Here is a 56525-nt window from a genome sequence, read left to right as displayed (position 1 = left end):
TGTGGCTGCGCTACCGCGCGTCGGTCGCGCACGGGCTGGCCATCTGGATGGCCACCCTCTCCGGGGGCGACGCCTGGCAGGGCGCGGACATCTGTTTAGCTCTGGCACAACGGTATTCGGCGGCGTTCGTCGACCTCGACACCCGCGCCGCGCTGTCGGCCCTGGACTGACCGCGTCCAGCCCGTCACCTGAAACTGAAGGAGAAAAGGGTGACCCGTCTTCGGGACCTGCTCGACATGAGCGACAAGGTCGTGGTCATCACTGGCGGCAGCCGCGGGATCGGCCGGGCCGTCGCCCAGGGGTTCGCGGAGGCGGGCGCCGATGTGGTGATCGCCAGCCGAAAGCTCGAGAACTGTGAAGCGGTCGCCGCGGAGATCGAGCGCACCACCGGTCGGCGCGCTCTGCCCGTCGGATGCCATGTGGGCCGGTGGGACGACTCCGAGGCGCTCCTCGAGAAGGTCTACGACGCCTTCGGTCGATGCGATGTGCTGATCAACAACGCCGGAATGTCGCCGGTGTACGACGATCTCACCTCTGTCACGCAGGAACTCTACGACAAGGTGCACGCGGTCAATGCGCGCGGACCGTTCCGGCTGGCAACGCTTTTCGGAACTCGGATGGCGGAGGCGGACGGCGGGTCGATCATCAACGTCACCACGGCGGGCACACTGCGACCAGATACGGCCGACCTCCCCTATGCCATGGCGAAGGCGGGGCTCAACGCCCTGACCCTGGCCCTAGCCGGGGCGTGGGCGCCGAAGGTTCGGGCCAACCTCGTCATGCCGGGTGCGTTCGACACCGATATCTCGAAATCCTGGGGCCCGCAGGCGCAGGCCGCGGCGGCGGCGATGAATCCGATGAAGCGCATCGGGGTGCCCGAGGACATGGTCGGCTTGTGCGTTTTCCTGGCCAGCGACGCGGCCGGTTACATCAACGGAGCACAGATTCTCGTCGACGGCGGACTGTTCCGCACTCTCTAAACCCGCGCGACTCGAGCGCATTCAGATCCCGATGACGATCTTGCCCAATGCCTTGCGCTCCGCGACGTGGCGCAACGCGACCGCGGCATCGTCGAGCGGAAAACGCCCACCGATGTACGGTCGCAGCTTCCCTTCGGCGAAGAGTGCGTCCAGCTCTTCGTCGTCGCGTATGACCTCGTCCGGATAGTCGGACGCGAAGGTCCGGATCTCCATGCCGCGCACGGTGATCCCTTTGAGCAGAACAAGATTCAGGGGAATGGAAGGAATCTCACCGGCCGCGTACCCGAGCGTGACGAATGTTCCGCCCCGCCCCAGGCCCCGCAGCGCGGGCAGGGAGTACGGCCCGCCGACGGGGTCGACGACGATCTGTGCGCCGGCCTTGCCGGTGATCTCCTTGATCCGGTCCCGCAGGTTTTCGCGGTCGTAGTCCACACATGCTTCGGCCCCGCGCTGGCGGCACAGCTCGAGCTTTTCCTCGCCGGAGGCCGCGGCCAGCACCCTGCCCCCGAGAAGTTGCGCAATGTCGACGGCGGCGATACCCACGCCCCCGGCGGCACCGAGCACGACGACCCAATCACCCGGGCACACCGGCGCGATCGTGCGCAAGGTGTAGTAAGCGGTCCGATACGTGACCCCGAACGCGGCGGCTTCGGCGTAGTCGACGCCATCCGGAATCGGCGACACCGCGCGTGCGTCCACCACCGCCTGCTCGGCGAAGGCACCGACGAACGTCGTCGCCGTCACTCGGGAGCCGACGCGGCAGTCGACGCCGTCACCGACGGCGATCACCTCTCCGGCCATCTCGCTGCCGGGGCTGAAGGGAGGCGGGACCTTGACCTGATAGTTGCCGCCGATCAACAGCACATCGGGATAGTTCACCGCAGCCGCACGCACCCTGATGACGACTTGACCGGGTTGCGGTGTCGGGTCGGGAAGTTCGTCGAGCACGAGATCCTCCGGTTGGCAATACTCCCGGCACACGACCGCTCTCATCACTCACTCCAATCGTTCGATCACCTAACAATAGTCATGAGGTTACGAGCCCCGTAGCTCCGCTGACTGAAACCCCCCGAGCATGTCCGTCCGAGTGGTTCGATGGACCCTTGGGTACCGGTTGTCCGCAAGGGGTGGGGATGTGAAGCGACTCAACGGCATGGACGCCATGCTGCTCTACAGCGAGACGCCCAACCTGCACACGCACACCTTGAAGGTCGCGATCATCAACGCCGCCGAGTTCGACGGTGAATTCACCTTCGATCACTTCCGGCGAACCATCGCCCGGCGACTGCACCTGCTCGACCCGCTGCGCTACCGGCTCGTCGACATCCCCTGGAAGTTGCACCATCCGATGTGGCTCGAGGACTGCCCGGTGGATCTCGACTACCACCTGCGCCGTGTGCACGTGCCGAGCCCGGGTGGTCGCCGCGAGCTCGACGAGGTCATCGGCCGGATCGCCAGCACGCCGCTCGACCGCAGCCGGCCGCTGTGGGAGTTCCACTTCGCCGAGGGAATGGCCGACGACCGGTTCGCGCTCATCGGCAAGGTGCACCACACACTGGCCGATGGTGTGGCATCGGCGAATCTGCTTGCGCGGCTGATGGATCTCGCGGACGGCACGCAGCACGAGCACGAGGACTACGCCGTCTGTGACAGCCCGGGTCGCTCCGAGCTGATGAAGTTCGCGATGCGCGACCACGCCACGAACGTCGCCGCGCTGCCCACTCTCGCCCGTGACGCCGTCCGGGGGTTCACCAAGTTGCGGCGCCGCGCCAAAGAGCGCGCCGATCAACCGGACCTGGCGAAGATGTTCCGCACGCCGCCGACGTTCCTCAACCACGTGGTCTCGCCGGGACGCACGTTCGCCACCGCGTCGCTGTCGCTGGCCGAGATCAAGGAGACGGCCAAGCAGCTCGAGGTGACGTTCAACGATCTTGTGCTGGCCACTGCGGCGGGTGGGCTGCGAGAACTGTTGTTGCGTTACGACGGGCGCGCGGACCGTCCGTTGATGGCGTCGGTCCCTGTCAGCACGGACCTGTCCCCCGACCGGATCACCGGCAACGAAATCGGTGGGCTGTCGGTATCTCTTCCCGTTCACATCGATGATCCGCTCGAACGGGTCCGGCTGACCTCCCTGGCAACGGGGCGGGCCAAAGAGAACTATGAACTGCTCGGCCCCAAACTGCAGGGCCAGCTGATGGAATACCTGCCTCCCCCGCTGACACCGGCGCTACTGCGCTGGCAGAGCCAGCGCGCCAAGCACAATCCGCTGATGAACGTCGCGGTGTCGAGCGTGCCGGGACCGCGCCGACGCGGCCACATCGGCGGCGCCCCGGTGAGCGAGATCTACTCGATCGGCGTGCTCTCGGCCGGTAGCGCGTTCAACATGACGGTGTGGAGCTACGTCGACCAGGTGGACATCTCGATCCTGTCCGACGACCGAACCTTCAATGACATCCACGAAGCCACCGACGCCATGGTGCACGGACTCGACGAGATCCGCGCTGCGGCAGGACTTCCCGCCTTGTCCGTGGTGGGTACGGCGATGGCCCCGGCCCGAGCGGCCCGCTAGTCGACGCGGTCGAGAAGGTCCTTCCGCGCCACTTTGCCGGTGCTGCCGCGCGGCAGTTCGTCGAGGACGGTGATCTGCCGCGGCACCTTGTAGTTGGCGAGGTTGTCGCGGACGTGCTGCTTGAGGTCGTCGGGGCCGGCGCTTCCGCCGTCGTTCAGCACGACGAACGCGACGAGGCGCTGACCGTACTGCTCGTCGTCGACACCGAGCACCACCGCCTCCTTGACATCGGAGTGTTGGCCCAGCGTCTTCTCGACCTCGATCGGGTAGACGTTCTCGCCGCCGGAGACGATCATCTCGTCGTCGCGGCCGACCACGAACAACCGACCGGCCTCGTCGAGGTAACCGACATCCCCCGACGCCATGAACCCGTCGTGGAAGTCCTTGGTCTTGCCGGAGGTGTATCCGTCGAACAATGTGCCGCTTCGGACGAAGATCTGGCCGGTCTGCCCGGTGGGAAGTTCGTTGAAATCCGCGTCGTAGATGCGGATCTCGGTGCCATCGGCGGCGGTTCCTGCCGTGTCGGGCGCCGCTCGCAGGTCCGACGGCGTTGCGGTGGCGATCATCCCCGCCTCTGTGGCGTTGTAGTTGTTGTAGATGACGTCGCCGAACCGGTCCATGAACTTGATCACCACATCGGGACGCATCCGGGAACCCGAGGCCGTTGCGAAGCGAAGTGACTTGCCGCTGTAGCGATTCAACACATCGTCCGGCAGGTCCATGATCCGGTCGAACATCACCGGTACCACGACCAGGCCGGTCGCCTTGTAGCGGTCGATCAACTCCAGCGTCGCCTCCGGGTCGAATTTGCGCCGCGTGACGATGGTGCAGGCCAGCAGCGCGGAGAACAGCAACTGCGAAAAGCCCCACGCGTGGAACATCGGCGCGACGATGACGGTCGCCTCTTCGGCACGCCATGGCGTCCGGTCCAGAACCGCCTTGAGATCGCCTGCGCCGCCGCTGCCTTCACCGCGTTTGGCGCCCTTCGGGGTCCCGGTGGTGCCAGACGTCAGCAAGATGATGTCGCTCTTGCGTTCGGCCGGGGCGGGCTGCTTGCCGAGATTGGCTTCGATGAGCTGATCGAGCGTCGGGCCGTCGGTAACTTCGTCGGTCCAGGCGAGGATGCGCGTCGCGTCCGGCTTGTCTGCCATGGCCTGCTCGACGATCCCGGAGAACTCCTCGTCGTAGATGACGACGTCGGCACCTTCCCGATCGACCACCTCGGCCAGCGCCGGTCCCGCGAACGAGGTGTTCAGCAGCAAGACGTCGGCGCCCATCCGGTTCGATGCCACCAGCGACTCGATGAACCCGCGGTGGTTGCGGCACATCACGGCAACGGTTTTCGGCGTGCCGCCGGGAAGGTTTTGCAGCGCCGTGGCCACCGCGTCGCAGCGATCGTCGATCTGCTTGAAGGTCAGGGTGCCGCGTTCATCGACGAGCCCGGGACGGTCGGGGCAGCGCTGCGCGGCCGCGGCGAAACCGACCGTCGCCGTCATGCCCACGCGGCGCATCGCCGCACCCATCCGCAGGTATTTGTCGGGGCGCAGCGGAGCGATCAGGCCCGCCCGCCACAGCGTCTGCACGAGACCTAGGACGTCGGCCATCTCTCAGCCCAACACCGGGAATCGGCGTTCCGCGGCCAGCTCGTCGAGCGCGGCCTGCATCACCGAGCGCACGTGCTCGTCGACCTCCTTCACGTCCGGGTCCTCCCCGAACTGCTCGAGAACATCAATCGGCGGCAACACCCGCGTGGTGATCTTGGCGGGCAACGGAAGGTTCGGCGGGAAGAACACCGACACCCCGAACGGGAATCCGACGCTGATCGGCAGGATCTCGGCGCGCAGCCGCTTGAGGCCGATGCGCCGGGCGATCGAGTCGCCCCGCGCGAGAAACAGCTGCGTCTCCTGAGCGCCGACCGAAACCATCGGCACGATCGGGACACCGGCCTCGATCGCGGTCCGGACGTAGCCCGTACGGCCGGCGAAGTCGATCACGTTCTCGCTGAACGTCGGCCGGTAGGAGTCGTAATCCCCGCCGGGGAACACCAGGACCACCGCGCCTTCACGCAAGGCCTTCGCCGCGTTCTCCCGATTAGCCCCGATGACGCCCGCGCGCCGCAGCAACGTGCCAACCGGCCCGACGAATATGGCGTCGTGCCCAAGCGTGTACACGGGGCGGTCGAAGCCGAACTTCTCGTAGAAGGCGGGCGCGAAGATCAGCACGTCCGGCGTCAGCATGCCGCCCGAGTGGTTGGACACCAACAGCGCCCCACCGGCAGCCGGCATGGCGTCGACGTCGCGCACCTCGGCGCGGAAGTACCGCCGGATGAGCGGGCCGACCGTGTTGACGATGCCGCGGGTGAACGCCGGGTCCCACTTGGCGACTTCCGGCTTCTGCGCCCCATTGCTGTTCATGGCGTACCTGTCATACCCCGCGCCGCCCCTCCCCTAGACCTGAACATGCTACTTTCGTAAAAAGAGAATGTCATATTCGCAGGTGGGAGGCAGGATGGCGGCGGTATTGGTGACCGGCGGCTTCGGCCTGGTGGGGTCGGCGACCGTGCGCAGGCTCGCGGAACTCGGACGCTCGGTGGTGGTGGCCGACCTGGAGACCCCCGCGAACAGGAAAGCACAGGCGAAACTCCCGCGGGGCGCCTCGGTGCGATGGACCGACCTGACCGACGAGGCTCAGGTGCAGCGACTTGTCGCCGACACCGCGCCCGAGGCGATCATCCATCTGGCCGCCGTGATCCCGCCGCCGATCTACAAGAACTCCAACCTTGCCCGGCGCGTCAACGTCGAGGCCACCGCCACGCTGGTGCGCGTCGCCGAACAACAACCGACGCCGCCGCGCTTCGTGCAGGCGTCGAGCAACGCGGTCTACGGTGCGCGCAACCCCCACACGGCGAGCGCGCCCGTGCGGGCCGATGACCCGATGCGGCCGTGCGACCTGTACAGCGGCACCAAGGCGGAGGCCGAGGCGATCGTGCGGGCATCGAAACTGCCATGGGTGGTTCTGCGTCTCGGTGGTGTGCTGAGCACCGATCCCAACGCGATGCCGATGAGCGCCGACGCCCTGTACTTCGAGAGCCTCCTTCCGACCGACGGCCGATTGCACACCGTCGATGTCCGCGATGTCGCGTGGGCCTTCGCCGCGGCGACCACCGCCGACGTCGTCGGGGAGATCCTGCTGATCGCCGGCGACGACTCGCACCGGATCCGCCAGGGCGACGTGGGCGCGGCGCTGGCGGCGGCCCGAGGCCTGCCCGGGGTACTGCCGCCCGGCAGACCCGGCGACCCCGAGCGTGACGACACATGGTTCGTCACCGATTGGATGGACACGACGCGCGCGCAGGAAGCGTTGCGGTTCCAGCATCACTCGTGGCCCGACATGAAAGCCGAGGCCGCCGCCAACGCGGGCTGGACGCGGTACGCGATGCGGTTGCTGACACCGCTTGCGCCGCTTGCGCGCGCACTGCTCGCGCGACGGGGCGCATACCGCAACACACCCGGCAAGTACGCGGACCCGTGGGCGGCGATCCGCGCCCGGCTGGGCGAGCCGGCGTGGGATCGACCCCGCGATCTGACCTGACCGCCTAGTCTTCGGCGGGTGGAGACGTTCAACGGCCGCGCAGCGGTCATCACCGGCGGCGCAAGCGGCATCGGTTTCGCCGCCGCGCAAGAGTTCGCCCGGCGCGGGGCGCGCATCATGTTGGCCGATATCAACCGCTCGGCGTTGGATGAGGCGGTCGCGAGGCTGCGCTCTGACGGCGTCGACGCTCACGGCGTGGTGTGCGACGTCCGCAAACTCGACGAGGTCGTCGTGTTGGCCGATGAAGCTTTTCGGGTCTTCGGCGCCGTGCATGTGGTGTTCAACAACGCCGGGATCGGGTTCGCCGGGCCGATCTCGGAAGCCAGCCACGACGACTGGCGTTTCGTGATCGACGTGGACTTGTGGGGGCCGATCCACGGCGTCGAGGCGTTCTTGCCGCGGTTGATCGCCCAGGAGGCCGAGAGCCACATCATCTTCACGGCTTCATTCGCGGGGCTGATTCCGAACGTCGGGCTTGGCCCGTACTGCGTTGCCAAGTACGGCGTCGTCGCACTGGCCGAGACGTTATCCCGCGAGGTGCGCGCCAACGGGATCGGGGTATCGGTGCTGTGTCCGATGATCGTGGAGACCGATCTGGTGAACAGCAGCGAGCGTGTGCGGAGCTCCGAGTACGGACCGGCCACGTCGTCGTCGGCCGACGGTTCACAAATGTTGTTGGAGCCCACCGACCCGCTGGTCCAGGTCGGCGACGTCGCCCGGCTCACCGCTGAGGCGGTACTGGCCAACCGGCTCTACGTGTTGCCGCACAGCGCGGCTCGCGGTTCGATCCGCCGTCGCTTCGAGCGCATCGACCGCACATTCGAGGACCAGTCCGCCGCCGGCTGGACGCACTGACGCGCTCACCCCGGCGGGCCGAGCGTCGGCCTGCCCGTCTGCGGATGGTGATACCAGCCGCCCGCGGCGTGGGTCCCGCCGTCGACGTGGATGGTCTGGCCGGTGATGTAGCTGGCCATATCGGAGGCGAGAAACACTGCGGCGCTAGCGACTTCGTCGACATGACCCGGTCGGCCCATCGGTATGCCGGGGGCGATGTCGGGGTTCAACGTCCCGCCGGAGATCTGCATCAGCCCCTCGGTCAGGGTGAGGTCCGGGGCGAGCGCGTTGACCCGGATGCCGTGCGGGGACAGTTCGAACGCCGCGGTCTGCGTGTAGTTGATGACGCCTGCTTTGGCCGCGGCGTATGCGGCGTATCCCGGTGCGGCGCGCACACCTTCGATGGACGTCACGTTGATCACGCTGCCGGGGCTGCCCGCCGCCGCGAGACGGCGTGCCACCCGCTGGGTGCACAGCAGAACGTGACGGAGGTTGGCCTTGTACAGCGCATCCCAGCCGTTCTCGGTGGTCTCGAGCATCGGGGAGAAAAAGGTGCCACCGGCGTTGTTCACCAGAATCGACACCTCGCCGAGCTCGCCGACGGTGGACTCGAGCGCGGTGTCCACCTGCGCGCTGTCACGCACATCGGTGACGAGACCCAGCGCGCCGATACTTTCGGCGGTCGCGGCGCAGGTGTCAGGGTCGCGCTCCCAGATCGCGACGGACGCCCCGAAGGCCGCGAGCCCTTCGGCGATTCCCCTGCCGATGCCCGCGCCACCGCCCGTGACGACCGCGACGCGCCCGGTCAGCAGGATGTCCGACGGATCGATTGCCACGGGTCGAGTCAACCAGTTTTGGTTGTGCGAATGGTGAGACCCGCGGGAGCCGATCCGATGACCGCCTGCTCCTCCAGTTCCGCGATCTCGTCCTCGCTGAGCCCGAGACCGGTGAGGACCTCGCGGTTGTGCTGTCCCAGCAGCGGGGCGGGGCTGTGGTGGAAGCTGCGCACCGACGCCAGGCGCATCGGCAGCGTGCTGTGCCGCGCCGTCGGGTTGACCGGATGGTCGACCTCCTCGTAGAAGCCGCGGTGCACCAGCTGCGGAAGGTCGCCGACACGGTGCGGTTGCATCACCTTGGCCACCGGAACACCTGCCGCCCAGAGCGTTTCGACGATCTCGCCACCGCTCCGGTCGGCGCACCACGCGCTCAGGTGCTCGTCGATGGTGTCGTGGTGGCGGCGCCGCCCGTCGACCGTGGTCATCTCGTCGGTCGCCCACGCCGGGCACGCGAGGGCGTCGACCAGGCCGGCCCACTGCTCGTCGGTGGCCACCGCGATGGCGACCCAGTCGTCGGGGCGACCGAATTCGTCGAGTTCACTGGTGCGGTACAGGTTCTGCGGCGCCGCGGTCGGTCCCCGGTTCCCCTGGCGTTGCAGCAGGTTTCCGTATGCCGAGTACTCGATGACCTGTTCAGCGGCGACGTTGAGCGCGGCATCGACCATGGCGGCCTCGATCCGGACGCCCTCCCCGGTCCGTCGCCGGTGCGCCAGCGCGAGTAGCAGAGCGTTGAGGCCGTGCACACCGGCGTTGGGGTCGCCGACGGAATACGGTTCGACCGGGTTCTGATCGGGATGGCCGGTCAACCAGGTGATCCCTGAACAGTCCTCGATCACGTAGGCGAACGCCGGCTTGTCGCGCCACGGCCCGTCGAGCCCGAAGCCCGGCATGCGCATCACGATCGCGTCGGGGCGCAGCCGGTGCACGGCATCGAAGTCCAGACCGATCTGGTCGAGCACGCGCGGGGTGTAGTTCTCGACGACGACGTCGCAGGTCGTGATCAGCCGGCGCAGCAGTTCGACGCCGCGCTCCGTCCGGATGTCGAGCGTGACGCTTTTCTTGTTGGTGTTCAGGCCGGAGAAGATCGGCGAGCGCTCCCACCACTGCTCCTCGGTGATCGGCACCCCGGCGATGAGCCGCGTGCCGTCGGGCCGCGCCGTCGATTCGACGTGGATCACCTCGGCGCCCAGTAAGGTCAGCATGTGGGTGCACGACGGGCCGGCCCAGAAGCTCGTCATATCGAGCACCCGTAGCCCCTCGAACGGTGTTCGCGAAACTAACCCCAGGGTCGTATCCCCGGCGGAATCGCGACCCTGTTGTACCGTTCGCGGAAGCAACCCCAGGGTCGCGTCCCCGGCGGAATCGCGACCCTGTTGTACCGTTCGCGAACGGTACAGATCGGTGTGCTCGCCGAGCCGGGGCGCGGGCTGTGGCTCGCGCAGCAGCGACGGTGTGGTGCGGTACGGCGGCCCGGGCTGGGTGAAGCCGTCGCGCGGATTGGTGACGAACGTGCCGCGTTCGACGAACTGGTCGAAACCGGTGACGGTGGCGCCGTTTCCGACGGGTGCATTCGGAATCCGAAACGCGCTCGAGAGCTCGAGGATGTCCTCGACGCGGTTCTCCCGCACCCACCCGTAGATCTGCTCGGCGTGGATGTTGGCCTGTTCGGTGATCGACAGATCGCCGCCCTCGTCGATCCACTCGTCGTGGCCGACCATCGCGCACAGGTCGAACCACTGTTGCGCGGTGCCGCACCCCAACGCCACCAGCCCGTCGGCCGCGGACGCGACACCGGGGACGGTCAACCGGCGGCGGTCGCGGAACGGACGCCCGAGCGCGTCGTTGAACGACACCGAATAGTAAGTCAGGCAGAGGATCTGGGCTTCGAGGATCGAGACGTCGACCAGGCCCGACGCCGCCGTCGTGGTGCCCGCGGCCGCGTACGCGCCCGCGAGCCACTCCCCGATCTGACCCGCGACGAACAGCGGCGCGCGATCCGGGGCTCCCCGACCCAGTCCGATCACGCCGCCCGACCACGCCTGCAGCGTGAACTCGGTGGCGGGTTTGTCGGCCCAGGGTCCGTCGAGCCCGAACGGGGTGATCGCGGTGACGGTCAGGTGACCGTAGGCGTCGGCCAGCGCGGCCGGGGCGAACTCGCCGAGCTCCGCCACCTCCGACCCGCGCGACCACACCACCGCGTCGGCCGACCGCACCAGCGCGCGCAGCACCTCGAGATCGTCGGCGCGCTGCGGGTCGACGACGACGCTGTGTTTCGAGCAGGCCAGGAAGCTGAACAGTGCCCCGTCGGTGCCGGGCTCGATGTGCGCACCGGACGCGGACCAGCTCCGCAGCGGATCGCCCTGCGGCGACTCGACTTTGATCACGGTGGCGCCGCCGTCGGCGAGCAGTTTGGTGGCGTAGGCGCCCGCGATTCCGCTCGACAGGTCAACGATGGTGTACTCGTCCAGCGCCGGCACTAATCCTTCTTTCTGCGGTTGGCCTTGCTCAGCCGGAACTCGGGCGGGAACTTGTCGTCGTTGTCGTTGACGGCGTCCGCGAGGCCCACATCGATCGCATCGGCGAGCATGAAGTCGTCGCCGTCCGGCCGCGCCGCGCCGCCCATCGACTCGAACATCGCCGACAGCAGGCTGCCGAGGTATTCGCCTTGGAACTGCTTGACCACCTCGAAGAACATCTTCTGCTGAAAGACGCTGTCCACCGGCCGGTTCCGTGCGCACGCGTGGGCGTACTTGGCGACCTCGTCCTCCAGCTGGTCGCGCGCCACGACCTTGTTGAGGAAGTTGCAGGCGAGCATCTCTTCGGCGGTGAACGGGCGACCGGTGAACACCATCTCCTGGAATGGCCGCAGCCCCATGGTCATCACCCAGGTCCACATCCGCGGGCCCCAGCCGAAGTACCGGAACGACGGATGGCCGAACAGCGCGTCGTCACTGGAGATCACCAGGTCCGCGTCGGCGCACTGATAGAAGTGCCAGCCGTAGCAGTAGCCCTTGGCCTCGACGATGCTGATCTTCTTGAGTTCCTGCAACGCCCGGTTGCCCGCAGCGGCGTTGGCGTACCACTGCCCCATCGTCGCGCCGTGCCGAAACGAACCCTTCGGCGGATAGGCGACGGCCGGATCGTCCACCCTCAGCTCGGCCAACCGAGCTGACTCGTCGCCATCCATGAACTCCGGCAGGTCCGCGCCGCTGCCGAGATTGTCTCCGACACCGCGGATCACGACTACCTTCACGTCGTCGTCAACGGTGGCGCCCCGCAGCAGGTCGGCGTACCGCAACCGCGCGGCCGACGTCGGCGCGTTCAGGTACTCCGGCCGGTTGAACGTGATGGTCGCGATCTTGGTCGCCGGGTCCTTCTCGTAGAGGACGATTTCCTCAGGGGCGGGCCGACTCCCGGTATCCGACATGTCGCGTCAACCGATTCCGACGCCCGCACCACTCCAGAGCGGGCTGGAGGTCAGCACCTCGGCCCCGTCGGCGGTGACATGCACGGCATCGCGGCTGAAGACGGCCCCCACACCCTGCTGCCAGACGTAGCCACTGACCGCGAGCACCATGCCGGGTTCGAGCAGTTCGTCAGCGATGGTGGACCGCAGGGCCGGGGTCACGACGGGCGAGTCGTAGCCCAGGCCGAGGCCGTGGGCGACGGGCATCGAGGGCAGCGGCTCGCCGGCCGCCTCGTAGGCGGTGAGCAGCCCACTCGCGGGACGACCCGCCCGGCACGCGTCCAAGAGGTTGTCCCACAGCCGGTTCCAGCGATCGTAAAGCCGCGGGACCGCTGATCCTTCCACCTCGCCGACGGGCCACGTGCGGCCGACTTCGCCGACGTAGCCGTCGGCCAGGGCACCTGCAGAGAACGCCACCAGATCGCCGTCTTCGATACGGCCGTCGCTGCGGGCTCGCCGCCACGGGTGTTCCTTGCTGGTCACCCAGGCGCCGTCCTGGGTGGCGGGCGTGGTGACCCCGCCGGCGGCCATCGCTTCCATCAGCGCACCGGTCAGCGACTTCTCGGTCGTTCCGGCCGCCAACTCGGCTCGGGCGGCGTCCAGCGCCGCGTCGGCCACGCTGAGCGCGCCGCGGAGCACCGCGATCTCGTCGGGAGTCTTGATCCGCCGGGCCGCCCGCAGCGCCGGCTCGGCGTCGACGAGTTCGGCGTTGGGAAACGCCATCGGCAGCAGTTGCGCGAATGTCGGTGTCAGCGAATCGGTTCCCACCCGCTTGGCGGTGGCGGCCCCGGGCAGCGCCTTGAGCACCTCGACGAGTGTCATCGGATTCCACGCCAGCCCGTAGAGGTGGTCGTGGGGAATCTCGTCGGGGATGCCCTCGTCCCAGGTGCTGTTGAGGTGTATTTCGCCGGTCGAGCGGACGACCTCGCAGATCGGTCCGAACGGCCGGGTGCCCGCCACCCACAACTGCGGGGCACCGGTCACATAGCGCACATTGGCCTGCCGGCCCAGCACCAGGATGTCGATGTCGCGTTCTTTCATCTGGGCCAGCGCGCGCTCACGGCGACCGCGCCGCAGATCGGCTGCGTCAGGCAGAATCTCGAGTGCCATTCAGTTCAGTTCCGTCCGTAGGGGGCGTAGGGGTAATCGGTGATGGACTGATAACCGTCGTCGGTGATGACCACGATCTCCTCGCTTCGATAGCCACCGGTGCCGTCCTCCCACACCACGGGTTCGAGCACGAGCAGCATCCCGGCCGGGAACACGAAGTTGTCGTCGAATTCCTCACCGAGATCCGTTCCGATCATCGGCATTTCGGCGGCGTTGGTGCCGATGCCGTGACCGAGGTAGAAGTGCGGTAGCCACGGCTTGGCGCCGCCGTTGGCGGCGATCCCCGCGCGGGCCAGGTCACCGCTCGTGGCGCCGGCCTTGATGACCGACAGCACGGCCGACAGGATTTCCCGCCACTTCTCGTACTGCGCCTGCTGACGGTCGTCCGGCTCGTCGCCGACCAGCCAGGTGCGGCCGAAGTCGGAGCAGTATCCCTTGTAGGTGATGCTGACGTCGGTCCACAACACGTCGCCGCGTTCGAGTTCGCGTTCGGTGGTCAGCAAGGGCAGCGCCAGGTCTCCGGTGGTGGTCCAGACCGAACCGCTGGTCTTCGTCGTGGGCATCACCTGCCAGATGGCCTCGAGCATGTTGGCCGTCGCGCCGAGTTCGAACGCACGCCGGACGAACGCCGCCGAAAGGTCGACCTGCCGAACGCCGGGGGCAAGCGCCTTCTGCACATCGACCATCGCCTCTTCGGTGATACGGCAGGCGGTTCGGACGCACGAGATCTGATCGGGCGTCTTGACCAGCTTGGCCGGCCCGACGACCTGCGCGGCGTCCGACGGAGGGCCCGACGGGAACAACGTTGCCGACGCGCGGCGCATGGCGCCGGTGAGCTCGTCGACCGCGACCTTGCCTCCGGCAGGAACCAGATCGGCCAGCACCTTGGCGAATTGTTCGACGCCCTCGTCGAATTCGAGGTACAACGGCCCGTGCACATGATCCTCGGGCACCTCGCACTGCGATGACGACCCCTCCCGCAACGGCATGAACAGGTGCGGATGCGGGTCGTCGGCGAGCACGATCGCCACCGGGCGTTCCACGTGTGAGAGCCCGGCGTCGAGCAGCGGCCAGCTGACGCCGGTCGCATATACGACGTTGCCGTTGCCGAGCAGGACGAGCGCGTCGACACCCTTGTCCTTCATCGAGTCGCGCAGCCGCGCACCGCATTCGCGGTACATCCGGGCGAGGTCGGGAACGTCCGGAATGTCGATCGATGCCGATTGCGGTGCAAATGTGGTCACGAGATCCCCAGGAAGTTCTTGATGTTGGTGGACACGATCTTCACGGCGTTCTCGGGTCCGACTGCGTCCACGACCGTCTTCAGCGATTTCTCCGAATAGCCGAATGTGGACTCGTTGTGCGGATAGTCCGACGACCACATCACGTTGTCGACGCCGATCTTGTCGATGAGCTCCAGGCCGAGTGGGTCGACCATGAACGATGCGCACATGTGGTTGTCCCAGTAGTGCCGCACGGGATGCTCGAGCTGGTGATTGAACATGTGCCGGTACGACGCAAGCATGTGCTCGGCGTCCTGCAGAGCCGTTGGCACCCAGGCGATCCCGCCCTCGAACCAGCCGATCTTCAAAGCCGGGTGACGGTCGAGGATGCCGGAGAACACGTACTTGGCGAACTGCTCGCGGAACGAGTCGACGTTGACCATCATCCCGACCACGACGCTGTTGTGCTGGCACGGCGTCTTGGGCGGTGTTTCACCGATGTGATGGCTGACCGGCACGCCTGCGGCCTCGATCTCGTCCCACACCGCGTCCATCTCGGTGCTGCCGTAGTCGTAGATGTTGCCGTCGTCGTCCTTGCCGGGATTGAGCGGCAGCAGGAACGTCCGCAGCCCCAGCGACTTCAGTTCCTCCAGCGTGCTCCTGGTGCCCTTGGGATCCCACCAGTTGATCAGCCCGACACCGTAGAAGTGGCCCTTGCTGCGTTCCTGCAGATCGGCGATGTGCTCGTTGTAGATCCGGAAAACGCGCTCGCGCAGCGCCTTGTCCGGATAGTGGAACAACGCCAGCACCGCGTTGGGGAACGCCAGCTCCTTGTCGATACCGTCCTCTTTGAGCTCACGGACGCGGGCCTCGATGTTGTTGGACGCCGCTCCGGCGAGGTCGTCGTACTGCATGAGCACGCGACCGAAGTCGCCGCCGGTCCAGGCCTTGCCCTTCATGCCGACCATGTACGCGCCGTCCTCGTACCAGATGCGTGGCGCGGCGCCCTTGAGCTCCTCGGGGAAGCGGTCGTAGAAGATGTCGTCGGCCACCGAGATGTGGTTGTCCGCGGAGAAGATCTCGGTGCCGGTGGGCAACCCGAAATCGCCTGTGGCGTGCCCCTTGCGGTGCTTGGGGGCGCCGAAACCCTCCGGAGGATACAGGGTGGCGGTAGTTGGTGCTGACATCGTTGACACTCCAATCGGGCTGGGGAACGGACCTGACTACCAGGTCACCGGAAGTTCGTAGACGCCGTAGGCGAGCCGGTCGTGCTTGAAGGGCACATCCTCGAACGGCACGGCCAGCTGCAGCGTCGGTATGCGTCGCAGCAATGTGTGGAACACGATCTGCAGTTCGGCACGGGCAAGCTGTTGACCGACGCACTGATGCCTGCCGTAGCCGAAGCCGAGCTGCTGGCCGGCGTCGCGGCTCAGGTCGAGCTTGTCCGGTTCGGGATAAGCGGTCGCGTCCCAGTTGGCAGGCGCCAGGTCGAGAATGATGCCCTCGCCCGCACGGATCGTCTCACCGGCGATCTCGATGTCCTCGATCGCGACGCGGCGCTGGCCGTTCTGGATGATCGACAGATAGCGCATCAGCTCCTCGACCGCGTTGGCGATGAACTTCGGATCGTCGGAATCCCGCAGCAGCGCGGCTTGTTCGGGGTTCTCCAGCAGCGCCAACACGCCGATACCGATCATGTTGGCGGTGGTCTCGTGGCCGGCGATGAGCAGGCCGGTGCCCAGCTGCGCGGCCTCCTTGACGCTGATCTCGCCGGCGTTCACCCGCTCGGCGAGGTCGGACACCGCGTCTTCCGACGGGTTCTCCATCTTGGCCTTGACCAGATCGCTGAGATATTTGGCCAGGCTCATCGCACCCTTCTGCCCGTCCTCGGCCGAGGCGTAGCGGGCCAGGCCGACATTGGCGTGGTGCTGGAAGAACTCGTGGTCTTCGTAGGGCACGCCCAGCATTTCGCTGATGACCCGGGTGGGCACCGGCAGTGCCAGCTTGGTGACGATGTCGGCGGGCTGCGGACCGGCGAGGATGTTGTCGATGCACTCGTCGGTCACCTCCTGGATGGCCGGTCGCAGTCCCTCGACCCGCTTGAAGGTGAACGGCTTGGACAGCATCCGGCGGAACCGGGTGTGCTCCTCGGCGTCGGAGGTGAACACCGAGCGCGGCCGTTTGTACACCGTGGACAGCATGTGCTCGTTCCAGTGCGGGAAGCCCTCGATCCGGTCGTCGACACTGACCCGGGAATCGGCGAACAACTCGCGGGCCACCGCGTGCCCGGTGATCAGCCACGGAGTGGTGCCGTTCCAGATCCGCACCCGCGAAAGCGGTTTGACCTCACCCATCTCGAGCATCTGCGGCGGCGGGGCGAACGGGCAGCGGGCGTCGCGCTCCATCGGGTATTCGGGGATATCCGCGGAGACGTCGGGGGTTCCGGTCAAGGTCTCAGACATTCAGTCCTTCTCATTCCTCGATGTGGATGGCGAGTGCGGGGCAGGCCGCCGCCGCCTTGCGGGCGTCGTCGGCCTGGTCGTCCGCCGGGCTGGCGTTCAGCAGGACCACGACACCGTCGTCGTCGCGCTGGTCAAAGATTTCGCTTGCGTTGAGCACGCACTGACCGGATGACACACACTTGTCTTGATCGACAGTCAGTTTCATGATGTCGGGTGCTCCGTGACAGGCGCCTGCCACAACCCGACGATCGCGTCGATGAGCCCGGACGCCGCTGAGTTCCAGGTGGTGCGCGGCATGTCGGCCCCCTCGGCGAAGGCACGTTCGAAATCGGCGCAGGTGTGCATCATCAGGTTGCGAGCCATGATGTTTCGTTCGGTGACCACCGCGGGCGGCAGGTCCGGCAGGCAGCGGGTGATGCCGACGACGACGCGTTGCACTGACGGCGACTCCAGAGCGCCCTTCACCACGATCTTGTGATACTCGGGGTCGGCCAGGGCCTGCGCGGCGAAGCGCGCGTACCACGTCGGGGTCCCGATCTGGGCCAGGTGTTCGGTGAGCGAACGCACCAGGCAGGCGACCCAGTCGCGCAGATCGGTCGAGTCGCCGATCTCGCCGACCATCCGCGACAGCAGACGCTCGGTCGACACGCGGTGCTTCTGCTCGATGGCCCGCACCAGGTCGGCCTTCGTGCCGAAGTGGTAGCCGACCGCGGCATTGTTGCCTTGTCCTGCGGCCTCACTGACCTGACGGTTCGATACCGCATAGACACCGTGCTCGGCGAACAGTCGCTCGGCGGCGGCCAAGATCGCTTCCCGCGTGGTGCTGGCTCGTTCGGTGCGCACGCTTCTGGCAGTGGTCACCGTCACAGTCAACCGCTCCCAGGCCCTTAAGTCAAGCGACTGATTTAAAGTTGTCATGGCCGTCATGACTTCGGTTTGCGGACGATCACCTTCCCGGCACTGGTACCGCCGTCGATGGGAAGGACGGTTCCGGTGACATACCGGGAACGGTCCCCGGCGAGGTACAGCGCGGCCTCGGCGACGTCGTCGACGGTGCCCTCGCGTTTCAAGGGCCGGTCGTTGCGCATCTGTTCGCGAATCTTGGCCTCAAACGCCTCGAGCCGTTCGAGGTCCTCCCCCGTCGCCGACTTGCGCACGATCGCGGTCCGGATGTTGCCCGGGGCGAGCGCGTTGACGCGAACCTCGTAGTGGGCCAGGTCGATCGCCGCCGATTTGGTGAACTGGATGACGGCGGCCTTCGACGCCCGGTACGTCATCACTCCACCGCCGGCCTGGATGCCGCCGATCGAGGTCAGGTTGATGATCGACCCGCCGCCGTGTTCGGACATGTGCCGGGCCGCATCGCGCGTACCGGCCATGACTGCAAGCACGTTGATGGCCATCACCTGGTGGAAGTCGGCGAGGTCGTCGTCGAGGAACTTCGGGAACATCTTGCCCGAGACGCCCGCGTTGTTGACCATCACGTGCAGCCCGCCGAACTCCTCGACCGCGGTGGAAACCAGACGGGTCACCTGCTCGACCTCGGCCACATCGGTCTCGACGAAGCGGACGGACTTGCCGAGGTCGGCGACGAGTTGGGCGCCGCCCTCGCGGTCGATGTCACCGACGACCACCTTGGCGCCCTCGGCGCAGAACCGCCGCACCAACCCTTCACCGAGTCCGGACGAGCCGCCGGTGACGACCGCGACCTTGCCCTCGAGTTCGCCGGTCATGCCGCCCCTTCGTGTAAGTCGGCCAGAAAGCCGAGCAGTAGTTCGTTGACCGCGTCCGGTTGTTCGATCTGCGGGCAGTGCCCGGCCGCGTCGATCACCGCGGAGCGGCCCCCGCGGATCTGTCCCGCGATCTCGGCCGCCCATCCCCGGGGCAGCAGCTTGTCACCGCCACCCTCGACCACCAGAGTCGGCACGCTGATGCGCTCGTAGGCGCGCGCGCTCGAAGGCAGCGGTGGGGCCTCCAGGCCGGGGCGCCGAAACCGCGCCGCCGCCAGTGCTTCCCACGCACCGGGCGCGATGCTGGCTTCGTAGCGACGCTGGACGTATGCCTCGTCGTTGGGGTAGGAGGCGTCGTGGAAGAGCGCGGTGACGATCCGGCGCATCCCCGCGAACGTCGCGTCATAGTCGTACAACGCGGCCGAGTGTTCGTTGCGCTGGATCTCGCCGCCTCCGCAGATGGTGACCAGGCTGCGGGCGGGCAGCACCGGCGCCTCGGACGTGGCGTCGACGAACAGGTTCACCGCCCCCATCGAATTGCCCACGAAATGCGCCGATTCGGCACCGACGACCTCGCAGAACCGCGCGATGTGCCGGATCCGCATACCGCGGCCGTCGTTGAAGTCGATGACCTTCGCCGATTCACCGAACCCGAGCATGTCGAGCGCGAGCACGCGGTAGCCCGTGGCGAGCGCGGCGATGTTGTGCTCCCAGCCGATCTCGGCGCCTGCGCCGAACTCACCACCGTGCAGCAGGACGACCGGATCCCCTTGTCCGGCTTCGAGATAGCCGGTCACGAGCCCGTCGACCAGCACCGACTTGCGTTGGGGCTGTGTCACGCCGTCTCCCGGGCGGCCTTGGCGAAGAACAGCACCTGCGTGGCGAGCATGTCCAGCTGGTTCTGGGTGGCGTCATGGATCAACTCCCCTGCCGCGTCCCAGATCTCGTCGGCGGAGTTGATGGCCACGCCGAGCGGAGTCGGCCACGCCCGCAGCGCGTGCCCGATGGACCGCAACTGCCCAAGCGTGTTGACCGCCGCCTGCCAGCCGTATGCGCAGCTGATACAGCCCCACGGCGTGTTGTCCAAGTAGACGCGGGCGTCCTCGCGCAGGTCCTCGATGTAGTCCAGCGCGTTCTTCACCAGTCCTGAGATCGCTCCGTGGTAGCCGGGCGAGCCGACGACCACGGCGTCCGCATCGCGCAGCGCGCTGACCAGTTCGAGGGCCGCAGGAGTGCGCTCCAGCGAGTGCGGGGCGTACATCGGTAAGTCCAAGTCGGGTCCCGCGAACAGCCGCGTCCGCCCGCCCTGCTGCTCGACGGCCGCCAGGCAGTACCGCAGCGCGCGTTCGGTCGATGAATTCGCCCGGAGGGTCCCGCCGAGTCCGACGACGAACGGCCCACCGCCGGTTCTGGTGCTTGCAGTCATTTCCTCACCCACTACTTGATTGCGATCGGGCTGACGGGTGCGCCCACCGCGCCAACGACTTTCAACGGCGGGGCGATCAACTGGAACTCGTAGACACCGTCGGCGGCACAGTCGGCCGCCAGGCCGGTGAGGTCCCAGTACTCGCCGAACATCAGGCCCATGTCGCGCAGGCAGATCATGTGCATGGGCAGGAACGTGCCTTCCACTCCGTTGGCCGGATCGGGATCCTCGACCATGAGATTGTCGGCAGCGACCGCGGCGACATCGTGGTCGTGCAGCCATCGAGCGCACGTCCAGTCCAACCCGGACCCCGGCTCGGCGCCGTCGCCGGTCGACAGGAACCGCGTCCACCACCCGGTGTGCACGACGACGATGTCCCCGGGGGTGATCGTCACGCCCTGGGCTTTGGCGATGTCGTCGAGTTCTGCCGGTGTCACCGGATTTCCGGGCTCGAGAAAGACGTCGGCGCCGCGGTGCTTGACCACGTCGAGCAGCACACCCCGGGAGGTGATGCCCTTGACATCGACCTTCTCGATCCCCAGTCGAAACGCCCCGAAACTGGTCACCGAATCCGCGGGGAAACCGTTGTAGAGCTTGTCCTCGTAGTAGACGTGAGAGATCGCGTCCCACTGCGTGGCCGCCTGCAGCGGCATCACGATCATGTCGTCGTTGAAGCGGAACGGGTTGTCCACGAAGAACTCGCTGAGCTGGTGGGCCACCGAGTTGCGCAGCCACTGAGGACCGTACTGCGCCAGGGTGTTCGCGTCACCGCCGTCCACCGTCATCACATGGGTGGGGTTCGGCCGGAACTGGAACGCGCCCTGCGGGCCGTTCGATCCGAAGTCGCCCCCGAGCGGAATCACCGTCCCCTTCTTCACGAGTGAGGCCGCTTCGGCGACCTTGTCGGGCGTGATGAAGTTCAGCGTGCCGAGCTCGTCGTCGTCACCCCAACGGCCCCAGTTGCGCACGTCGTCTGCGACGCGACGGAACTCCTTCATGCTGGCCATGGATTGCCTTTCGCCGTGCCGACTTTCACTTCACCGCCGCCGAACCGATCCCGCGAGGTCCGTCTCTCCCGTGGTCCCGCCGTCCACCCAGATCACCTGGCCGGTCAGATAACTGGCCGCCCTGCTGTTGAGGAAGGTCAGGACGCTGGCCTGCTCGGCCGGCTCCGCGGCCCGGCCCAGCGGTGTCCGGAAGGAGTCGAGGAACGCCTGGCCGTACGCGCTGCGCAACTGGTCGAGGATCGGGGTGTCGGTCACCCCGGGTGCGGTGCAGTTGATGCGAATCCCCCTGGCGCCCAATGCGTTGACCTGTGCCATGCCGTAGAGGATGATGGCCTCCTTCGACAGCCGGTAACCGCCGCCGTCGGCCAGCGCTTCGGGATGGCGCTGACACCATTCGATTCCGGCCTCGATCGAGTCCGTGTCGACCAGCCCGGCGGTGACCGGAGCGTTCTGCCGGTACGCCGATGCCGCAAGCGATGACACGTTGGCGATCGCCGACCCGGCGCGCATCCGCGGCACCAGCGCCTCGGTGAACCGCCGGGTGCCCAGGAAATTGATCGTCACGACCCGCAGCGGGTCCTTGATCCCCGACGACACCCCGGCGACGTTGAACAACGCGTCTATCGGTTCGCCGACGGCGTCGGCCGCCCGCTCGATCGACCCCGGATCCGACAGATCGAGTTCCACAAAGGCGCCAACGGGGTCGGTCGGCGGTTTGATGTCGAGTCCGATCACCTCGGCACCGAGGTCGGCGACCTGACGGGCGACGTGAGCACCGATGCCCGAGGCGCATCCGGTGACGACCACCCGACGCCCGTCGTAGCGCCACAGTTCGTCAGTTCGGCCCATGGCTCATCTCTGGCCGGCGCCCGTCACTGCGCACTCTTGGCGTCCGCATCGGGGTTGCGGCTGGCCCACCCTTCTCCTGACTTGAGTTTGGCGGCCGCCGCCTCGATACCGGCGTTCATCTCGTCCATCGCCAGCGACACCTCGTTGGCCGTGTAGTTCTGGCGGCCGGTCGGCAGTCCGCCGAACGCATAGCTCTCGTCGAAGACGGGCGCCTGCGACGGTTGCCGTCGCGCTTCGACCTTCTCGATGATCGGCTCGAGCCGTTTGGCCTTCTCCGCGCGCGCCTTCTCGTCGCGTTCGATGAACTCGGGCAGCACCTCCTTGCCCATCAGTTCGATGGACTCCATCGTCTCTTCGTGCCTGCGCGGGGTCAGCAGCAAGATCAGCTCGTCGACGCCGCTTTCCTCGTAGCCGCGCAGGAAATTGCGCACCGTCTTCGGGCTGCCGATCGGGCCGCGGTCGGGCCCGTAGACGATGCTGGGGTCCTTCTCGATCTCTTCGAGGTGCCGCTTCCACACCCCGGTCCGGCCCGGTGTGTGCATGCCGGTCATGTAGTAGTGCATGATGCCGAACGCGAAGAAGCCGCCGCCCTTGCCGAGCCGTTCGATGGCCTGTTCGTCGGTGGGCGCCACCATCATCGACAAGTCGCCGCCGATGGCCAGGATGTTCGGGTTCATCTGCGGGGTGACCGGCGCGCCGTTCTCTTCGAACTCCTTGTAGTAGCCGTTCACCCGCTCGGTCAGCGGACCCGGCCCCGTGTAGGCGAAACTCAATGCGCCCAGGCCCTTCTGGGCGGCCATGGCCACCGACGCGGGCCGGGTGCACGCCACCCAGACGGGCGGGTGCGGCTTCTGCAGCGGCTTGGGCACGACGTTGCGCGGGGGCATCTCAATGTGCTCACCCTTGAAACCGGTGAACGGCTCCTCGGTCATACAACGGATCGAAACCTCCAGCGCCTCTTCCCACATCGCGCGTTTGTCGGCGGGGTCCACACCGAAACCGCCCAGTTCGCCGACCGACGACGACTCGCCGGTGCCGAACTCGACCCGTCCATTGGAGATCAGGTCCAGGGTCGCGACCCGCTCGGCGACACGAGCGGGGTGGTTCACGACCGGCGGCAGGTGCATGATCCCGAAGCCCAGGCGGATGTTCTCGGTCCGCTGGCTCGCCGCGGACAGGAAGATCTCGGGCGCAGTGGAGTGGCAGTACTCCTCCAGGAAGTGGTGCTCGGTGAGCCACACCGTGGAGAAGCCGGCCTTGTCGGCGAGCTCCACCTCGTCGAGACCGTCCTGGAAAAGCTTGTGCTCGTCGTCTTCGCTCCACGGCCGCGGCAGTGGGAATTCGTAGAACAGCGAGATCTTCATTTCGTTACCTTCCGATGTGTATCGAGTGTCGAATCGGTACTAGTGCCGGTCTGAATTCCAGAACCGGACAGCTGCTCGGAGATGTGCTTGGCCGCGACATAACCGAAGGTCATCGCGGGGCCGATGGTGGCGCCGGCGCCCGCGTAACTGCGACCCATCACCGCGGCCGACGTGTTGCCGACCGCGTAGAGGCCCTTGATCACGCCGTCGTCGGCGCGCAGCACCCGGGCGTACTCGTCGGTGCGCAGCCCCCCGGAGGTGCCCAGGTCGCCCAGGATGATCTGAAACGCGTAATAGGGCGGCTTACCCAGCGGGTGCAGGTTCGGGTTCGGCAGCGTGGGGTCACCGTAGTAGTTGTCGTAGGCCGAGTCGCCGCGGTTGAAGTCGTCGTCGTGGCCGTTGCGCGCCAGTTCGTTGAATCGCTCGGCGGTCTGGCGCAGCTGGGCCGGCGGAACGCCGATCTTGCCGGCGAGCTCCTCGAAACTGCTGCCCTCGTGCACGACACCGGATTCCAGCCACGCCTTGGGCACCTTCCAGCCGGTCGGCACGGGCGCGAACGGGATCTTCGGAATTGGCAGATGCCCGGCGACCACGTACCGGTGAAACGACCGGATGTCGGTGATCAGCCAACACGGAATGTGCGTGACCCCGCTGTTGTGGCCCTCGATCATCGCGTGCGCGAAGTCCATGTAGGGCGCCGCCTCGTTGATGAACCGCTTACCCGCACCGTTCACCACGAACTGAGACGGCATCATGCGTTCGTTGAGCATGAACTGCAACCGCCCATCAGGCCAGCAGATCGCGGGGAACCACCAGGCCTCGTCGAGCAGATCGGTCGATCCGCCCACCTTCTCCCCTGCCCGGATGGCATCGCCCATGGACGCCGGATTGCCGAAGCTCCAATCCTTTTCGAGAAGCGGTAGGTGCTGCCGGCGCCACTGGATGTCGTGATCGAATCCGCCCGCGGCCAGGATCACGCCGTGCCGGGCCCTGATGCGCTGCTGGTGGCCGTCACGCTCCACCACCGCGCCGATCACCGCTCCGTCGACATCGGTGATCAGTTCGCTCATCGGCGAGTCGAGCCACAGCGGGACGTCGTGTTGTTTGAGCGCCAGCCGCATGCGGGCGGCCAGCGACTGGCCGATGGCCGCCATCCGGTCCCCGAAGACGCGTGCACGGAACATCCGCCAGATCAGCTTGACGAGAACGGCTTTGCCGCGCCAGTTCTGGCGGACCTGGTAGAACAACCGAAGGTCCTTGGGCGCGAACCAAATACCCTTCGGTGCCAGCGCGAGCGGCTGCAGCAGGTGCTGCTCCTCGTCGCCGAGCTTGCGCAGGTCGATGGCGGGTACGTTGATGGTGCTGCCCTGCGCGGACCCGCCCGGCAGCTCCGGGTAGTAGTCCGCGTAGCCCGGCTTCCACACGAATTCGAACCACGGGCTGCGCTTTTCGAGGAACTCCATCATCTCTGGAGCGGTGTCGACGTACTGGCGCAGACGCGCGTCGCTGACCAGGCCGCCGGTGATCTGGCGTAGGTACTCCACGACACCGTCGGGATCCGGCACGTAACCCGCCTTGCGCTGCGCCGGTGCGCCGGGCACCCAGATACCGCCACCCGACAGCGCGGTGGAACCACCGAAGTGCGCCGACTTCTCGACGATGAGCGTGTCCAGGCCGAACGCGTCGGCGGCCAGTGCCGCGGTCATTCCGCCGCCACCTGAGCCGACGACGAGCACATCGACGGTGTGGTCGAACTTGCTGTCAGACATCCAGAACCGCCGTCCTGATCGCGAACCCTGCGATCAATTCCGGTGCCGCCCGGTAGAACCGCTGTTCGGTGCGGTAGGGACCGTGCGCGGCAAGTGCGGCGAAAGCCGCGATCCACGTGCGTACTTCGTGCGCGGAATGGCCGGCCTCGCGTTCGATCCAGTCGTTGGACCAGCCGTCCACCTCGGCGAGCCGGTTGTTGTCGATCAGCTCCAGGAAGGCCGCGTCCCAGTCCGGATTCAGCGGCTGCAACGGACTCTCGCCGTGCGCGAACGCCTGCGCGGCGTCCATCACCGCGACCTGGCGGGCCTGCCGCTGCTCCGGTGTCATGGGTACGCCGTGCACGATCCGATCCAGCGCCGTCGGCGGCGCGGTCGCCAGCGTGGGCACCGGCGGATCGTGGGACAGTCCACCGGATCCCACGACGAGGACACGCTTGTCGAGCGTCGCGAGATATGTGCCGAGCGCGGCTCCGAGCGCCCGCACCCGGCGCACCGGCCCGAGCGGGGTGGCCACCGAGTTGATGAAGACGGGGATCACCGGCACCGACGCCGCATCCCCGAACAGGCTCTGGAGCGGTTGGACGGTCCCGTGGTCGACGTCCATGCTCGCCGAGATCGCGACGTCGATCCCTGATTCGAGAACCGCTCGGGCGCAGTCGGTCGCGACGTCCTCGGGCACGTTCAACGGCCCGGCGTGCGAGCCGTAGTCACCGACACCCTGTGCGGCCGTGCCGATGCAGAACGGCGGCATCGTCCGATAGAAGAATCCGTTGTAGTGGTCCGGCGAGAAGATCACGACGAGTTCGGGGGCGTACGCGGTGACAAACCGACGTGCCTCGGATATCGCCGCCTCGATGTCGTCAAGGAGTTCCCGTGACGGTCCCGGAAGGTTCAGTAGCGGGCTGTGCGACATGCAGCACAGGGCCAGTGTGCCCATGAGAACCGGAGCCTCCTCCCTGGGTCAGACACAGAACGTCGAAAAGAGATTCGCTGAGTTCGGCGGCGCGCTGGGCGATGCAGGCGCCGGCGATGCAGCGGTCGGGACGCAGGAACAGCACCGAGTCGGTGTAGGTGTCGAACCACGCCTTGAGCGCGCCGGTCCTGTCGCCGACCACCACCACATCGTCGTCGTCGTGCCCCGGCCAGCGCAGCTGTGTCATCGGACGCGCTTCGATGAACTCCGCACCCAACGCCTTCCACCGGTGAAACGCGTTGTCGCCGAGGATCGCTCGCAGGTTGTTGCTCCAGCACAGCACCGCGAATCCCGGTCCGAGCACGTCGTCGAGAAGCACGTTCTGCTCCGTGCGGGTGTCGACGCGCGGCTGGATGAACAGCGTGCCCGTCGGCGAGACCGCGCCGGCGGCACCGGCACCCGGTGCGGAATGGAACACCGCACCCTGTTGATAGCGCGGCATCGGCTTGAAGCGCATCTCGAGCACGTAGCGCTTCAGCGACGGCACCACCGAGGCGGCGTGAATGACCCGGTCCCGCAACGCGGCGACCCTGCGGTTCGTCGGCGAAATCACCCGACCGACCATGGTGGACAGGTCGATCATCGCGCGGGCATGTTTGCGGCGCTCGACGTCGTAGGTGTCCAGCAGGGCGTCATCGGCCTGTCCGCTCACCACCGCTGCCAGTTTCCAGCCCAGGTTGGCCGCGTCGCGGATACCGCTGTTGTATCCCTGCCCCTGCCAGACCGGCATCAGATGCGCGGCGTCGCCGGCCAGCAGCATCCGGCCCTTGCGGAACGAACCCGCGATGCGCGAGTGGTGGGTGTATACCCGGTGGCGGATCATGTCGACCCGCTCGGGATACGGAACCCGTTGCGCCAACATCTTTCTGACGAACGCCGGATCGTCGGCCTGTTCGTCGGTCTCGTGAGGATGGATCAGGAACTCGAAGCGGCGGATGCCGTGGGCGATCGAGATCGACACATAGGGGCGCGCCGGGTCGGCGCCGACCTCACTGTTCGGATGGCCGAGCGGATCGTTGGCGACGTCGACCACCAGCCAGCGCGTCGACGACGTGGTGCCATCGAACGACACACCCATCAGCCGGCGGGTGGCACTGCGGCCGCCGTCGCACCCGACCACGTACCGGGCCGTGACCGTCGGCTTGCCGCCGGCGAACTGAACCGTCACCGCGTCGTCGGCCTCGACGCACGACTCCATCCGGCACCCGAAGCGGACCTCCACGTGTTCGAATCGGTCCAGGCCGCCGAACAATTCGGCGTCGACCATCGGTTGCACGAAGCCGTTGCGCTTGGGCCAGCCGAAGCGGGCGTCGGGCGGTGCCATCTCGGCGAGCAGCCGTCGGTTGGCGTCGAAGAACCTCAAGATCTGGTTGGGCACGGTGTGCGGCAGCACCCGGTCGACCAGGCCGATCGACTGGAACGTCCGCAGCGCCTCGTCGTCGAGGCCGACACCGCGGGGGTAATCGATGAGCGTGTCGCGTTCCTCGACGACAAGCGTCCGAACCCCGTGCAGCCCAAGGATGTTGGCCAACGTCAGACCGGATGGTCCTGCGCCGACGATGACGACGTCGACGTCGGTCGTCGTCATAGCCGCCCCAAGAGGAAGTCCAGGTGCAGCCGATTGAACGTCTTGGGGTCCTCGTACTGGGGCCAGTGACCGCATCCGGGCATCACCTCGAAGCGCGCGCCCGGGATCATGGAGGCGATGCGTCGCCCCTCGGTGACGTCGGCCGTGGGATCGTCGCTGGTCCACACCACCAGGGTCGGCGCGGTGATCGATCCGTACTCGTCGGGCCCGAGGAGGTTGCGTGCGCGGATGTCCGGATCCTGCAACGCCATGATGTCGCGCATCGCCGCGACGAACCCGGGTTGCCGGTACACCCGCTGCCTGCTCGCGACGATGTCGTCGTAATCCTTGCTCTTGTCGGCCATCAGCCACTTGATGCGGGCCTGCACCGTTTCCCACGTCGGGTTCTCGGCGGCGGCCATGGACAGCGTGATGATCCGCTTCATCACCTCGGGATCGGCCTGCGAGCCGCCCGCCGTGTTGAGCACCAGCCGGTCCAACCGATCGGGGTGGTCGACCGCGAATCGAGCGGCGACCCATCCACCGAGCGACTCGCCGCTGATGTGGGCGCGGTCGGCCCCGACCGCGTCGAGGAACGCCAGCAGGTGGTCCACATAGTGGCGGACTTCGAGCGGATGCCCCGGTTTGTCGGTGTAGCCGTGGCCGAGCATGTCGATCGACCAGACCGAGAAGTGTTCGGCGTGCGCCTCCAGGTTGCGCACGTACGCCTCCGCATGCCCACCGGAGCCGTGCAGGAAGACGAGCACCGGCTTACCGGAGTCACCGGCGTGCAGGTATCGGGTGCGGGTTCCACTGGCGTCGAGGTAGCCCTGAGAGAACGAAACGCCCTGCAGATCGCTCCACACGCTCTCGAATTCGGCGACCTCCGCACGCCCGTCGGCCGCCGCGGACGCCACCAGCGAATCCGGCTCAGACACGCTTACCCTCTCTTGACCGCGAGAATCGAATTCTCGTATTTTGTAAGCACTCTGCTCATTTATCGCACACCCACGTGCACTATAGTCAGAGCATCACTCTCGCGACAGCGTGATGTCAAGGGAAGTCGAGGAAGGGACGCCATGCCTTCGGAGGGCGGAGCCCGACATCGGGTCGAGCAGGGCGGAGCCCGACATCGGGTCGAGCAGGGCGGAGCCCGACATCGGGTCGAGCAGGGCGGAGCCCGGCAGGGGACGGAGCCGATCAGCGTCGTACCCAACGGGGCGCCGGGCTCGCAGACGCTGGCAAGGGGTTTGGCCGCCTTGCAGCTGGTGGCCAGCTCCCCTACCGGCCTCACCGCTCAGCAGGTCGCCGACGACATCGGTGTGCACCGGACCATCGCCTATCGGTTGTTGTCGACGCTGTCGCAGTTCCGGTTGCTGGCCAAGGGCGAGGACGGTCGCTACCGCTCGGCGGCGGCGCTGGCGGTGCTCGGGGCGTCGTTCGACAACAACGTGCGGCAACTGAGCCTGCCGACCTTGCGGGGGCTCGCCGACGAACTCGCGAGCACGGTGTCCCTTCTTGTCGCCGAGGGTGATCAGCAGGTCGCGATCGCCGTCGTCGTGCCGACCAACGTCTTCTATCAGCTGTCCTTCCATGAGGGCAGCCGTTATCCGCTGGACCGGGGCGCCGCCGGAATCGCGCTGCTGGCAAGCATGCCGCCTCGTCCCGACGAACGTGATCTGGTGCCGCTGACCCGCGAGCAGGGCTGGGTGATCACACACGGCGAGATCGAGCCCAACACCTACGGCCTCGCGGTCCCGGTGCGCCGACGGCCACCGGCGCCGCCGACATGTATCAACCTCATCTCGCATCGCGAGGACGTCCTGACGCGCGGCCGAGACGCGGTCATCAGGGCGGCCGACGAGTTGTCCGCGATCCTCAACTAAGGGCACTCCAGCCGGAAGGAGCAGCACATGACCGATTGGGATCATGACGTCGACGTGGTCGTACTCGGTAGCGGCGGGGCCGGTTTGACCTCGGCGCTCGCCGCGGCGGCCAATGGCGCTTCGGTGGAGATCTACGAGAAGGCCGCGACCGTGGGCGGTACGACGGCGGTGTCGGGCGGCATCATCTGGATTCCCGCGCACAACCGGGCCGCAGACGGCGAACTGACCGTCGAGGACGCGATGGCCTACCTGCGCGCCCAATCGCTGGGATACATGGACGACAACCTGGTCGAGACATTCGTGCGCACCGGCCCCGAGATGCTCGATTTCGTTGAGGCACACAGCGATCTGCGGTTCGAAGTTGCCGAGGGGTTCCCCGACTACAAGCCCGAGCTGCCCGGTGGTCGGCCGTCGGGTGGGCGTTCGCTCAACGCCAAGCCGTTCGACCTGGGCCGACTCGGTGAGTGGCGCGACCGGATCACGTCGTTCCCGGCGGATTTCAGCAACGTCGGCATCGACGCCGAAACCCGCGCGCGCATCCACGCGTCGGTCGACGACGAATCCGGTGACTACTGCGTGGCGGGCACGGCCCTGATCGCCGGACTGCTGAAGGGCCTGCTGGACCTCGGTGTGACACCACGGACCAACGCGCGCGCGGTCGAACTGCTCGCCGATCCGCTCGGCATCACGGGTGTGCGAATCTCGCAGGACGGCAACGACTTCACCGTGCGGGCCCGTCGAGGCGTGATTCTGGGAACCGGCGGGTTCGAGTGGGACCGCAAACTCGTCGAGGCGTACCTGCGGGGACCGATGCGCGGACCGGTCTCACCGCCCAACAACACCGGTGACGGCCTGCGGATGGCGATGGCGCACGGCGCCGATCTGGCCAACATGGGCGAGGCCTGGTGGGTGCCGATCGTCCAACTTCCCGGCGACACGTTCCAGGGCCAGCCGCGCAGCCGCAGCGTTCGGCTGGAACGGACCCGACCGCGCAGCATCATCGTCAACCGGGCGGGTAAGCGGTTCCTCAACGAGGCCGGCGAGTACAACTCGATGGCGGGGCCGTTCCACTACCTCGATCCGAAGCTGGGGTATGCCAACGATCCGGCGTGGATCGTCTTCGACTCGCTTCATCTGAAGAAGTACGGCTTCCTCGGCATCGAACCGGACGGCCCTGCGCCGGAATGGTTCTCGCCGTCCAAAGACCTGGTCGAGCTCGGCGAGAAGACCGGCATCGACCCCGACGGATTGGCACGCACACTGCAGTCCTGGAACGACAGCGTCGCCCACGACCGCGATCCGGATTTCGAGCGCGGTTCGAGCGCCTACGACGGCTACTGGGGCGACGACAAAGCACCGACGCCCGCCGGCCGCACCCTCGGCCCGATCGATACGCCGCCCTACTATGCCGTGCCGGTGTCGATCGGCGCGATGGGAACCAAGGGCGGCCCCCGCACCGACGGCGACGGCCGGGTGCTGCATGTCAACGGATCGGCGATCCCGGGCTTGTTCGCCGCGGGCAACGCGATGGCCGGAGCCACCGGCAAGGCGTACGGCGGTGCCGGTGGAACGATCGGGCCCGCAATGGTGTTCGGTTACCGCGCCGGGCGTGCGGCGTCGGCTCGCGTGTAGCTCGCGTGTTCAGCGCCAGCCAGTTCAGCGCCGGTCAGTGCTCGACTGTGCATCCTGATACGCCCATCGCGGCGTGTTGCGTATGAAACCGCGCACTCGGTACCGCGGGCCGGTCGGTGCAGCGCTGTTCAGGCGACCGCCATTCCGATGAAGTAACTACTCAACAGGCAGGTCGCGACGAGGACCACCCACCCGTCGGTGAGGCGGCACAGCCAGGCGGGGGCGTGGCGCACCTCCATGAACTCCCGGAAGATGATGCGCACCTTGATCAGTGCGATGACGATCGCGCTGACGGTGACCACGGTGCTGGCCTTCAGCGTGCTGTTCTGGTCGACCGCTTCATCCATCCAGACATAGACCAACGTCAACAACGTCAGGATCGCCCAGGCGATCACGAGTCTCTTGTTCACAGCGTTGGTCATCGATCACCTCACCACGTAGAGCATCGCGAAAATCAGCACCCACAGGAAGTCAACCGTGTGCCAGTACGTCGCTCCGGTCTCGATGAGCTCCTGCGAGCGTCGCGCCGGGCTCCGCAACTGGTAGAGGACCACACCCAACACGATGAATCCGATCAACACGTGGATGCAGTGCAGTGACGTGAGAAAGAAGTAATGCTGGAAGAACTCATCGCTGGTGAACGTATTCCCCAGTCGGATCTCCAGAATCCATTCGAACACCTTCGAGACCACGAACGTCACACCGAGACCGACGGTCACATAGGCGTACGTCATCGCCGAGCGGTACGAACCGCTGCGTGAAGCCTGGACGCACCTGGCGATCGCCCACGAACTCGTCAGCAGGACAATGGTGTTGAAGACACCGATCCGCAGATCGAGATCCGCCTGAGACGCCAGGAAGAGATCCGCGTTCTGTGTGCGCAGCGCCAGGTAGACCGAGAAGTAGCCGGTGAACAGCATGGCTTCGAACAACACGAACAACCACATGTCCGGCTGGCCGGGTACACGGCGTTGCGGCTTGTCCTCGAGCCGTTTCGACGTGGCGCCAACGACGTCGGTCATCACACGACCCCCACCGAGGCCGAGGGTTCGGTTACACCTTTCGGCGGCAGGTCGGGCAGCGGCCCGGTGCCGAAATCCTCGCGCTCGATCATCTTTCGCAGTAACACGATGAACGCCGCGGTGTAGAGGATGAACACGACCATGTTGATCCACCACGCGATCGCACCGTTCCACGCGAATGCACCGCGTTGAAAGATCCAGGCGGGTGCGACGACGACTTCGGTCAGCGCGTTGCACAGCCCCAGGTACGCGAACCATTTCGGGAACACGTTGTTCTTGTCGAGCAGGATTGCCACCAGCCAGACCACCGAGCCGACCAGAAACACCCCCATCGTTCCGCTGAACGACAGGAACGCGAAGTCATACATCCACAGGATCAACTCGGGATCGCGATCAGGTCTGAGCGCGCCGACGGTCATCGCGATGGCCATCACCAGCATGCCGGGCAGGGCGGCGAGCGAGTACATGATCAGGTAGGAATAGGCGAAGACGCGACTCACCGACATCCGCCACATCGAGTATGCGAGTAGGGCGTTCATCGGCGCGCACATGCCCGAAATCAGGAATACGACGCCGAATCCGGTGAGCAGGCCGAGATGGCGGTCGGCGAACCACTGCACCACCAACGGCGTGTCCCAGTCGGGGCTCGGCGGCGGTTGCACCCGCGTCACGAGGAAGAACAACACGCCGTACAACTGGTAGAAGATCACCATCACCCACCACGCGAACCACAGCTCACGCTTGGGGTGGTAGCGGAAGTTCCACACCAGGCGACCCAGCCGTGAATCGTTGGGCGGATCGGGCGCCGCTACCGTCTCCGCGCTGAGCGCGCTCATGCGGGGACCGCGACTTCTGCGCGTTGGCGGCGGATGTTCTGGGCGAGAACAACCCCCATCACCACGATCCAGACGGCGATCGCGATGTTCTTGACCCAGAAGGACAGCACGCCGTCCCACGCCAACGGGCCCTCGAAGGTCACGGCCCCGAATGCCGCCGGCATCAGCGCGACGGCGATGAGCAGATTGAAGTGCGCCACCCACCGCCGGAAGACCGGCTGGTCTCGGCGATCCCAGTAGATCGCCAGGGCCAGCACCAGGCATTGCGCGATCAGATAGGGCACCAGCACCGTGAAGGTGACCCAGGCCAGATCGTTGAGCAGTTGGGTGAGTTCGGGGGAACGTTCGGGCCGGAAGGACCCCAAAAGCCAGAACATGTTCGCGATCAAGAACAGCGTCGGCGGACCGCCGGCGCAGGCGATCAGGCAGTAGGTCAGGATCGGCGTGCGGTGTGCCATCTTGCGCACTTGCATCGCCAGCAGGATCACCGTCGGGATCAAACCCACCCCGAACCAGTTGAACAGAATCATGCTGTACCGAATTCGGGCCGTCTCGTCGCGGTAGAAAGCCGCGACCTCCTCCGCGGACATGGTCGGCGACATCGGATGCAGGAAACCGGGAAACAGGAAGAACGCAGACGCCCAGATGATCACCATCGCGGGCAAGACCCACAGCATGATCAACTCACCATCAGTTCGTCTCATGTGCGCTCCAAAGCTAGTTGCCGATCGGCTACTCGAACGGTAGCCGATCGGCAACCAGGCGGTCAATGCTGGGCTACCCTCGACGTCATGGCCACGGCAGAGCAGAGATTCAGTGCGATCACCCGCACCGCTGCGCAGACGAGGGTCTTGGACGCAGCGCTGGCATTGATCGCCGAACACGGGGTCAGCGGTACCTCCCTGCAGATGATCGCCGATTCCATCGGGGTGACCAAGGCGGCGGTGTACCGCCAGTTCAAGACGAAGGAAGAGATCGTCATCGCGATCACCGAACGGGAGATGGGCCGTCTCGAGGACGCGCTCGAAGTTGCCGAGGCGGCCGGCCACGGTCTCAAATCTCGGGAGATCTTGCTCGACCGGATGATCGACCAGGCCGTCGAACGGCGCGGAGTCGTCAGTGCGCTGCAGTTCGATCCGGTGATCCTTCGGCTGCAGGCCGAACATGAGCCGTTCCAGCGATTCATCGAACGCCTGTATGCCGCGCTGCTGGGCACCCATGCCGGCCCGGAGGCCCGACTGCACGCCGCGGTGCTGTCGAGTGCGATCAGCGTGGCCGTGATGCACCCACTGGTTTCCGATATCGACGCCGAAACGCTTCGCACTCAGTTGATTCGGATGTCCCGCCGGTTGCTCGACCTACCGGAGCGGGCTCAGGGCCCCTCCCGTACGACGAAGAGGCGCTCGGCGGCGGTATAGGGGTCGTCGTCGCCGTCGGCGACGGCTGCGGCCAACCGGTCCAGTTCCGGATGCGTGCGCAGCAGCGTCTGCGCCAGCGACAAGATCTGCGCCCTGGCCCGCGCGGCGCGTCGTTCCGGACTGTCGGAACGGTGATGCATTTCGATCGCGTCGACGAGTTCGGGCAGGCCGTCGCCTTGGGCTGCAACCAGTTTCAGCACCGGCGCCATGGTCTCCGCACGAAGGTCGCGCACGGTCTGGTCGGCGCCCTCGCGGTCGGCCTTGTTCACCACCACGATGTCGGCCACTTCCAGTAACCCGGCCTTGGCCGCCTGCACGGCGTCGCCTGCGCCGGGATTGAGGATGACGACGGTTGGATCGGCGACCGCGGCGATCTCGATCTCCGACTGTCCGACCCCGACGGTCTCCAGCACCACCAGCCCGTAGGACAGCGCCGCCAGAACACGGATTGCCGCGGGTACCGCCGCGGCCAACCCGCCGAGATGCCCGCGCGCCGCGACGGACCGGATCAGCACGTCGGGATCGTTGATGTGGGCGGCCATCCGGATCCGGTCGCCGAGCAGCGCTCCCCCGCTGTACGGCGACGACGGGTCGACCGCCAACACCGCGACCCGCTCGCCCCGCTCCCGGTACGCGCCGACGAGCGCACCGACCGTCGTCGATTTCCCCGCGCCCGGCGGCCCGGTCACTCCCACCACTCGCGGAGTGTCGACGGGTCCGAGCGTGTCGAGAAGTTCGCTGCGCCGGGGGCTTTCGACGATGCTGAGCAATCGGCCGGTCGCGCGGGCCGATCCGTTGCGCGCCGCCTCGATGAGTTCCGCAAGACGGTCTGAGCTGGTCATCGTATGGCAGTCTACGGATCGCCTGCTTGGTGTCGCCGCCGGGCGGCTCAGGCCACCTCGATGACCGTGGCCGATCCCATGCCGCCGCCCGCGCACATCGCGGCGACGCCGATTCCGCCGCCGCGCCTGCGCAATTCGTGAACGAGCGTGACGAGCATGCGCGCGCCGGTGGCCGCCACCGGATGCCCCAGCGAGCAGCCGCTTCCACTGACATTGACGCGGTCGGGGTCGATGTCGAGCAGTTTGACGGTCGCCACGCACATCGCCGCGAAGGCCTCGTTGATTTCGAACAGGTCGACGTCGGCGAGCGAAATGCCGGCGCGCTTGAGGGCTTTCGGGATCGCTTCGACGGGTGCCAGCCCGGTGAAGGCGGGATCGACACCGACCGACGCCCACGCCTTGACGGTGCCCAGTGAGGGCAGCCCGAGCCGGTCGCTGGCCAGCGTCAGCACGGCGGCCCCGTCGTTGGCTCCGCAGGCGTTGCCCGCGGTGATGGAGAAGCCCTCGATCTCGGGATGCAGCGGCTTGAGCGCGGCGAGCTTCTCGATGCTGGTGTCGCGACGGGGATGCTCGTCGGTGTCGAACTGCCCGTAGGGCGTCTCGATCGGGACGATCTCGTCCTTGAAGCGGCCCTCGTCGATCGCCCGGATCGCCTTGCGGTGCGAGCCCAGCGCCCACTCGTCCATCTCCTCGCGGCTCACGCCCGCGCGCACGGCGGCGTTCCAGCCGACGGTGATCGACATGTCCATGTTCGGTGCGTCGGCGCGGTCGGGGTGCGTCGGGGGAAACCAGTCGAGCATCGCGGCGTCTTTCGCGCTGCTGGCGCGGCGGGTGAAGCGGGGCGTGGTCGAGGCGGAGTTGACGCCACCGGCGATCACCACTTGATCCATGCCCGCGCGAATGCTGGCGGCGGCGCTCTGGACCGCGGCCTGCCCCGCAGCGCAATGCCGGTTGTTCGACAGCCCGGGCACCGAGGTGAGGCCCGCGGTGATCGCGGCATGGCGAGCGATCACCCCGCCGCCGTAGAGCCCCTCGCCGAGGATCACGTCGTCGATCGCCAGGCCGTTCACCTCACCGGCGGCCGCGCCGATCACATGCTCGGCCATCTCGTAGGCGTCGGTGTCTCGCAACGTGCCCTTCATCGCGGTGCCGATGGGGGTGCGCAGGGCAGAAACGATCACGGCTTCGGGCATGGGTATCTCCGTCTCGACGTATGAGAATGTTATTCTCTCAAGCCGAGAGTGCTAGTTGCAAGAAGGGGAACCATATGCAGATTGCGGGTAGCTCGGCAATCGTGGTCGGCGGCGCCGGCGGCCTCGGCGAGGCGACGGTCCGGCGTCTGCACGGGGCCGGAGCCAAGGTCGTCGTCGCGGACATGGCCGACGACAAGGGCAAGAAGCTGGAAGGCGAGCTCGGCGTGCGCTACGTCCGCACCGACGCGACGTCGGAGGACTCTGTCAACGCGGCGATCGCCGAGGCCGCGGCGCTTGCTCCGCTGCGCATCTCGGTGGATACCCACGGCGGCCCGGCCAGCGGCGGCCGGCTCATCGGCAAGGACGGCTCCCCGCTGGACCTCGACGGTTTCAAGACGACGATCGAGTTCTACTTGACCGCGGTCTTCAACGTGATGCGGCTGGCGGCCGCCGAGATCGCGAAGTCCGAGCCGCTCGACGAGGGCGCCCGCGGCGTGATCATCAATACCGCGTCGATCGCCGGTTACGAGGGTCAGATCGGTCAGCTGCCGTATGCCGCGGCCAAGGGCGGCGTGATCGGCATGACGCTGAATGCGGCCCGCGACCTCTCGCCGCTCGGCATCCGCGTGGTCACCATCGCGCCCGGCACCATCAACACCCCGGCGTATGGACAGGCCGCCGACCAACTCGAGCAGTACTGGGGTCCGCAGGTGCCGTTCCCCAAGCGGATGGGCCGGTCGACGGAGTACGCGCAGTTGGCGCAGAGCATCATCGAAAACGACTATCTCAACGGCGAAATCATCCGCCTCGACGGAGCTCTACGCTTCCCACCCAAGTAATTCCCTGTTCCGCGAGCGTGCGTGTTTGCACACGACACGCCGCGCAATTTCAGCAGTTTGCGCACCATCGCGCCATCGCGACGGTGCGCGTCTGCATCTGGCACGTGTGCTCAGCACGGGCCATACGAGCCCGTGCGTTTCGCATACCGGTCGGGTTCGACAGGTTGCGCACACTCGCACGCGCATGAGCGTGCGCATAGCGGCGCGCGCGAGCGGCGTGTCGCGCAGCAGACACGCACGCTCGCGCCAAACTGAGTGTGCGCTACTTCTTCTTGGCGTTCAGCCGGGTGACGATCTCGCGGAAATCGTCGGTCTTGAAGGACTGCTCCTCCGCGGTGTTGGCGTAGTCGAGCACCGCCAGCACGGAGCGCTCGAGGTGAATGTTCAACAGCCGCTTGGTGCTTTCGACCGCCTGGCGCGGCAGCTCCATGATCTTCTTCGCGCAGGCGATCGCCTCGCTCAACGGGTCTTCGACGACGTGGTTCGCCAACCCCAACTCGGCGGCGCGCTGGGCCGAAATCCGCGCACCGGTCAGCGCGTATTCCTTGGCGTGCAGCAAGCTCATCTCCAGCGGCCACACCAGCGGTCCACCGTCGGCGGCGACCAATCCGACCTGAACGTGTGGATCGGCAAGGTAGGCATCATCTTTGATGTAAACGATGTCGGACAAGGCCACCAGGCTGCAGCCCAGGCCCATCGCGGGACCGTTGACGGCCGCCACCACCGGAATCCGGCAGCGCGCCATGCCCAGCACGATCTCGCGGCCGTGCAAAATCGTCTTGGCGCGTAGGTCAGCGTCCTGACGCAGCTCCTCGAGATAGCCGAAGTCGCCGCCGGCCGAAAAAGCCCGTCCCGCACCGGTGATCACCGCCGCGCGAGCCTCCCGGTCCTCGGCGAGCCGCGGCCACAGCCAGGCGAGCCCGCAATGCAGGTCGTCGTTGACCGAATTCAAGGATTCCGGCCGGTTCAGCGTGATGATGCGCAATGCGCCGTCGGCCTGGACGTCGATCTCCGGTGGTAGGTCGTACAACTCAAACTCCTAATCCGAGAATGCGCGAAGCGATGATGTTCTTCTGAATCTGCGAGGTACCGCCCATCACGCTCTGCGCGCGGCTGTACATGTAGGCGCCGAACAATTCGGGATCACCGGTGCCGACGGTGGCCAGCGCGGCGTGACCGACGGACTGCTCGGTCCACGTCATCAACAGTTTGTCCAGCGAGCCCTGCGGCCCGTGCGTCATCCCGTCGAGCTGTTCGGACAACCTCCTGCGCACGTGCAACCGCAGCATCTCGGTCTGCACCCACGCCCACGCCAGCTCCTCGGGAGCCGAGCCGTCCACCCGTGAGGCCAACTGCCGCACCAGCTTTCCGTAGCGGGCCGAGAACCCGAGCGTCGACGGCTCGCGCTCGTGGCTGACGACGGTCATCGCCAACTTCCAGCCCTCACCCGGCGCGCCGACCATGTTCTCCGCGGGCACCCGGGCCCCGTCGAACAGCACCTGGCCGAACTCCTTGGTGACGCCGCTGATCATCTTCAGCGGCCGCTGTTCGATCCCCGGTTGGTGCATCGGCACGATGAACGCCGAAATACCCTTGTGCTTGGGCACATCCTTGTCCGTACGAGCCAGCAACAGACACCAGTCGGCCACATCGGAATAGCTGGTCCAGATCTTGTGACCATGGATGATGTACTCGTCGCCCTCTCTGGTCGCCGTCGTGGTCAGCGACGCCAGGTCTGAGCCGGCGCCAGGCTCGGAGAAGCCCTGGCACCACCGCTCGGTGCCGTTGATCATTCCCGGCAGGAACCGTTGGCGAAGTTCCTCGCTTCCGTGATGCGACAGCCCCACCACCAGGTATCCGAGGCTCGGCCGCGCCGGCGCACCGGCCTTGGCGATCTCCTCGTCGACGATGACGTCGTAGACCGGAGGCAGATCCTGTCCGCCATACTCTTTGGGCCACGAGGTGCCGAAGAACCCGGCCTCATACAGCGCCTGGTGCCACGCACCCTGGGCGGCCCAGTACTCGTCGCCCGACGTCGGGAACTTGCCCTTCTGCTCGCTCAGCCAGCCGCGCAGACGGTCGCGGAACGCGGCTTCCTCCGGTGAGTCACGAAAGTCCAATGGACAACTCCTCCAACTTCACGGGCCACGTCTCGGTGGCGGACAGCACCCGGCGCAGGTAGACGTGGGCCAAGCACTCCCACGTGTTGCCGATACCGCCGTGCACCTGGATCGAGGTCTCGCAGACGGTCAACGCCGCTCGCGCACAGTAGATCTTGGCAACCCCGGCCGCCTCGACGGCCTCGGCGGACGGGAGTTCGTCGACCGCCCATGCGGCATGCCGCAACACGCTGATCGAACCCTCGATCAGTGCCAGGCTCTCGGCCAGCAGGTGACCGACCGCCTGGTACGACCCGATCGTCGAACCGTACTGCTCACGCACCTTGGCGTACTCGACGGCCAGATCCTGGGCTCCCCTGGCCGCCCCGACCAGGTCGGCGCACGTGACCGTCAGCGCCAGCGCCCGCCATCGGCCGGCATCCTCGTCCGACAGGCTATCGAGTTCGGTGGGTGACTCAACCACGCCGGCAAGGCTTTTCGTCAGGTCGATCGAATCCGCCGCCTCTGCCGCAACCGGCTCACCGCCGCCTCGCATGCGAAGGTCGTCGGCCAGTAAGGGCCCGATGAACGGCACGTCGACGAGCCTTCGGGCGAACTCCTCGGCCACGATCGCGACCTCGACACCCGACGCCCCGTCCGAGCGAAGCGTGCGAAAGCCCGTGGCGTCCACGGCCTTCTCCAGTCTGGCGACCCTGCTGGCATCCTCGAGGTCGGCGACCGACCCCGGACCGAGGTCGTCGGCCAAGCTCGCCGCCGCGGCCCTCAACTGTTGTTGTTCACTTGTCAGACGGACGTCCACAGACGCTCCTTCAACACTCGACGCAGAACCTTCCCGGAAGGCAGCCGCGGGATCTCGGGCACGACGACCACCCGGCTGGGCCGCTTGTACGACGCCAGCCGCTCCCCCACCCACGACGCCAATTCGTCCTCCGGCACAGGGGTATTCGTCTTCACGGCCGCGACGATCGCCTCGCCGTTGGCCGCGTCGGGCACCCCGAACACCGCGCAGTCGTCGACCGCGGGATGCCCGTGCAACACGGCCTCGACCTCGGCGGGCGCAACTTGAAAGCCGCGCACCTTGATCATCTCCTTCGACCGGTCGGTGATCCGCAGCCAACCGTCGTCGTCCAGATAGCCGACGTCGCCGGTGCGGTACCACCCGTCGTGGAAGGCTGCCGCGGTCGCCGACTCCGGCAGGTAGCCCGCCATCACCGAATCCGACTGCACCTCGATCTCGCCGGGCTCGCCCGACTCCAGGACCGCACCGGTGTCCAGGGACACCACGCGTACGCGCGCACCGGGCACGGGCCGGCCAACGGTGTCGAGGTGGCGGCCGTCGAGCTCGTTACACGAGATCACCGGCAACTCGCTGGCGCCGTACGCGGTCACCCACTTCACCCCGGTCCTGGCGGTGACGGCCTGTGCGACGCTCTCGGTGACCGGCGTCGCGCACCACATGATGTAGCGCAGCGACGATAGGTCGTGGGACTCCAGATCCGGATGGGCCGCCAGCGCCAAAGCGATTGGCGCCACGGCCATCTCGATGGTGAGCCGGTCGCTTTCGATATGCCGCAACATGGTGTCGATGTCGAAGCGCCGGTGCAGCCGGATCCAGGTCCCCGTGTCGAGCGCCATCACGATGTTGAGCAGGCCCAGGATGTGTGGCGGCGGGGTCATGATCTGCATGCGGTCCGACGACGACAGCTGCAGGCATCGCGCCAGTGCCGCACCGCGACGGCGAACGCCGCATGGGTGTGCCGAACCGCCTTCGGCATACCGGTGGTGCCGGAACTGAACACGAACAGGGCGTCGGCCTGGGGATCGGGTGCGGTGACCTCCCGCTGCTCGGGCTCGATCGGATCGTCGAGCGAGAGCATCGGCATGATCTCGGCCAGCAGGGGATGATCGCCGACCGCGTGCGCCGGCCGGGTCAGCGCCAGCGCATGTTCGATCTCCGCGCGCCTCCACGCCGGGCTGAGTAGGACCGCAGCGGCCCCCAACTGCCATACGGCGCGCAGCGCGACGACGAATTCGGGGCGATTGGACGACATCAACGTGACTCGGTCGCCGGCGCGAACGCCGCGGGATTTCAGGGTTGCGGCCATCCCGGCACTCAGCGCGTCGAGCTGCGACAGCGTGTATTCACGCTGCTCGAAGGCGAGCGCGATCGCCTCACTCACACCCTGTCCTCACTAGTGCCCCGGGGGTCGGATTTCGCTTTGAGAATAGCGTATCATTTAACGAGAATGATATTCTCGTCCAGTTAGAACCGATGTGCCAGGAGAGTTGTTGATGACGGCCGATCCGATACCTGACCAGCCGGCACAGGGCGGACAGGTGACGATCGTGCTCGACCGCAAGAAGGTGTCGGTCACCCGCGTCGCCGACGAGACGCTGCTGGAGAGCGCCAGGCGGGCCGGCTTGTCACCGCCATTCTCGTGCGAAGCCGGCAACTGCGGCACCTGCATGGGCAAGCTCACCGAGGGGCGCGCCACCATGCGGGTCAACGACGCTCTCGACGAGGACGAGGTCGACGAGGGATACATCCTCACCTGCCAAGCGATCCCGGACACCGACACGATCTGCGTGACCTACGACGACTGAACCGCAAGGTCGCCGTGCTCGTCGACGCGGGGTGCCGGCCGGTACTCCGGTTCATAGCCCGCGATCTGAATCGGACTGCGCACCAACCGGAAATCACCCGCCTGCACGATCACCTCGGGCGTCTGCTCCAACGCCTCGGGCAATGTGCGCACCGCGGCGACCGGAATACCCAAGGGACGCAACCGGGACTCCCAACTCGCGGCTGTATCGGTGGCCAACGCCGCGGCCACGACCGCCAGCACCTCGTCGCGCTTGTCTGACCGTTCGGCCATCGTGGGAAAGCCCTCGATACCTGCTTCGTCCGAGAACGCGCGCCAGAACCCATCATGGGTGATGAACAGCGCCAGATAGCCGTCCGCCGTCGCGAACAGTTGCGCCGGAACGTAATACGAGTGTGCCCCGAACGGATAACGCAACGGCGCCGCACCGTCATTCAGGTACGCCGATGCGCGGTAGTTCAGCTGCGAGAACATCACATCCCGCAGGGACACGTCGACCTGACCACCACGGCCCGACACGATCTGCGCCAGCAGCCCCAGCGCCGCGGCCAGCCCGGTCGAGTTGTCGGCCGAGGAGTATCCCGGCAAGGTCGGCGGTTCGTCCGGATGTCCCGTCATGGCCGCAACGCCGGTCGCCGCCTGGATGACGTAGTCGAACGCCGGATCGTCGCCGCCCTCGAGCCCGAATCCCGTCAGCGCCACACAGACGATGCGTTCGTTGAACCGCTTGAGTGAGTCGTATGTCAGTCCAAGTTTCTTGATCGCTGACGGCTTCATATTCACCAGCAGCGCATGGGAATCCGCGACGAGTTCGCCGAGCCGCCGTCGGCCGTCCTCCGAGCGCAGGTCGAGGACGACGCTCTTCTTGTTGCGGTTCAGGCTGGCGAAATAGCTGTCCCCGACCTGCCGTGAGATCTCGCCGCCCGGCGGCTCGACCTTGATGACCTCCGCGCCGAGGTCCGCCAGCAGCATGGTGGCGTAGGGCCCGGCCAGCATGACTCCGACTTCGATGATGCGGATGCCGGCCAGCGGCGCGTTCACCGAACCCAGCGGGCCGCTCACCGCACCTGCTTGGCTAATTCCGCGATCACCTCACGCGTCCGGTACTTCGACGCGATCAGTTCGTCGCGGTTGTCGCCGATCGGCAGCAGCCGGACCGACAGGTCCGTTACCCCCGCATCGGCGAATCGCTTGAAGCGTGCCAAGATCGCTTCCTCATCACCGGCCGCGCAGAGATCGCCGACATCGCGGGCGTCGCCACGGTCCAGCAGTCGCTGGTAGTTCGGTGACGTCTCGGCTTCGGCGAGGATGCGGTTCGCCCGGTCCTTGGCGGCTTCGATCTCCGAATTCGCGCACAGGCACACCGGTATCCCCGCGACGATGCGGGGAGCGGGCCTGCCCGCCTCGGCGGCAGCCTTGTTGATCTTGGGGGCGATGTGCTCGCCGATGGCCTTCTCGTCGGCCATCCACAGCACGGTGCCGTCGGCGCGCTCGCCGGCGATCTGCAGCATCACCGGACCCAGCGCGGCCACCAGGACCGGCAGCGGGTTCTCCGCGCCGAGGACCGTCGGGTTGTGCACCGTGAAGGTGTCGTTTTCGACGTCGACGTCGCCGGGGCCGGCGAGTGCGGCGTTGAGCACCTCGAGATAGTCGCGGGTGTACGCGGCCGGCTTCTCATAGGGGATGCCGAGCATGTCGCGCACGATCCAGTGGTGCGACGGTCCCACCCCGAGCGCGAGCCGCCCGCCCGCCATCGCATGCACCGACAGCGCCTGACGCGCGAGCGCGATCGGGTGCTGCGCCTGCAGCGGCACCACCGCGGTGCCGAGCTCGATCTTCGAGGTGTGCGCGGCCATCAGCGCAACCATGGTCAGACAGTCGAAGTCGTTGGGCACCTGCGGCATCCATGCGGTATCCATTCCCGCAGATTCGGCCCACTCGATATCGGAGACCAGCTTGTTGACCTTGCGCGCCATATCGCCGCGTTCGGCCCCGATCATCACGCCAAGGCGCATGTCAGTTCTTCCTCCGGGAGTTCAGCGGCGAGGGCGTCATTGCTCGCTCAATGTCAGCTTGCGGACCTCGTCGACCAGCGTGTCCAGCGACGTGCCCGTGGGGAACACCGCAGCCGCGCCCGCGGACAGGAGCTTGGGCACATCGCCCTGTGGGATGGTGCCACCGACGACGACCGCGATGTCGCCGGCGTCGGCCGCGCGCAGCGCCTCGACCGTGCGCGTGGTGAGAGCCACGTGCGCGCCGGACAGGATCGAAAGCCCAACCAGCGCAACGTCTTCCTGCAAGGCGATCGACACGATGTCCTCGATGCGCTGCCGGATTCCGGTGTAGATCACCTCGAAGCCCGCGTCGCGCAGCGTCCGCGCGACGATCTTGGCGCCGCGATCGTGCCCGTCAAGGCCGGGTTTTGCGACCAGGACCCGCACCGGGCCGGCCGTAGAAGAGTCCGCCATCAGAACACCACCGGCTGCTGGAACTCGCCCCACACCGACTTCAACGTCGAAACCATCTCTCCCACAGTGCAGTAGGCGTTGGCGCAGTCGACCAGCTTGTGCATCAGGTTGTCGTCACCTTCGGCCGCGCGCGCCAGCGCCGCCAGTGATGCGGAGACCGCGGTGGCGTCGCGCTCGGCTTTGACCTTCGCGAGCCGCTTGAGTTGCAGATCGCGGCCCTCGGCATCGAGTTCGTAGGTCGCGATCTCGGGCGGCGGCTCGTCGGAGACGAATTTGTTGACCCCGACCACCGGTCGCTCGCCCGATTCGATCTCCTGGTGGATCTTGAACGCCTCGTCGGCGATCAGGCCCTGCAGGTATCCGTCCTCGATCGCACGGACCATGCCGCCGTGGGTTTCGAGATCGTGCATGATCTCGATGATCTTCTCCTCCGTCGCGTCGGTGAGCGCCTCGACGAAGTACGACCCGCCGAGCGGGTCGGCGACCTTGGTCACGCCGGTCTCGTAGGCGAGGATCTGCTGCGTACGCAACGCCAGGGTCGCCGATTCCTCGCTGGGCAGTGCGAACGGTTCGTCCCACGCCGCGGTGAACATCGACTGCACGCCACCGAGCACCGCGGCCATCGCTTCATAGGCGACGCGGACGAGGTTGTTCTGGGCCTGCGGCGCGAACAGCGATGCGCCACCGGCCACACAGCCGAATCGGAACATCGACGCCTTGTCCGACGAGGCCCCGTAGCGCTCGCGCACGATCGTCGCCCAGCGCCGCCGTCCGGCGCGGTACTTGGCGATCTCCTCGAAGAAGTCACCGTGGGTGTAGAAGAAGAACGAGATCTGCGGTGCGAACTGGTCGATCGTCATGCGCCCGCGTTCAACGACGGTGTCGCAGTAGGTGACGCCGTCGGCGAGGGTGAACGCCATCTCTTGCACCGCGTTGGCGCCCGCGTCGCGGAAGTGCGCACCGGCAACCGAGATCGCGTTGAACTTGGGCACCTCGGCCGCGCAGAACTCGATGGTGTCGGCGATCAGCCGCAGCGACGGTTCGGGCGGCCAGATCCACGTGCCGCGCGATGCGTACTCCTTGAGGATGTCGTTCTGGATGGTGCCGGTGAGCTTGGCCCGCGGCACCCCCTTCTTCTCTGCGGCGGCGACGTAGAACGCCAGCAGGATGGCGGCGGTGCCGTTGATCGTAAAGCTGGTGCTGATCTTGTCCAGCGGGATGCCGTCGAAGAGGATCTCGGCGTCGGCGAGCGTGTCGACCGCGACGCCGACCCGGCCGACCTCTTCGCCGTACTCGGGGTCATCGGAGTCGTAGCCGCATTGCGTGGGCAGGTCCAGCGCCACCGACAGCCCGGTTCCGCCCTGGTCCAGCAAATAGCGGTAACGCCGATTGGACTCCTCGGCCGTCCCGAACCCCGAGTACTGCCGGAACGTCCACGTCTTCCCGCGGTATCCCGTGGCGAAATTCCCGCGCGTGAACGGATATGTGCCCGGCGGAGGCGGTTCCGTCGCCCGGTCCGTCGACCCATACACCGGCTCGAGCGGGATCCCCGACGGGGTCTGTACTGGCTCGCTCATCACGGATAACGTACTTGCAAAAAATGAGAATGCCAATACCGCAGGCCGGAAACGTGCACCGGAGAAGGGGCGTCCCCCACCGTCGAAAGCCTGCGAAGACCCGGTACACAGCGAATATGGCACTTGCGTAAAATGAGAACGCCAATACCGCCTGTATTCGAGGTCCGCTAGCATCGTGGGGCGACGCAGGTCGCAGCCAAAGGAGGTCCATGTCCGCCTTCACTGACCGCACGCTCGTCGTCTCCGGCGGCAGTCGCGGCATCGGTCTCGCAATCGGCCTCGCTGCGGCCAGGCGGGGCGCCAACGTCGTGCTACTGGCCAAGACGGCCGAACCGCATCCGAAGCTGCCGGGCACGGTGCACACCGCAGTCGCCGAGGTAGAGGCCGCCGGCGGCAAGGGTGTGGCCGTGGTCGGCGACGTCCGAAAAGAAGAGGACGTGCAACGTGCGGTCGATGCGGCCGTCGAGCATTTCGGTGGGGTGGACGTCGTCGTCAACAACGCCAGCGCCATCGCCACCGAGCCCACCGAGCAATTGCCGGCCAAGAAGTTCGACCTGATGATGGACATCAACGTGCGCGGCACGTTTCTGCTCACCAAGGCGGCGCTGCCGTACCTGCGCAAGTCCGCGGCACGCGCCCAGGGAGCGGAGCCGGCAGGCGCGCACGTGATCACGCTGGCGCCGCCACTGAACATGAACCCGCACTGGTTGGGCGCTCACCCCTCCTACACCCTGTCGAAGTACGGAATGACTCTGCTCTCGCTGGGGTGGGCCGCCGAGTACGCGGAAACCGGCATCGGATTCAGCTGCCTGTGGCCCGAGACCTACATCGCGACGTCTGCAGTCGCCAACGCTCCCGGCTTCCAGGAGATGCTGGACCGGTCGCGCGACCCGCAGATCATGGGTGACGCGGCCGCGTTGATCCTGTCGCGCCCCCCGGCCGATGTGAACGGCAAATGCTTCATCGACTCCGAACTGCTCGCCGAGTCCGGCGTGACAGACCTGTCGCGCTACGGCGGTGGGGACGACCCCATCCTTGATATCTTCGTCGACAAATCATGAGCATCTCACTGCTGCTCGAGATGGCCTCGAGCAATCCGGACCGCACCGCCGTGGTGTCGGGTGGATTGCGGCTGACCACAGGTGAGTTGAGCGCCCTGGCAGACGGCGGGGCAGGCGTCATCGCCGAGTCCGGTGCTTCGCACGTCGCCTATGTCGGCATGGGTGGCGCGATGCTGCCCCTTCTCCTGTTCTCCTCGGCTCGCGCCGGGGTACCGGTGACGCCGCTGAACTACCGGCTCAGCGCCGACGGCCTTCGTGAGCTCATCGATCGCCTCCCCCAACCGCTCGTCGTCGCCGACGCCGAATACCTCGATATGGTCGCCGGCGCGGGCAAGCAGGTCATCGGTTCCGACGAGTTCCTCGGCGCCGCGCGCACCAGCGATCCGGCCGCGGAGTTCCCCGATCCCGAAGACGTCGGGGTCGTGCTGTTCACCTCCGGTACCACATCGCGCCCGAAAGCCGTTGAGCTGACGCACAGCAACCTCACCAGCTACATCACCGGCACGGTCGAGTTCGATTCCGCGGAGCCCGGCGACGCCGCATTGATCTGCGTCCCGCCGTATCACATCGCCGGTGTGAGCGCCGCGTTGTCCAACCTCTACGCGGGGCGAAAGATGGTGTACCTGCCGCAGTTCGACGCCAGGGAATGGATCCGGCTGGTGCGCGACGAGGGCGTGACGTCGGCGACGGTCGTGCCGACGATGTTGGACCGCATCGTGACCGCCCTGGAAACGGAGAACGTGGCCCTGCCCACCCTGCGCAACCTGGCGTACGGCGGCTCCAAGGTGCCACTTCCGTTGGTGCGCAAGGCGCTCTCACTGTTGCCGGAGGTCGGCTTCGTCAACGCCTACGGGTTGACCGAGACCAGCTCGACCATCGCGGTGCTCGGGCCCGACGACCACCGCGAGGCGCTCGCCTCGTCCGACGAGGCCATCCTGCGCAGGCTGGGCTCGGTCGGCCAGCCGGTGCCAGGGATCGAAGTACAGATCCGCAACGCCGACGGCGAGGTGCTCGGCCCCGGCGAGACCGGGGAACTGTTCGTCCGCGGTGAGCAGGTATCGGGCCGCTACACCGAGATCGGCTCGGTGCTCGACGGTGACGGATGGTTCCCCACCAAAGACATCGCGATGCTCGACGAAGACGGTTATCTCTTCATCGGCGGGCGTTCCGACGACACGATCATCCGCGGCGGGGAGAACATCGCACCCGCCGAGATCGAGGACGTGCTCGTCGAACATCCGGCGGTGCGCGACTGCGCCGTGGTAGGGCCCGAGGATCCGCAATGGGGTCAGATCATCGTCGCGGTGGTGGTCCCGGCCGACAGTCCGGACGGCCCCGCGAACCCGGACCCCGAGGAGCTGCGCGAGTATGTGCGGCGCCAGTTGCGCGGATCGCGAACCCCCGACCGCGTCGTGTTCCGCGACGAGTTGCCGACCAATGCGACCGGCAAGGTGCTGCGTCGAGAACTGATCGCCGAGTTGACAGCCACCAGATAGCAAGGAGCCCAGCATGATCAAGAACGGCACGCGACTGCAGAGCCAGGTGTGCGACACCCAGGTGATCGTCGTGCGCAGCTCGGACAGCCTCGACGATCTGCGCGCGGGCGGCGTTCCGATGGTGCCCCTGGATGCCGAGAAGAGTACCGACGTTCAGATCGACCCCGAATTCTCTGACGGCAACGCGATGGGCAAGCGTTATGTCGACGACAACGGCGCCGAAGTCCTGGTGACGAAGGCCGGTGCCGGAACGCTGAGCGTGGGCACCACGCCACTGTCTCTCAAAGAAGCCAAGCCCCTGCCCGCGAGCGACTGATACCTTCCTCTGGGTGAGGCCGCGCCGCCTGCTCACCCGGTATGTGGCCGGGCTTGCGTCGGCCTACCTGCTGACTGCGGTCGAGGTCATCGCGATCGTCGGATTGCTGGGCGGTCGCGACGTGGTCACTCCCGAGAATGTGATCACCGCGGCGGCACTGCTCGCGGTCGGTACCGCCACCGTCGGCGTCAGTGCCGCCTACATCCTGCTCCCGGCGTTGCGGTATCTGCGCGCGGGGCGCGAGCCCACCGCCGCCGAACGACGGTCGACGCTGACGATGATGCGCCGCCAGGCCGCGGCCACGGTGGCGCCGTGGATCCTCACTGCCGCGGTCCTGGTACCACTGAACCTCGACGCCGGATCCGAGGCGCTGGCGGTGATCGGATCGGCCATGCTCTTCGGGACGATCGCCACGGTGTGCACCGGCTTCCTGTTCACACTACGAACGTTGCGACCCGTATTGGCCAGCGTGGCAGTCGATTCCAGCACGCCGACGTTGACGGCGCCCGGAGTCCGGGCACGGCTGCTGCTGATGTGGACCGTGTGCACCGCCCTGCCGGGCGTCGCCATCGCCGCACTGCTGATCATGCGGAACAACGGGTGGCTTCTCGAGGAGACCGCGGCCATCGAGTTGGCGCTGATCGTGCTCGCGTTGGTCGCGGTCGTGCTCGGTCTGCGTTCACTGATCCTGACCTCCATGTCGATTTCCGACCCCGTTCAGGAAGTCGTCCAGGCGATGGCCGACGTGGAGCGCGGGCAAATCGACCGGTCCGTCGAGGTCTACGAGTGGTCCGAGATCGGCCGTCTGCAACGCGGTTTCAACCGTATGGTGGCCGGACTGCGTGAACGTGACAGGCTGCGCGACCTGTTCGGCCGCCACGTCGGCGAGGACGTGGTCCGGCGAGCCATCGAGGAGAACGAGTCGTTGTCCGGCGACGAACGTGACGTCGCGGTGCTGTTCATCGATCTGGTCGGGTCCACCCCGTTGGCGGCCACCCACGAGCCCGCCGAGGTCGCCGAACTGCTCAACGAGTTCTTCCGTATCGTCGTCGCGGCCGTGGATCAGCGGCACGGCTTGATCAACAAATTCCAAGGCGATGCGGCACTCGCCGTCTTCGGCGCTCCCCTGCGCGTCGACGATCCAGCGTCGGCGGCGCTGATGACCGCACGCGATCTGGTCACCGATCTGCAGCGCCTGCCACTCGACTTCGGCATCGGGGTCTCGGCCGGACCCGTCTTCGCGGGCAACATCGGCGCGGAGAACCGGTACGAATACACCGTTGTCGGGGACGCGGTCAACGAGGCGGCCCGACTGGCCGACCGGGCCAAGGAGTTTCCCGCGCGAGCGCTGTGCTCAGGCAGCGCGCTCGAACGTGCCAGCACGGCGGAACGACGGCGCTGGGAGGCACAGGGATCGGAAACCCTGCGCGGCCGATCCGCCCCCACCCAGATGTGGACACCGGCCGCCGATCCCGGTTAGAGACGCGGACCGTCGGGGAATACAGCGGCATGGTTGCGCGCACCGCGGACTCGGAGGCCATTCGAAAAGCCGTTGTCGGCGCGTCGATCGGCAACGCCGTGGAGTGGTTCGACTTCGCCATCTACGGGTTGTTGGCGACCTATATCGCCGAGAAGTTCTTCCCGCCGGGTGACGAGACCGCCGCGCTGCTCAACACATTCGCCGTCTTCGCCGCCGCGTTCTTCATGCGGCCCTTGGGCGGGTTCTTCTTCGGCCCACTCGGCGACCGGATCGGCCGCCAACGCGTTCTCGCGCTGGTGATTCTGCTGATGTCGGCCTCGACTCTGGCCATCGGGCTGGTCCCCAGCTACGACGCCATCGGGGTGGCCGCACCGCTGCTGTTGCTGTTCCTGCGGTGCCTGCAGGGCTTCTCGGCCGGCGGCGAGTACGGCAGCGGAGCGTGCTTCCTCGCCGAATACGCCACCGACAGGCACCGCGGCTTCATCGTGTCGTTTCTGGTGTGGTCGGTGGTCGTCGGTTTCCTTCTCGGTGCGCTGACGGTCACCGGTCTCGAAACCCTCCTGTCCGAACCGGCGATGAACTCCTACGGCTGGCGAATCCCCTTCCTGATCGCCGGCGCGCTCGGTGTCGTCGGCCTCTACATCCGGCTGCGGTTGAAAGACACACCGGAGTTCGAGAACCTGCGCGAGCAGGGTGAGGTCGCGACGTCACCGCTGCGCGAGGCGCTGCGCACCTCGTGGCGGCCCATCCTGCAGATCGCCGGCCTGGTGGTCATCCACAACGTCGGCTTCTACATCGTGTTCACCTACCTGCCAACGTATTTCACCGAGACACTCGAGTTCACCAAGGTCGACGCGTTCGTCTCGATCGCCGTCGCCAGCATGGTGGCCATCATCCTGATCCCGCCACTGGGCGCGCTGTCCGACCGGATCGGGCGCAAGCCGCTGCTGTATTCCGGTGCCATAGGCTTCGCCCTCTTCGCCTATCCGCTGTTCCTACTGCTGAATTCGGGCTCGCTGGCCGCCGCGGTCACCGCCCACGCCACCCTGGCGGCGCTCGAGTCGGTCTTCGTGTCGGCATCCTTGGCCGCCGGCGCAGAGCTGTTCGCCACCAGAGTCCGCTCCAGCGGATACTCCATCGGCTACAACATGTCGGTCGCCATCTTCGGCGGGACCGCGCCGTATGTGGCGACGTGGCTCGTCGACCGCACCGGCAATGAAATCGCTCCCGCCTATTACGTGATCGCCGCCGCCGCCGTCACCCTTGCGACGCTGTTGACGATGCGGGAAACCGCGCGGCGGCCGCTGCGAGCGACGGTGCACACATAGCGCACGCGTGGGCGGCGATTTCGGGGTATTTCGTTGCGGTCACCGCAACCGGGTGCACCGAAATCGGGTATGGCACACAATCGAAGGATGTCGACGGTGTCTTCACCGGTCTCGCCGATGCGCGTGGGGCTGGCCAGCTTCATCGGAACAACGGTCGAGTTCTACGACTTCCTCATCTACGGCACCGCAGCCGCGCTGGTCTTCCCGGAGCTGTTCTTTCCGGCCGTGTCCCCTGCGACGGGATTGCTGTTGTCGTTCGCGACTTTTGGCGTCGGGTTCGTCGCCCGTCCTCTCGGCGGTGTGGTGTTCGGTCACTTCGGGGACCGGGTGGGGCGCAAGAAGATGCTCGTCTACTCGCTGCTCGTGATGGGGATCGCGACGGCGCTGATGGGCCTTCTGCCGACCTATGCCCAGATCGGTCTCGCGGCCCCGATCCTGTTGACCGTGTTGCGGCTGGCGCAGGGTTTCGCGGTCGGAGGCGAGTGGGGTGGTGCGACGCTGATGGCCGTCGAGCACGCTTCGGACCGGCGCAAGGGGCTCTACGGGGCCTTCCCGCAGATGGGTGCGCCTGCCGGGACAGCGTGCGCGACGCTGGCGTTCTGGGCGGTGTCGCGGCTCCCCGACGACCAGTTTTTGGCGTGGGGATGGCGCATCCCGTTCGTGGCCAGCGCCCTGCTCATCGTCATCGGCCTGGTGATCCGGCTGTCGATATCGGAGAGCCCGGACTTTGCGGCGCTGCGGCAGCGCGCACAAGTGGTGCGCATGCCGATCGCCGACGCGTTTCGCAGGCACTGGAAGCAGATCCTGCTGGTCGCCGGCGCGTACTTGTCTCAAGGGGTGTTCGCGTACATCTGCGTGGCGTATCTGGTGTCGTACGGTACGACGGTTGCCGGGATCGGCCGTACGCAAGCGCTTTTCGGGGTGGCCGTGGCGGCGGTGGTAGCGGTCGCCACATACCCGATGTTCGGTGCGCTCTCCGACCGTCTGGGCCGCAAGCCCGTCTTCCTGGCCGGGGTGATCTGATGGGCATGTCGATCGGCCCGGCCTTCGCGCTGATCAACACCGGCAGCGCGCTGCTCTTCGGTGTCGCGCTTCTGCTGGTGTTCGGGTTCGCGATGGCGCCGGCCGCCGGCGTGACCGGCTCGTTGTTCAGTCTGGCGTTCGATCCCGACGTCCGTTACAGCGGGGTCTCGATCGGCTACACGCTGTCCCAAGTGGTGGGCTCGGCGTTCGCCCCGACCATCGCCACCGCGCTGTACGCGGCGACGAGGACCAGCGACTCGATCGTGGCCTATCTGGTTGCCGTCTCGGTGATCTCGGCGATATCGGCGTGTTTCCTACCGGGTACGTGGACGCGGCCGGCGGCGGATCAGCCGCGCGAACTCGACCGTCGAGCGGCGGACCGACTCCCATTCGAGTGACACCAGCAGCGTGTCGACCATCGCGAACGGCAGGGTGGTCGCCACCGCGCCGCGTCCGTATTCGATGTGCCACGAACCGGGATGGATCGTCAGGCCCCGCGCCTGACCCTTGTCCAGGCATGTGCGTTCACCGGGGAGCAACGTCATCGCGGCGCTGTCGTCGGATTCCAGGTCGTAGGAGTCGATACGTCCGGCCATCAGGAACTTGTGAATCTGCACCCGCTTGTAGCGTCCGGAGAAGCCCTGCGTGCCCGTCGGCGAACCGAAGATCACGATGTACTCGCGCGGACTGAAGTACACGAACCGGACCTTGCCCAGGATTCCGCCTGCTTTGCTCGCCACCCACCGTCCGGGTTCCGCATCAATGAGGTCGGGGTACGCCTCGGCGAGCAATTCGACGGCGCGGCTGGTCAGTTCGCCGGTGGGCAGTCCGACGAGCTGGGCAGCGACGCCGTGCAGCACGTCGGGGTCGATCTGGTAACGCATCAGCCGAACTCTATCGGCAGGCTCGTCGGTCCGCTCATGCCCAGCAGCGGCTTCCACGGTGCCGGCCCGGTGACGCGCGGGTTCGGCATGCGTCGCGCGATGATGACCAGGGCCTCGCAGAGCTCGCGTCGGGCGAGGTTGGCACCCAGGCAGTAGTGTGCGCCGCCGCCGAAGGTGAGGATCGGTGGCGGATCGGTACGGGTGATGTCGAAAAGGGTCGGATCATCGTAGATGGCCGGATCGCGGTTGGCCGCGTAGGTGTTCACGATGATGAATGTGCCCGCGGGGAAGGTGTATTCACCGATGGTGACGTCGTGAATGGCGCTGCGCACGGTGCTGCACATCGACGGCGAATGTCGCATCGTCTCTTCGACGGCGCACATCGCGAGTCCGGGTTGGTCGCGCAGCAGCTCCCATTGCTCGGGATGCTCGCACAACACCTGCATGGACGCCGCCAGTTGGCTTCGGGTGGTGTCGGTGCCCGCGATCAGGATGCTGAACGCCAGCATGCGAAGCTCCCCCGCGTTGAGTCGGTCGCCGTCGTCTTCGGTGCGGATCAGCTCGGAGAGCAGATCGTCGGTGAGGTCCTCGCGCCGATGGGTGATCATCTCGTCGATGTAGGCGTCGAATTCGTCCCACGCCTTGCGGACCACCGGCTCTTCCTCGGCCAGATCGCAGTCGAAGCTGACGATCTTGAAGATGTCCTCGGCCCACCGGGAGAACCGCTGCCAATCCCGGCGGGGCGCGCCCAAAAGCGCGCAGATGACCGGGATCGGGTACGGCCTGGCGATGTCGTCGACGAATTCGCACCGGCCGCGGGCGTCGACTCGGTCGATCAGTTCGTTGACCACGGTGTGGATGGTGGGGTCCATGCGCGCCGTCCCGCGTGGCGTGAATGCCTTCGACACCAACCCGCGCAATCGGCGGTGCTCCTCGCCGTCCATATTCAGGATGCTGCGGGTCACCCTGTCCCACAACTCCCCTGAGGTGATCCCATGTGCGGACAGGTGTATGCCCTGCGGGATTCCGAAGCGCGGGTCACGCAGAACGGTCCTGGCCAGTTCGTAGGACAGCACCTCCGGGCCGATCGGGCCGAGCGCGATCGGCGCTTCCTGCTGCGCCGCGCGGAACTGAGGGTAGATCTCCTGGGGGGTCGCTGTGATGTCGTAGGTCAGCGTCGGCAGTCCGGCGTCGAAGACGCTGGGTTTGGCCGCTCCGAGGGTCATGGCGTCGTCCCCGCGCGGATCCTCAGGGGGAGCTCGCGCAGCGAGCAGGTCGCCGAGGGCCACGTAATCTCCGGGACGTAGCCCTCGATCAGGTCGAAATCCGATATGCGCGTGAGCCATTCGGTTACCACCAGCCTCAGCTCCATCCGGGCCAGGTGGGCTCCCAGGCATCGGTGCGGACCGCCACCGAAGCCCCAGTGCTTGTGCAACTTGCCGTCCATCACCAGGTCGTCGCCGGAGTGGGGATCGCTTCCGTCACGGTTGATCGCGCCGACACAGAGTCGAACCTGTGATCCGGCCGGCAAGGTGACGCCCGCGACGGTCACCGGCCGGGTGGTCACGCGCCCGAGCACCGGCGCCGCGGGCTCCAACCGGATCACCTCCTCGACGAACGCGCCGACGTGGTCGGGGTTCTCGCGCAGGTGCCGGCGCAGATCGGGGCGACGGGCCAGCTCCAGCATCGCGGCGCCGATCGAGGCGGTGACGGTGTCCAGGCCCGCGAGGACGAACACCAGCGACATCCCCGTGGCTTCCGCGTCGGACAGCGCATCCTCGCCGTGGAGCACGTCTGACAGTATGCCCACCTGTGGCGACTCCCGCTGTGCCTGAACGGCTTCGGTGAGATAGCCGAAGAGTTCGGCTGCCGGGGTCAGGTCCACGCTGTTGGGATCGGTCGCCAGGCTGACCGCGATGATCGCGTCCTTCCAGGCGATCAGCCGTTCGCGGTCGTCGAGCGGAAGGCCGAACAGGGTGAGGAAGACCTGCGAGGGATACGGGATCGCGAGATCGGCCATCACTTCACACTCGGAACGGCCAGCGATCTCGTCGATGATGTCGATCACCTGCGCCTGCAGCGACGGCAGCAGCGCGCTCAGCGTCTGGGGGCTGAAGTACGGATGCAGGAGCCGGCGGTAGCGGGTGTGTTCGGGAGGATCGAACCCCAGCGGCACCAGGGGCACCGGGCTGATCATGTCGTCGTAGTCGGTTCTCGACGAGAACGTTTCCGGATCGCGCAGTGCGGCAAGCACATCCTCGCGGCGGGTGAAGTAATACCAGCCCTCGCCGTAGAGCAGCGGGCCGAGGTCGCGCAGCTTGGCCCAGCCCGCACCGCGGTCCCGCGCCATCGGCAGGTCCTCGTAGAGGACCTGCGTCAACCCCGAACCCTCGCTCATGACACGTTGGTGGCCAGAAACGTCAGCGGAAGGCCCAGGACCGACAGGTCGATCTCGTCGAGATACGAACCCTCTCCGGAGAAGCCCTGGCGGAAGCGGGTGGTCGAGCCGTAGCGCTGCGCGACCGATTCCGCCGCCGAGGCGTCGGGCACCCGCAGCACCACCGTGTAGACACCGTCACCCCGACGCTCGAGGAAGTCGTTGACGTAGTTCGCCACCGAGGCCGTCGAGCCGGGAACCGGGCTGATCAGCTCGATCCCCCGGTTCCAATCCAGGTGGACGCGCACGCCGAGTTCGGTCAGTTCGGCTTCTTCGAATGCGAAGCCGAGGTCGGTGAACAGCGACGC

At 66.8% G+C, this 56525-nt stretch carries 54 protein-coding genes and 2 pseudogenes (2 of these 56 only partly in view); 16 read left to right on the top strand and 40 right to left on the bottom strand.

The genetic code is table 11. From position 1 onward, the window contains the following. Both AAHH99_RS18325 and AAHH99_RS18320 read left to right on the top strand, forming a co-directional pair. Window positions 1–170 carry the 3' end of a phosphotransferase gene (locus AAHH99_RS18325; RefSeq protein WP_418769988.1) on the top strand. Its footprint begins 910 nt before the window's first position, so 170 of the gene's 1080 nt are visible here — the last part of the coding sequence; its start codon lies off the left edge, out of view; it ends in the stop codon at window positions 168–170. A 66-nt stretch (window positions 171–236) separates the two neighbouring features. Beyond that, entirely contained in the window at window positions 237–980 is a 744-nt protein-coding gene (locus tag AAHH99_RS18320) for an SDR family NAD(P)-dependent oxidoreductase (RefSeq protein ID WP_418770264.1), read from the top strand. A gap of 21 nt (window positions 981–1001) precedes the next feature. On the opposite strand, the gene AAHH99_RS18315 is transcribed toward AAHH99_RS18320, so the two are convergent. Further along, a complete protein-coding gene (locus AAHH99_RS18315; protein ID WP_418769987.1) occupies window positions 1002–1973 on the bottom strand; it encodes an NADPH:quinone oxidoreductase family protein in 972 nt (323 codons plus the stop codon). 142 nt (window positions 1974–2115) lie between these two features. On the opposite strand from AAHH99_RS18315, the gene AAHH99_RS18310 reads away from it, so the two are divergent. Further along, window positions 2116–3549 carry a WS/DGAT/MGAT family O-acyltransferase gene (locus AAHH99_RS18310; RefSeq protein ID WP_418769986.1) on the top strand — a complete coding sequence of 478 codons (1434 nt, stop codon included), beginning with the start codon at window positions 2116–2118 and terminating at the stop codon, window positions 3547–3549. Here the strand turns inward: AAHH99_RS18310 and fadD12 are convergent. Then, a complete protein-coding gene (gene fadD12 / locus AAHH99_RS18305) occupies window positions 3546–5153 on the bottom strand; it encodes an acyl-CoA ligase FadD12 (RefSeq protein WP_418769985.1) in 1608 nt (535 codons plus the stop codon). The two genes, AAHH99_RS18310 and fadD12, sit on opposite strands and share 4 nt — an antisense overlap. 3 nt (window positions 5154–5156) lie before the next feature. Then, the gene (locus AAHH99_RS18300; RefSeq protein WP_064412928.1) at window positions 5157–5963 is read right to left on the bottom strand and encodes a lysophospholipid acyltransferase family protein; all 807 of its coding nucleotides are present in this window, start codon (window positions 5961–5963) and stop codon (window positions 5157–5159) included. A 94-nt stretch (window positions 5964–6057) separates the two neighbouring features. Between AAHH99_RS18300 and AAHH99_RS18295 the strand changes: the two genes are divergently transcribed. Together AAHH99_RS18295 and AAHH99_RS18290 are read left to right on the top strand one after the other, a co-directional pair. Continuing rightward, entirely contained in the window at window positions 6058–7140 is a 1083-nt protein-coding gene (locus AAHH99_RS18295) for an NAD-dependent epimerase/dehydratase family protein (protein ID WP_418769984.1), read from the top strand. A gap of 18 nt (window positions 7141–7158) precedes the next feature. Then, window positions 7159–7995 (top strand): SDR family NAD(P)-dependent oxidoreductase, encoded by an 837-nt coding sequence (locus tag AAHH99_RS18290; RefSeq protein WP_418769983.1) that lies wholly within the window; start codon window positions 7159–7161, stop codon window positions 7993–7995. 5 nt (window positions 7996–8000) lie between these two features. Here AAHH99_RS18290 and AAHH99_RS18285 read toward each other — a convergent pair whose 3' ends face one another. From AAHH99_RS18285 to AAHH99_RS18195, 19 genes are read right to left on the bottom strand one after another with little or no spacing between them, the layout of a single operon-like run. Next, complete coding sequence (locus AAHH99_RS18285; RefSeq protein WP_418769982.1) at window positions 8001–8810, bottom strand: SDR family NAD(P)-dependent oxidoreductase; 810 nt, start codon at window positions 8808–8810, stop codon at window positions 8001–8003. A gap of 8 nt (window positions 8811–8818) precedes the next feature. Continuing rightward, window positions 8819–11287: a CoA transferase gene (locus tag AAHH99_RS18280; protein ID WP_418769981.1), complete on the bottom strand. Its 2469-nt coding sequence runs from the start codon at window positions 11285–11287 to the stop codon at window positions 8819–8821. Continuing rightward, the gene (locus AAHH99_RS18275) at window positions 11287–12237 is read right to left on the bottom strand and encodes an enoyl-CoA hydratase/isomerase family protein (protein ID WP_418769980.1); all 951 of its coding nucleotides are present in this window, start codon (window positions 12235–12237) and stop codon (window positions 11287–11289) included. The genes AAHH99_RS18280 and AAHH99_RS18275 overlap by 1 nt, the downstream gene beginning before the upstream one ends. A 6-nt stretch (window positions 12238–12243) precedes the next feature. Further along, on the bottom strand, window positions 12244–13386 hold the full coding sequence (locus AAHH99_RS18270; protein WP_418769979.1) for a M24 family metallopeptidase: 1143 nt from the start codon (window positions 13384–13386) through the stop codon (window positions 12244–12246). Between the two features lie 5 nt (window positions 13387–13391). Then, a complete protein-coding gene (locus AAHH99_RS18265; protein ID WP_418770263.1) occupies window positions 13392–14567 on the bottom strand; it encodes a M24 family metallopeptidase in 1176 nt (391 codons plus the stop codon). A gap of 59 nt (window positions 14568–14626) precedes the next feature. Next, window positions 14627–15796, bottom strand: a complete 1170-nt coding sequence (locus AAHH99_RS18260; protein WP_418769978.1) for an amidohydrolase family protein — start codon at window positions 15794–15796, stop codon at window positions 14627–14629. 36 nt (window positions 15797–15832) lie between these two features. Then, window positions 15833–17071, bottom strand: a complete 1239-nt coding sequence (locus AAHH99_RS18255) for a cytochrome P450 (protein ID WP_064346518.1) — start codon at window positions 17069–17071, stop codon at window positions 15833–15835. 10 nt (window positions 17072–17081) lie between these two features. Continuing rightward, on the bottom strand, window positions 17082–17276 hold the full coding sequence (locus tag AAHH99_RS18250; RefSeq protein ID WP_064346517.1) for a ferredoxin: 195 nt from the start codon (window positions 17274–17276) through the stop codon (window positions 17082–17084). After that, window positions 17273–17989 (bottom strand): TetR/AcrR family transcriptional regulator, encoded by a 717-nt coding sequence (locus AAHH99_RS18245; protein WP_064346552.1) that lies wholly within the window; start codon window positions 17987–17989, stop codon window positions 17273–17275. The genes AAHH99_RS18250 and AAHH99_RS18245 overlap by 4 nt, the downstream gene beginning before the upstream one ends. 5 nt (window positions 17990–17994) lie before the next feature. Further along, entirely contained in the window at window positions 17995–18804 is an 810-nt protein-coding gene (locus tag AAHH99_RS18240) for an SDR family NAD(P)-dependent oxidoreductase (protein WP_064412917.1), read from the bottom strand. Next, a complete protein-coding gene (locus AAHH99_RS18235; RefSeq protein ID WP_418769977.1) occupies window positions 18801–19640 on the bottom strand; it encodes an alpha/beta fold hydrolase in 840 nt (279 codons plus the stop codon). Before AAHH99_RS18235 ends, AAHH99_RS18240 begins: the two co-directional genes overlap by 4 nt. After that, window positions 19637–20227, bottom strand: a complete 591-nt coding sequence (locus AAHH99_RS18230; protein ID WP_418769976.1) for an NADPH-dependent FMN reductase — start codon at window positions 20225–20227, stop codon at window positions 19637–19639. The genes AAHH99_RS18235 and AAHH99_RS18230 overlap by 4 nt, the downstream gene beginning before the upstream one ends. Window positions 20228–20238: 11 nt before the next feature. Beyond that, window positions 20239–21234 (bottom strand): cyclase family protein, encoded by a 996-nt coding sequence (locus tag AAHH99_RS18225; protein ID WP_418769975.1) that lies wholly within the window; start codon window positions 21232–21234, stop codon window positions 20239–20241. A 30-nt stretch (window positions 21235–21264) separates the two neighbouring features. Next, window positions 21265–22083: a coniferyl-alcohol dehydrogenase gene (locus tag AAHH99_RS18220; protein ID WP_418769974.1), complete on the bottom strand. Its 819-nt coding sequence runs from the start codon at window positions 22081–22083 to the stop codon at window positions 21265–21267. Between the two features lie 23 nt (window positions 22084–22106). Continuing rightward, window positions 22107–23447, bottom strand: a complete 1341-nt coding sequence (locus AAHH99_RS18215; protein ID WP_418769973.1) for an LLM class flavin-dependent oxidoreductase — start codon at window positions 23445–23447, stop codon at window positions 22107–22109. Beyond that, a complete protein-coding gene (locus AAHH99_RS18210; RefSeq protein ID WP_418769972.1) occupies window positions 23444–25216 on the bottom strand; it encodes an FAD-binding protein in 1773 nt (590 codons plus the stop codon). The genes AAHH99_RS18215 and AAHH99_RS18210 overlap by 4 nt, the downstream gene beginning before the upstream one ends. Continuing rightward, window positions 25209–26129, bottom strand: coding sequence for a 3-carboxyethylcatechol 2,3-dioxygenase (locus AAHH99_RS18205; protein WP_067386490.1), 921 nt, complete (start codon window positions 26127–26129; stop codon window positions 25209–25211). Before AAHH99_RS18205 ends, AAHH99_RS18210 begins: the two co-directional genes overlap by 8 nt. After that, on the bottom strand, window positions 26077–27777 hold the full coding sequence (locus AAHH99_RS18200; protein ID WP_418769970.1) for a bifunctional 3-(3-hydroxy-phenyl)propionate/3-hydroxycinnamic acid hydroxylase: 1701 nt from the start codon (window positions 27775–27777) through the stop codon (window positions 26077–26079). Before AAHH99_RS18200 ends, AAHH99_RS18205 begins: the two co-directional genes overlap by 53 nt. Continuing rightward, on the bottom strand, window positions 27774–28673 hold the full coding sequence (locus AAHH99_RS18195; protein WP_418770262.1) for an alpha/beta fold hydrolase: 900 nt from the start codon (window positions 28671–28673) through the stop codon (window positions 27774–27776). Before AAHH99_RS18195 ends, AAHH99_RS18200 begins: the two co-directional genes overlap by 4 nt. 162 nt (window positions 28674–28835) lie before the next feature. On the opposite strand from AAHH99_RS18195, the gene AAHH99_RS18190 reads away from it, so the two are divergent. Next, window positions 28836–29642: an IclR family transcriptional regulator gene (locus tag AAHH99_RS18190; protein WP_418769969.1), complete on the top strand. Its 807-nt coding sequence runs from the start codon at window positions 28836–28838 to the stop codon at window positions 29640–29642. A 27-nt stretch (window positions 29643–29669) separates the two neighbouring features. Further along, a complete protein-coding gene (locus tag AAHH99_RS18185) occupies window positions 29670–31274 on the top strand; it encodes an FAD-dependent oxidoreductase (protein WP_418769968.1) in 1605 nt (534 codons plus the stop codon). 128 nt (window positions 31275–31402) lie between these two features. Here AAHH99_RS18185 and AAHH99_RS18180 read toward each other — a convergent pair whose 3' ends face one another. Genes AAHH99_RS18180 through AAHH99_RS18165 form a run of 4 tightly spaced genes read right to left on the bottom strand, consistent with a single transcriptional unit; the run spans window position 31403 to window position 33836 of the window. Then, complete coding sequence (locus tag AAHH99_RS18180; protein WP_064346506.1) at window positions 31403–31696, bottom strand: cytochrome C oxidase subunit IV family protein; 294 nt, start codon at window positions 31694–31696, stop codon at window positions 31403–31405. Window positions 31697–31699: 3 nt separating this feature from the next. Next, window positions 31700–32296 carry a cytochrome c oxidase subunit 3 gene (locus tag AAHH99_RS18175; protein WP_418769967.1) on the bottom strand — a complete coding sequence of 199 codons (597 nt, stop codon included), beginning with the start codon at window positions 32294–32296 and terminating at the stop codon, window positions 31700–31702. Further along, a complete protein-coding gene (locus AAHH99_RS18170) occupies window positions 32296–33132 on the bottom strand; it encodes a hypothetical protein (RefSeq protein ID WP_418769966.1) in 837 nt (278 codons plus the stop codon). Before AAHH99_RS18170 ends, AAHH99_RS18175 begins: the two co-directional genes overlap by 1 nt. Then, window positions 33129–33836 carry a hypothetical protein gene (locus AAHH99_RS18165; RefSeq protein ID WP_418769965.1) on the bottom strand — a complete coding sequence of 236 codons (708 nt, stop codon included), beginning with the start codon at window positions 33834–33836 and terminating at the stop codon, window positions 33129–33131. Before AAHH99_RS18165 ends, AAHH99_RS18170 begins: the two co-directional genes overlap by 4 nt. An 87-nt stretch (window positions 33837–33923) precedes the next feature. On the opposite strand from AAHH99_RS18165, the gene AAHH99_RS18160 reads away from it, so the two are divergent. Continuing rightward, window positions 33924–34550, top strand: a complete 627-nt coding sequence (locus tag AAHH99_RS18160) for a TetR/AcrR family transcriptional regulator (protein ID WP_064412906.1) — start codon at window positions 33924–33926, stop codon at window positions 34548–34550. Here AAHH99_RS18160 and meaB read toward each other — a convergent pair. Together meaB and AAHH99_RS18150 are read right to left on the bottom strand one after the other, a co-directional pair. Next, window positions 34505–35392 (bottom strand): methylmalonyl Co-A mutase-associated GTPase MeaB, encoded by an 888-nt coding sequence (gene meaB, locus AAHH99_RS18155; protein ID WP_418769964.1) that lies wholly within the window; start codon window positions 35390–35392, stop codon window positions 34505–34507. The genes AAHH99_RS18160 and meaB overlap by 46 nt on opposite strands. Before the next feature lie 47 nt (window positions 35393–35439). Continuing rightward, complete coding sequence (locus AAHH99_RS18150; RefSeq protein WP_064412904.1) at window positions 35440–36585, bottom strand: thiolase family protein; 1146 nt, start codon at window positions 36583–36585, stop codon at window positions 35440–35442. Between the two features lie 74 nt (window positions 36586–36659). On the opposite strand from AAHH99_RS18150, the gene AAHH99_RS18145 reads away from it, so the two are divergent. After that, on the top strand, window positions 36660–37424 hold the full coding sequence (locus AAHH99_RS18145) for an SDR family NAD(P)-dependent oxidoreductase (RefSeq protein ID WP_418769963.1): 765 nt from the start codon (window positions 36660–36662) through the stop codon (window positions 37422–37424). Window positions 37425–37686: 262 nt separating this feature from the next. Here the strand turns inward: AAHH99_RS18145 and AAHH99_RS18140 are convergent, their stop codons facing one another. From AAHH99_RS18140 to AAHH99_RS18125, 4 genes and pseudogenes are all read right to left on the bottom strand, one after another. Then, complete coding sequence (locus AAHH99_RS18140; protein WP_064346498.1) at window positions 37687–38454, bottom strand: enoyl-CoA hydratase/isomerase family protein; 768 nt, start codon at window positions 38452–38454, stop codon at window positions 37687–37689. Between the two features lies 1 nt (window position 38455). Next, on the bottom strand, window positions 38456–39544 hold the full coding sequence (locus AAHH99_RS18135; RefSeq protein ID WP_067386472.1) for an acyl-CoA dehydrogenase family protein: 1089 nt from the start codon (window positions 39542–39544) through the stop codon (window positions 38456–38458). Beyond that, the gene (locus AAHH99_RS18130) at window positions 39531–40343 is read right to left on the bottom strand and encodes an acyl-CoA dehydrogenase family protein (protein ID WP_418769962.1); all 813 of its coding nucleotides are present in this window, start codon (window positions 40341–40343) and stop codon (window positions 39531–39533) included. The genes AAHH99_RS18135 and AAHH99_RS18130 overlap by 14 nt, the downstream gene beginning before the upstream one ends. Further along, window positions 40328–41724: pseudogene (locus AAHH99_RS18125) on the bottom strand (class I adenylate-forming enzyme family protein). The gene AAHH99_RS18130 and the pseudogene AAHH99_RS18125 overlap by 16 nt, the downstream one beginning before the upstream one ends. A gap of 112 nt (window positions 41725–41836) precedes the next feature. Between AAHH99_RS18125 and AAHH99_RS18120 the strand changes: the two are divergent. After that, complete coding sequence (locus AAHH99_RS18120; protein ID WP_064412899.1) at window positions 41837–42148, top strand: 2Fe-2S iron-sulfur cluster-binding protein; 312 nt, start codon at window positions 41837–41839, stop codon at window positions 42146–42148. Here the strand turns inward: AAHH99_RS18120 and AAHH99_RS18115 are convergent. Genes AAHH99_RS18115 through AAHH99_RS18100 form a run of 4 tightly spaced genes read right to left on the bottom strand, consistent with a single transcriptional unit; the run spans window position 42136 to window position 46192 of the window. Next, window positions 42136–43197, bottom strand: coding sequence for a CaiB/BaiF CoA transferase family protein (locus AAHH99_RS18115; RefSeq protein ID WP_418770261.1), 1062 nt, complete (start codon window positions 43195–43197; stop codon window positions 42136–42138). The two genes, AAHH99_RS18120 and AAHH99_RS18115, sit on opposite strands and share 13 nt — an antisense overlap. Before the next feature lie 8 nt (window positions 43198–43205). Next, window positions 43206–44162 carry an LLM class F420-dependent oxidoreductase gene (locus AAHH99_RS18110; RefSeq protein WP_418769961.1) on the bottom strand — a complete coding sequence of 319 codons (957 nt, stop codon included), beginning with the start codon at window positions 44160–44162 and terminating at the stop codon, window positions 43206–43208. 36 nt (window positions 44163–44198) lie between these two features. After that, complete coding sequence (locus tag AAHH99_RS18105) at window positions 44199–44615, bottom strand: cobalamin B12-binding domain-containing protein (RefSeq protein ID WP_064346491.1); 417 nt, start codon at window positions 44613–44615, stop codon at window positions 44199–44201. Next, a complete protein-coding gene (locus AAHH99_RS18100; protein WP_418769960.1) occupies window positions 44615–46192 on the bottom strand; it encodes a methylmalonyl-CoA mutase family protein in 1578 nt (525 codons plus the stop codon). Before AAHH99_RS18100 ends, AAHH99_RS18105 begins: the two co-directional genes overlap by 1 nt. A gap of 209 nt (window positions 46193–46401) precedes the next feature. Between AAHH99_RS18100 and AAHH99_RS18095 the strand changes: the two genes are divergently transcribed. From AAHH99_RS18095 to AAHH99_RS18070, 6 genes and pseudogenes are all read left to right on the top strand, one after another. Beyond that, a complete protein-coding gene (locus AAHH99_RS18095) occupies window positions 46402–47253 on the top strand; it encodes an SDR family oxidoreductase (protein ID WP_418769959.1) in 852 nt (283 codons plus the stop codon). Beyond that, window positions 47250–48749, top strand: coding sequence for a class I adenylate-forming enzyme family protein (locus AAHH99_RS18090; RefSeq protein WP_418769958.1), 1500 nt, complete (start codon window positions 47250–47252; stop codon window positions 48747–48749). Before AAHH99_RS18095 ends, AAHH99_RS18090 begins: the two co-directional genes overlap by 4 nt. Before the next feature lie 13 nt (window positions 48750–48762). Further along, entirely contained in the window at window positions 48763–49065 is a 303-nt protein-coding gene (locus AAHH99_RS18085) for a hypothetical protein (protein WP_064346487.1), read from the top strand. Between the two features lie 13 nt (window positions 49066–49078). Next, window positions 49079–50545: an adenylate/guanylate cyclase domain-containing protein gene (locus AAHH99_RS18080; protein ID WP_418769957.1), complete on the top strand. Its 1467-nt coding sequence runs from the start codon at window positions 49079–49081 to the stop codon at window positions 50543–50545. 29 nt (window positions 50546–50574) lie between these two features. Continuing rightward, window positions 50575–51873 (top strand): MFS transporter, encoded by a 1299-nt coding sequence (locus AAHH99_RS18075; RefSeq protein WP_064412967.1) that lies wholly within the window; start codon window positions 50575–50577, stop codon window positions 51871–51873. A gap of 117 nt (window positions 51874–51990) precedes the next feature. Beyond that, a pseudogene (locus AAHH99_RS18070) lies at window positions 51991–53294 on the top strand (MFS transporter). Here the strand turns inward: AAHH99_RS18070 and AAHH99_RS18065 are convergent. The 4 genes in view from AAHH99_RS18065 to AAHH99_RS18050 are tightly spaced (each overlapping or abutting the next) and all read right to left on the bottom strand, a layout consistent with a single transcriptional unit that may run on beyond the window. Next, window positions 53211–53780, bottom strand: coding sequence for an isomerase (locus tag AAHH99_RS18065; protein ID WP_418769956.1), 570 nt, complete (start codon window positions 53778–53780; stop codon window positions 53211–53213). The pseudogene AAHH99_RS18070 and the gene AAHH99_RS18065 sit on opposite strands and share 84 nt — an antisense overlap. Beyond that, window positions 53780–55006 carry a cytochrome P450 gene (locus AAHH99_RS18060; RefSeq protein WP_418769955.1) on the bottom strand — a complete coding sequence of 409 codons (1227 nt, stop codon included), beginning with the start codon at window positions 55004–55006 and terminating at the stop codon, window positions 53780–53782. The genes AAHH99_RS18065 and AAHH99_RS18060 overlap by 1 nt, the downstream gene beginning before the upstream one ends. Next, window positions 55003–56178 carry a cytochrome P450 gene (locus AAHH99_RS18055; RefSeq protein ID WP_418769954.1) on the bottom strand — a complete coding sequence of 392 codons (1176 nt, stop codon included), beginning with the start codon at window positions 56176–56178 and terminating at the stop codon, window positions 55003–55005. The genes AAHH99_RS18060 and AAHH99_RS18055 overlap by 4 nt, the downstream gene beginning before the upstream one ends. After that, window positions 56175–56525, bottom strand: the 3' portion of a protein-coding gene (locus AAHH99_RS18050; RefSeq protein WP_064346483.1) for a hypothetical protein. It continues 69 nt past the right edge of the window; only the last 351 of its 420 coding nucleotides appear in the window; its start codon lies beyond the right edge, outside the window; it ends in the stop codon at window positions 56175–56177. Before AAHH99_RS18050 ends, AAHH99_RS18055 begins: the two co-directional genes overlap by 4 nt.

Origin of the sequence: Mycobacterium neumannii (assembly GCF_048452905.1) — a bacterium.
Classification (GTDB): Bacteria; Actinomycetota; Actinomycetes; order Mycobacteriales; family Mycobacteriaceae; genus Mycobacterium; species Mycobacterium neumannii_B.
This window is presented reverse-complemented; position numbering and strand designations above follow the sequence as displayed.

Bases quoted from the DNA above. Each gene is read 5' to 3' on its own strand.
- AAHH99_RS18175 (WP_418769967.1), bottom strand. From the start codon at position 32,296: ATGACCGACGTCGTTGGCGCCACGTCGAAACGGCTCGAGGACAAGCCG.
- AAHH99_RS18190 (WP_418769969.1), top strand. From the start codon at position 28,836: ATGCCTTCGGAGGGCGGAGCCCGACATCGGGTCGAGCAGGGCGGAGCC.
- AAHH99_RS18055 (WP_418769954.1), bottom strand. From the start codon at position 56,178: ATGAGCGAGGGTTCGGGGTTGACGCAGGTCCTCTACGAGGACCTGCCG.
- fadD12 (WP_418769985.1), bottom strand. From the start codon at position 5,153: ATGGCCGACGTCCTAGGTCTCGTGCAGACGCTGTGGCGGGCGGGCCTG.
- AAHH99_RS18275 (WP_418769980.1), bottom strand. From the start codon at position 12,237: ATGTCGGATACCGGGAGTCGGCCCGCCCCTGAGGAAATCGTCCTCTAC.
- AAHH99_RS18150 (WP_064412904.1), bottom strand. From the start codon at position 36,585: ATGCCCGAAGCCGTGATCGTTTCTGCCCTGCGCACCCCCATCGGCACC.
- AAHH99_RS18245 (WP_064346552.1), bottom strand. From the start codon at position 17,989: ATGACAACTTTAAATCAGTCGCTTGACTTAAGGGCCTGGGAGCGGTTG.
- AAHH99_RS18315 (WP_418769987.1), bottom strand. From the start codon at position 1,973: ATGAGAGCGGTCGTGTGCCGGGAGTATTGCCAACCGGAGGATCTCGTG.
- AAHH99_RS18160 (WP_064412906.1), top strand. From the start codon at position 33,924: ATGGCCACGGCAGAGCAGAGATTCAGTGCGATCACCCGCACCGCTGCG.
- AAHH99_RS18165 (WP_418769965.1), bottom strand. From the start codon at position 33,836: ATGAGACGAACTGATGGTGAGTTGATCATGCTGTGGGTCTTGCCCGCG.
- AAHH99_RS18085 (WP_064346487.1), top strand. From the start codon at position 48,763: ATGATCAAGAACGGCACGCGACTGCAGAGCCAGGTGTGCGACACCCAG.
- AAHH99_RS18220 (WP_418769974.1), bottom strand. From the start codon at position 22,083: ATGGGCCGAACTGACGAACTGTGGCGCTACGACGGGCGTCGGGTGGTC.
- AAHH99_RS18060 (WP_418769955.1), bottom strand. From the start codon at position 55,006: ATGACCCTCGGAGCGGCCAAACCCAGCGTCTTCGACGCCGGACTGCCG.
- AAHH99_RS18250 (WP_064346517.1), bottom strand. From the start codon at position 17,276: ATGAAACTGACTGTCGATCAAGACAAGTGTGTGTCATCCGGTCAGTGC.
- AAHH99_RS18210 (WP_418769972.1), bottom strand. From the start codon at position 25,216: ATGTCTGACAGCAAGTTCGACCACACCGTCGATGTGCTCGTCGTCGGC.
- AAHH99_RS18215 (WP_418769973.1), bottom strand. From the start codon at position 23,447: ATGAAGATCTCGCTGTTCTACGAATTCCCACTGCCGCGGCCGTGGAGC.
- AAHH99_RS18120 (WP_064412899.1), top strand. From the start codon at position 41,837: ATGACGGCCGATCCGATACCTGACCAGCCGGCACAGGGCGGACAGGTG.
- AAHH99_RS18065 (WP_418769956.1), bottom strand. From the start codon at position 53,780: ATGCGTTACCAGATCGACCCCGACGTGCTGCACGGCGTCGCTGCCCAG.
- AAHH99_RS18180 (WP_064346506.1), bottom strand. From the start codon at position 31,696: ATGACCAACGCTGTGAACAAGAGACTCGTGATCGCCTGGGCGATCCTG.
- AAHH99_RS18170 (WP_418769966.1), bottom strand. From the start codon at position 33,132: ATGAGCGCGCTCAGCGCGGAGACGGTAGCGGCGCCCGATCCGCCCAAC.
- AAHH99_RS18270 (WP_418769979.1), bottom strand. From the start codon at position 13,386: ATGGCACTCGAGATTCTGCCTGACGCAGCCGATCTGCGGCGCGGTCGC.
- AAHH99_RS18265 (WP_418770263.1), bottom strand. From the start codon at position 14,567: ATGTACCGCGAATGCGGTGCGCGGCTGCGCGACTCGATGAAGGACAAG.
- AAHH99_RS18090 (WP_418769958.1), top strand. From the start codon at position 47,250: ATGAGCATCTCACTGCTGCTCGAGATGGCCTCGAGCAATCCGGACCGC.
- AAHH99_RS18300 (WP_064412928.1), bottom strand. From the start codon at position 5,963: ATGAACAGCAATGGGGCGCAGAAGCCGGAAGTCGCCAAGTGGGACCCG.
- AAHH99_RS18205 (WP_067386490.1), bottom strand. From the start codon at position 26,129: ATGTCGCACAGCCCGCTACTGAACCTTCCGGGACCGTCACGGGAACTC.
- AAHH99_RS18260 (WP_418769978.1), bottom strand. From the start codon at position 15,796: ATGTCAGCACCAACTACCGCCACCCTGTATCCTCCGGAGGGTTTCGGC.
- AAHH99_RS18110 (WP_418769961.1), bottom strand. From the start codon at position 44,162: ATGCGCCTTGGCGTGATGATCGGGGCCGAACGCGGCGATATGGCGCGC.
- AAHH99_RS18240 (WP_064412917.1), bottom strand. From the start codon at position 18,804: ATGACCGGCGAACTCGAGGGCAAGGTCGCGGTCGTCACCGGCGGCTCG.
- AAHH99_RS18255 (WP_064346518.1), bottom strand. From the start codon at position 17,071: ATGTCTGAGACCTTGACCGGAACCCCCGACGTCTCCGCGGATATCCCC.
- AAHH99_RS18145 (WP_418769963.1), top strand. From the start codon at position 36,660: ATGCAGATTGCGGGTAGCTCGGCAATCGTGGTCGGCGGCGCCGGCGGC.
- AAHH99_RS18225 (WP_418769975.1), bottom strand. From the start codon at position 21,234: ATGGCCAGCATGAAGGAGTTCCGTCGCGTCGCAGACGACGTGCGCAAC.
- AAHH99_RS18320 (WP_418770264.1), top strand. From the start codon at position 237: ATGAGCGACAAGGTCGTGGTCATCACTGGCGGCAGCCGCGGGATCGGC.
- AAHH99_RS18295 (WP_418769984.1), top strand. From the start codon at position 6,058: ATGGCGGCGGTATTGGTGACCGGCGGCTTCGGCCTGGTGGGGTCGGCG.
- AAHH99_RS18095 (WP_418769959.1), top strand. From the start codon at position 46,402: ATGTCCGCCTTCACTGACCGCACGCTCGTCGTCTCCGGCGGCAGTCGC.
- AAHH99_RS18100 (WP_418769960.1), bottom strand. From the start codon at position 46,192: ATGAGCGAGCCAGTACAGACCCCGTCGGGGATCCCGCTCGAGCCGGTG.
- meaB (WP_418769964.1), bottom strand. From the start codon at position 35,392: ATGACCAGCTCAGACCGTCTTGCGGAACTCATCGAGGCGGCGCGCAAC.
- AAHH99_RS18200 (WP_418769970.1), bottom strand. From the start codon at position 27,777: ATGACGACGACCGACGTCGACGTCGTCATCGTCGGCGCAGGACCATCC.
- AAHH99_RS18230 (WP_418769976.1), bottom strand. From the start codon at position 20,227: ATGACTGCAAGCACCAGAACCGGCGGTGGGCCGTTCGTCGTCGGACTC.
- AAHH99_RS18105 (WP_064346491.1), bottom strand. From the start codon at position 44,615: ATGGCGGACTCTTCTACGGCCGGCCCGGTGCGGGTCCTGGTCGCAAAA.
- AAHH99_RS18185 (WP_418769968.1), top strand. From the start codon at position 29,670: ATGACCGATTGGGATCATGACGTCGACGTGGTCGTACTCGGTAGCGGC.
- AAHH99_RS18075 (WP_064412967.1), top strand. From the start codon at position 50,575: ATGGTTGCGCGCACCGCGGACTCGGAGGCCATTCGAAAAGCCGTTGTC.